General features: G+C 67.7%; 54 protein-coding genes, 4 pseudogenes and 1 riboswitch (2 of these 59 cut by a window edge). Of the genes and pseudogenes, 42 read left to right on the top strand and 16 right to left on the bottom strand.

The window, feature by feature from the left end; translation table 11 throughout:
• A riboswitch (glycine riboswitch) is annotated at nt 1–79 on the top strand; it begins 26 nt to the left of the window's first position.
• A 5-nt stretch (nt 80–84) separates the two neighbouring features.
• The 4 genes from gcvT (at nt 85) to ACFJI0_RS07440 (ending at nt 6,875) form a co-directional block, all read left to right on the top strand.
• Entirely contained in the window at nt 85–1,269 is a 1,185-nt protein-coding gene (gene gcvT, locus ACFJI0_RS07455) for a glycine cleavage system aminomethyltransferase GcvT (protein WP_382324019.1), read from the top strand.
• A gap of 37 nt (nt 1,270–1,306) precedes the next feature.
• Entirely contained in the window at nt 1,307–1,675 is a 369-nt protein-coding gene (gcvH, locus tag ACFJI0_RS07450) for a glycine cleavage system protein GcvH (protein WP_382324017.1), read from the top strand.
• Between the two features lie 28 nt (nt 1,676–1,703).
• Complete coding sequence (gene gcvP, locus ACFJI0_RS07445; protein WP_382324015.1) at nt 1,704–4,607, top strand: aminomethyl-transferring glycine dehydrogenase; 2,904 nt, start codon at nt 1,704–1,706, stop codon at nt 4,605–4,607.
• A 318-nt stretch (nt 4,608–4,925) separates the two neighbouring features.
• Entirely contained in the window at nt 4,926–6,875 is a 1,950-nt protein-coding gene (locus ACFJI0_RS07440) for a B12-binding domain-containing radical SAM protein (RefSeq protein WP_382324013.1), read from the top strand.
• 22 nt (nt 6,876–6,897) lie between these two features.
• Here the strand turns inward: ACFJI0_RS07440 and ACFJI0_RS07435 are convergent, their stop codons facing one another.
• Together ACFJI0_RS07435 and ACFJI0_RS07430 are read right to left on the bottom strand one after the other, a co-directional pair.
• Nucleotides 6,898–7,539, bottom strand: a complete 642-nt coding sequence (locus ACFJI0_RS07435) for an NrsF family protein (RefSeq protein ID WP_382324012.1) — start codon at nt 7,537–7,539, stop codon at nt 6,898–6,900.
• Nucleotides 7,536–8,099: a sigma-70 family RNA polymerase sigma factor gene (locus ACFJI0_RS07430; protein WP_382324010.1), complete on the bottom strand. Its 564-nt coding sequence runs from the start codon at nt 8,097–8,099 to the stop codon at nt 7,536–7,538. The genes ACFJI0_RS07435 and ACFJI0_RS07430 overlap by 4 nt, the downstream gene beginning before the upstream one ends.
• 141 nt (nt 8,100–8,240) lie before the next feature.
• Here ACFJI0_RS07430 and ACFJI0_RS07425 point away from each other — a divergent pair, with 141 nt between their 5' ends.
• The 4 genes and pseudogenes from ACFJI0_RS07425 (at nt 8,241) to ACFJI0_RS07410 (ending at nt 10,573) form a co-directional block, all read left to right on the top strand.
• The gene (locus tag ACFJI0_RS07425) at nt 8,241–8,534 is read left to right on the top strand and encodes a DUF2282 domain-containing protein (RefSeq protein ID WP_382158976.1); all 294 of its coding nucleotides are present in this window, start codon (nt 8,241–8,243) and stop codon (nt 8,532–8,534) included.
• A 6-nt stretch (nt 8,535–8,540) separates the two neighbouring features.
• A pseudogene (locus ACFJI0_RS07420) lies at nt 8,541–9,375 on the top strand (DUF692 domain-containing protein).
• Nucleotides 9,372–10,118 (top strand): putative DNA-binding domain-containing protein, encoded by a 747-nt coding sequence (locus ACFJI0_RS07415; RefSeq protein ID WP_382324008.1) that lies wholly within the window; start codon nt 9,372–9,374, stop codon nt 10,116–10,118. Before ACFJI0_RS07420 ends, ACFJI0_RS07415 begins: the two are co-directional and overlap by 4 nt.
• On the top strand, nt 10,115–10,573 hold the full coding sequence (locus ACFJI0_RS07410; protein WP_382324006.1) for a DoxX family protein: 459 nt from the start codon (nt 10,115–10,117) through the stop codon (nt 10,571–10,573). The genes ACFJI0_RS07415 and ACFJI0_RS07410 overlap by 4 nt, the downstream gene beginning before the upstream one ends.
• Before the next feature lie 21 nt (nt 10,574–10,594).
• Here the strand turns inward: ACFJI0_RS07410 and ACFJI0_RS07405 are convergent, their stop codons facing one another.
• Complete coding sequence (locus tag ACFJI0_RS07405) at nt 10,595–11,224, bottom strand: hypothetical protein (protein WP_382324004.1); 630 nt, start codon at nt 11,222–11,224, stop codon at nt 10,595–10,597.
• A gap of 220 nt (nt 11,225–11,444) precedes the next feature.
• Here ACFJI0_RS07405 and ACFJI0_RS07400 point away from each other — a divergent pair, with 220 nt between their 5' ends.
• Nucleotides 11,445–11,873: a YciI family protein gene (locus ACFJI0_RS07400; protein ID WP_382324002.1), complete on the top strand. Its 429-nt coding sequence runs from the start codon at nt 11,445–11,447 to the stop codon at nt 11,871–11,873.
• A 368-nt stretch (nt 11,874–12,241) separates the two neighbouring features.
• Here ACFJI0_RS07400 and ACFJI0_RS07395 read toward each other — a convergent pair whose 3' ends face one another.
• Nucleotides 12,242–12,931 (bottom strand): hypothetical protein, encoded by a 690-nt coding sequence (locus ACFJI0_RS07395; protein ID WP_382324000.1) that lies wholly within the window; start codon nt 12,929–12,931, stop codon nt 12,242–12,244.
• 91 nt (nt 12,932–13,022) lie between these two features.
• Nucleotides 13,023–13,277: a helix-turn-helix domain-containing protein gene (locus ACFJI0_RS07390; protein WP_382323998.1), complete on the bottom strand. Its 255-nt coding sequence runs from the start codon at nt 13,275–13,277 to the stop codon at nt 13,023–13,025.
• 105 nt (nt 13,278–13,382) lie between these two features.
• Between ACFJI0_RS07390 and ACFJI0_RS07385 the strand changes: the two genes are divergently transcribed.
• From ACFJI0_RS07385 to ACFJI0_RS07360, 6 genes are all read left to right on the top strand, one after another.
• On the top strand, nt 13,383–13,715 hold the full coding sequence (locus ACFJI0_RS07385; RefSeq protein ID WP_382323997.1) for a hypothetical protein: 333 nt from the start codon (nt 13,383–13,385) through the stop codon (nt 13,713–13,715).
• Between the two features lie 162 nt (nt 13,716–13,877).
• A complete protein-coding gene (locus ACFJI0_RS07380) occupies nt 13,878–14,243 on the top strand; it encodes a hypothetical protein (protein WP_382323995.1) in 366 nt (121 codons plus the stop codon).
• Between the two features lie 7 nt (nt 14,244–14,250).
• Nucleotides 14,251–14,616 (top strand): hypothetical protein, encoded by a 366-nt coding sequence (locus tag ACFJI0_RS07375; protein WP_382323993.1) that lies wholly within the window; start codon nt 14,251–14,253, stop codon nt 14,614–14,616.
• A gap of 56 nt (nt 14,617–14,672) precedes the next feature.
• Nucleotides 14,673–16,130, top strand: a complete 1,458-nt coding sequence (locus tag ACFJI0_RS07370) for a hypothetical protein (protein WP_382323991.1) — start codon at nt 14,673–14,675, stop codon at nt 16,128–16,130.
• Nucleotides 16,131–16,321: 191 nt separating this feature from the next.
• Nucleotides 16,322–16,816 (top strand): hypothetical protein, encoded by a 495-nt coding sequence (locus ACFJI0_RS07365; RefSeq protein WP_382323989.1) that lies wholly within the window; start codon nt 16,322–16,324, stop codon nt 16,814–16,816.
• A 78-nt stretch (nt 16,817–16,894) separates the two neighbouring features.
• Nucleotides 16,895–19,321 carry a TonB C-terminal domain-containing protein gene (locus ACFJI0_RS07360; protein ID WP_382323987.1) on the top strand — a complete coding sequence of 809 codons (2,427 nt, stop codon included), beginning with the start codon at nt 16,895–16,897 and terminating at the stop codon, nt 19,319–19,321.
• 9 nt (nt 19,322–19,330) lie between these two features.
• On the opposite strand, the gene ACFJI0_RS07355 is transcribed toward ACFJI0_RS07360, so the two are convergent.
• On the bottom strand, nt 19,331–19,996 hold the full coding sequence (locus tag ACFJI0_RS07355) for a DsbA family oxidoreductase (protein ID WP_382323985.1): 666 nt from the start codon (nt 19,994–19,996) through the stop codon (nt 19,331–19,333).
• Between the two features lie 89 nt (nt 19,997–20,085).
• Between ACFJI0_RS07355 and aroE the strand changes: the two genes are divergently transcribed.
• From aroE to ACFJI0_RS07305, 10 genes and pseudogenes are all read left to right on the top strand, one after another.
• Nucleotides 20,086–20,907 carry a shikimate dehydrogenase gene (gene aroE / locus ACFJI0_RS07350; RefSeq protein WP_382323983.1) on the top strand — a complete coding sequence of 274 codons (822 nt, stop codon included), beginning with the start codon at nt 20,086–20,088 and terminating at the stop codon, nt 20,905–20,907.
• Entirely contained in the window at nt 20,904–21,785 is an 882-nt protein-coding gene (locus tag ACFJI0_RS07345; protein WP_382323981.1) for a DMT family transporter, read from the top strand. The genes aroE and ACFJI0_RS07345 overlap by 4 nt, the downstream gene beginning before the upstream one ends.
• 39 nt (nt 21,786–21,824) lie before the next feature.
• The gene (locus tag ACFJI0_RS07340; protein ID WP_382323979.1) at nt 21,825–22,505 is read left to right on the top strand and encodes a TetR family transcriptional regulator; all 681 of its coding nucleotides are present in this window, start codon (nt 21,825–21,827) and stop codon (nt 22,503–22,505) included.
• A 134-nt stretch (nt 22,506–22,639) separates the two neighbouring features.
• A complete protein-coding gene (locus ACFJI0_RS07335) occupies nt 22,640–23,176 on the top strand; it encodes a TRAP transporter small permease (RefSeq protein ID WP_382323977.1) in 537 nt (178 codons plus the stop codon).
• Between the two features lie 18 nt (nt 23,177–23,194).
• Nucleotides 23,195–24,478, top strand: coding sequence for a TRAP transporter large permease (locus ACFJI0_RS07330; RefSeq protein WP_382323975.1), 1,284 nt, complete (start codon nt 23,195–23,197; stop codon nt 24,476–24,478).
• Between the two features lie 92 nt (nt 24,479–24,570).
• On the top strand, nt 24,571–25,572 hold the full coding sequence (locus ACFJI0_RS07325; RefSeq protein WP_382159012.1) for a TRAP transporter substrate-binding protein: 1,002 nt from the start codon (nt 24,571–24,573) through the stop codon (nt 25,570–25,572).
• A 22-nt stretch (nt 25,573–25,594) separates the two neighbouring features.
• A pseudogene (locus ACFJI0_RS07320) lies at nt 25,595–26,645 on the top strand (Gfo/Idh/MocA family protein).
• Between the two features lie 41 nt (nt 26,646–26,686).
• Nucleotides 26,687–27,133 (top strand): type II 3-dehydroquinate dehydratase, encoded by a 447-nt coding sequence (gene aroQ, locus ACFJI0_RS07315; RefSeq protein WP_382159016.1) that lies wholly within the window; start codon nt 26,687–26,689, stop codon nt 27,131–27,133.
• Nucleotides 27,134–27,151: 18 nt separating this feature from the next.
• Nucleotides 27,152–27,985, top strand: a complete 834-nt coding sequence (locus tag ACFJI0_RS07310; protein WP_382159018.1) for a shikimate dehydrogenase family protein — start codon at nt 27,152–27,154, stop codon at nt 27,983–27,985.
• Nucleotides 27,986–27,991: 6 nt separating this feature from the next.
• Nucleotides 27,992–28,867, top strand: coding sequence for a DMT family transporter (locus tag ACFJI0_RS07305; RefSeq protein ID WP_382323973.1), 876 nt, complete (start codon nt 27,992–27,994; stop codon nt 28,865–28,867).
• Here ACFJI0_RS07305 and ACFJI0_RS07300 read toward each other — a convergent pair whose 3' ends face one another.
• The 4 genes from ACFJI0_RS07300 to aroC form a co-directional block, all read right to left on the bottom strand.
• The gene (locus ACFJI0_RS07300) at nt 28,868–29,779 is read right to left on the bottom strand and encodes a sugar phosphate isomerase/epimerase family protein (protein ID WP_382323971.1); all 912 of its coding nucleotides are present in this window, start codon (nt 29,777–29,779) and stop codon (nt 28,868–28,870) included.
• 4 nt (nt 29,780–29,783) lie between these two features.
• Nucleotides 29,784–30,698, bottom strand: coding sequence for a 4-hydroxyphenylpyruvate dioxygenase (locus ACFJI0_RS07295; RefSeq protein ID WP_382323969.1), 915 nt, complete (start codon nt 30,696–30,698; stop codon nt 29,784–29,786).
• A gap of 159 nt (nt 30,699–30,857) precedes the next feature.
• Nucleotides 30,858–32,036 (bottom strand): MFS transporter, encoded by a 1,179-nt coding sequence (locus ACFJI0_RS07290; protein WP_382323967.1) that lies wholly within the window; start codon nt 32,034–32,036, stop codon nt 30,858–30,860.
• 22 nt (nt 32,037–32,058) lie between these two features.
• Entirely contained in the window at nt 32,059–33,159 is a 1,101-nt protein-coding gene (gene aroC / locus ACFJI0_RS07285; RefSeq protein ID WP_382323965.1) for a chorismate synthase, read from the bottom strand.
• Nucleotides 33,160–33,303: 144 nt separating this feature from the next.
• Between aroC and ACFJI0_RS07280 the strand changes: the two genes are divergently transcribed.
• Entirely contained in the window at nt 33,304–33,726 is a 423-nt protein-coding gene (locus ACFJI0_RS07280) for a cupin domain-containing protein (RefSeq protein ID WP_382323963.1), read from the top strand.
• Nucleotides 33,727–34,014: 288 nt separating this feature from the next.
• On the opposite strand, the gene ACFJI0_RS07275 is transcribed toward ACFJI0_RS07280, so the two are convergent.
• On the bottom strand, nt 34,015–34,671 hold the full coding sequence (locus ACFJI0_RS07275; RefSeq protein ID WP_382323961.1) for a glutathione S-transferase: 657 nt from the start codon (nt 34,669–34,671) through the stop codon (nt 34,015–34,017).
• Between the two features lie 137 nt (nt 34,672–34,808).
• Between ACFJI0_RS07275 and ACFJI0_RS07270 the strand changes: the two genes are divergently transcribed.
• Nucleotides 34,809–36,020 (top strand): polyhydroxyalkanoate depolymerase, encoded by a 1,212-nt coding sequence (locus ACFJI0_RS07270; RefSeq protein ID WP_382323959.1) that lies wholly within the window; start codon nt 34,809–34,811, stop codon nt 36,018–36,020.
• 68 nt (nt 36,021–36,088) lie between these two features.
• On the opposite strand, the gene ACFJI0_RS07265 is transcribed toward ACFJI0_RS07270, so the two are convergent.
• On the bottom strand, nt 36,089–36,556 hold the full coding sequence (locus ACFJI0_RS07265) for a CBS domain-containing protein (protein WP_291114768.1): 468 nt from the start codon (nt 36,554–36,556) through the stop codon (nt 36,089–36,091).
• A gap of 127 nt (nt 36,557–36,683) precedes the next feature.
• Between ACFJI0_RS07265 and ACFJI0_RS07260 the strand changes: the two genes are divergently transcribed.
• Together ACFJI0_RS07260 and ACFJI0_RS07255 are read left to right on the top strand one after the other, a co-directional pair.
• Nucleotides 36,684–37,994 (top strand): O-acetylhomoserine aminocarboxypropyltransferase, encoded by a 1,311-nt coding sequence (locus ACFJI0_RS07260; protein WP_382323957.1) that lies wholly within the window; start codon nt 36,684–36,686, stop codon nt 37,992–37,994.
• Between the two features lie 2 nt (nt 37,995–37,996).
• Nucleotides 37,997–38,815 carry an alpha/beta fold hydrolase gene (locus ACFJI0_RS07255; RefSeq protein WP_382323955.1) on the top strand — a complete coding sequence of 273 codons (819 nt, stop codon included), beginning with the start codon at nt 37,997–37,999 and terminating at the stop codon, nt 38,813–38,815.
• Here the strand turns inward: ACFJI0_RS07255 and ACFJI0_RS07250 are convergent.
• Together ACFJI0_RS07250 and ACFJI0_RS07245 are read right to left on the bottom strand one after the other, a co-directional pair.
• The gene (locus ACFJI0_RS07250) at nt 38,812–39,654 is read right to left on the bottom strand and encodes an alpha/beta fold hydrolase (RefSeq protein ID WP_382323953.1); all 843 of its coding nucleotides are present in this window, start codon (nt 39,652–39,654) and stop codon (nt 38,812–38,814) included. The two genes, ACFJI0_RS07255 and ACFJI0_RS07250, sit on opposite strands and share 4 nt — an antisense overlap.
• Nucleotides 39,655–39,669: 15 nt before the next feature.
• Nucleotides 39,670–40,650 carry a Bug family tripartite tricarboxylate transporter substrate binding protein gene (locus ACFJI0_RS07245; RefSeq protein ID WP_382323951.1) on the bottom strand — a complete coding sequence of 327 codons (981 nt, stop codon included), beginning with the start codon at nt 40,648–40,650 and terminating at the stop codon, nt 39,670–39,672.
• Between the two features lie 97 nt (nt 40,651–40,747).
• Between ACFJI0_RS07245 and ACFJI0_RS07240 the strand changes: the two genes are divergently transcribed.
• Nucleotides 40,748–41,644, top strand: a complete 897-nt coding sequence (locus ACFJI0_RS07240; RefSeq protein ID WP_382325559.1) for a LysR substrate-binding domain-containing protein — start codon at nt 40,748–40,750, stop codon at nt 41,642–41,644.
• Here ACFJI0_RS07240 and ACFJI0_RS07235 read toward each other — a convergent pair.
• Complete coding sequence (locus ACFJI0_RS07235; protein ID WP_291114781.1) at nt 41,637–41,906, bottom strand: hypothetical protein; 270 nt, start codon at nt 41,904–41,906, stop codon at nt 41,637–41,639. The genes ACFJI0_RS07240 and ACFJI0_RS07235 overlap by 8 nt on opposite strands.
• Before the next feature lie 127 nt (nt 41,907–42,033).
• Here ACFJI0_RS07235 and ACFJI0_RS07230 point away from each other — a divergent pair, with 127 nt between their 5' ends.
• Entirely contained in the window at nt 42,034–43,293 is a 1,260-nt protein-coding gene (locus ACFJI0_RS07230) for a cytochrome P450 (RefSeq protein ID WP_382323949.1), read from the top strand.
• Between the two features lie 9 nt (nt 43,294–43,302).
• On the opposite strand, the pseudogene ACFJI0_RS07225 reads toward ACFJI0_RS07230, so the two are convergent.
• Nucleotides 43,303–44,593 (bottom strand): annotated as a pseudogene (locus ACFJI0_RS07225) (YihY family inner membrane protein).
• A gap of 50 nt (nt 44,594–44,643) precedes the next feature.
• On the opposite strand from ACFJI0_RS07225, the pseudogene ACFJI0_RS07220 reads away from it, so the two are divergent.
• The 11 genes and pseudogenes from ACFJI0_RS07220 to ACFJI0_RS07170 all read left to right on the top strand — a co-directional run.
• A pseudogene (locus ACFJI0_RS07220) lies at nt 44,644–45,027 on the top strand (DUF2069 domain-containing protein); the annotation flags it as partial.
• Between the two features lie 70 nt (nt 45,028–45,097).
• Complete coding sequence (locus ACFJI0_RS07215) at nt 45,098–46,528, top strand: FAD-binding oxidoreductase (RefSeq protein WP_382323947.1); 1,431 nt, start codon at nt 45,098–45,100, stop codon at nt 46,526–46,528.
• Nucleotides 46,525–47,439, top strand: coding sequence for a lytic transglycosylase domain-containing protein (locus ACFJI0_RS07210; RefSeq protein ID WP_382323945.1), 915 nt, complete (start codon nt 46,525–46,527; stop codon nt 47,437–47,439). The genes ACFJI0_RS07215 and ACFJI0_RS07210 overlap by 4 nt, the downstream gene beginning before the upstream one ends.
• A 162-nt stretch (nt 47,440–47,601) precedes the next feature.
• On the top strand, nt 47,602–50,079 hold the full coding sequence (locus ACFJI0_RS07205) for an AMP-binding protein (RefSeq protein WP_382323943.1): 2,478 nt from the start codon (nt 47,602–47,604) through the stop codon (nt 50,077–50,079).
• Nucleotides 50,080–50,114: 35 nt separating this feature from the next.
• Nucleotides 50,115–50,600 carry an ABC transporter substrate-binding protein gene (locus ACFJI0_RS07200; RefSeq protein ID WP_382323941.1) on the top strand — a complete coding sequence of 162 codons (486 nt, stop codon included), beginning with the start codon at nt 50,115–50,117 and terminating at the stop codon, nt 50,598–50,600.
• A complete protein-coding gene (locus ACFJI0_RS07195; RefSeq protein ID WP_382325557.1) occupies nt 50,497–51,063 on the top strand; it encodes an ABC transporter substrate-binding protein in 567 nt (188 codons plus the stop codon). Before ACFJI0_RS07200 ends, ACFJI0_RS07195 begins: the two co-directional genes overlap by 104 nt.
• 5 nt (nt 51,064–51,068) lie before the next feature.
• Complete coding sequence (locus ACFJI0_RS07190; protein ID WP_382159056.1) at nt 51,069–51,839, top strand: ABC transporter ATP-binding protein; 771 nt, start codon at nt 51,069–51,071, stop codon at nt 51,837–51,839.
• Between the two features lies 1 nt (nt 51,840).
• Nucleotides 51,841–52,617 (top strand): ABC transporter permease, encoded by a 777-nt coding sequence (locus ACFJI0_RS07185; protein ID WP_382323939.1) that lies wholly within the window; start codon nt 51,841–51,843, stop codon nt 52,615–52,617.
• Entirely contained in the window at nt 52,614–53,378 is a 765-nt protein-coding gene (locus ACFJI0_RS07180) for an ABC transporter permease (RefSeq protein WP_382323938.1), read from the top strand. The genes ACFJI0_RS07185 and ACFJI0_RS07180 overlap by 4 nt, the downstream gene beginning before the upstream one ends.
• Before the next feature lie 37 nt (nt 53,379–53,415).
• Nucleotides 53,416–54,423 carry an MBL fold metallo-hydrolase gene (locus ACFJI0_RS07175; RefSeq protein WP_382159061.1) on the top strand — a complete coding sequence of 336 codons (1,008 nt, stop codon included), beginning with the start codon at nt 53,416–53,418 and terminating at the stop codon, nt 54,421–54,423.
• Between the two features lie 33 nt (nt 54,424–54,456).
• A protein-coding gene (locus ACFJI0_RS07170) for a cupin domain-containing protein (RefSeq protein WP_382159062.1) crosses the window boundary here: on the top strand, nt 54,457–54,893 show its 5' portion. The gene runs 94 nt beyond the window's last position; 437 of the gene's 531 nt are visible here — the first part of the coding sequence; its start codon is at nt 54,457–54,459; the stop codon falls past the right edge of the window.

The following is a 54,893-nucleotide window of genomic DNA, read 5'->3' as shown; positions in this document are numbered from 1 at the left end:
CCTCGAAGCGGCCCACCGAAGGAGCAAGCGCGGCATCGCCCGCGTGAATCTCTCAGGTAAAGCGGACAGTGGGGCAGCGCACGGATGAACCGTGTTTCGCCCCACCGGGGCCTGCCCCCTTGCCTGAAAGCCTCTGCCGTGCCCGCTGCCGCCGCCCCGCTTCTCCAGACCCCGCTGCACAAGCTCCACGTCGAACTGGGCGCCCGCATGGTGCCCTTCGCCGGCTACGACATGCCGGTGCAGTACCCCACCGGCCTCATGGCCGAACACCACCACACCCGCAAGGCCGCCGGCCTGTTCGACGTCTCGCACATGGGCCAGCTGCGCCTGGTCGGGCCCGACGCCCCCGCCGCCTTCGAGACGCTCATGCCGGTGGACGTGATCGACCTCGGCGTGGGCAAGCAGCGCTACGGCCTGCTGCTCAACGACGAGGGCGGCATCATCGACGACCTGATGTTCGTCAACCGCGGGCACGACCTCTTCGTCATCGTCAACGGCGCCTGCAAGGCTGGTGACATCGCGCACATCCAGGCGCGCATCGGCTCGCGCTGCGAAGTCATCCCCCTGCCCGACCGCGCCCTGCTCGCGCTGCAGGGCCCGCTGGCGGTGGACGTGCTGCAGCGCCTCGTGCCCGGCGTCGAAAAACTGATCTTCATGACCGGCTCGCCCTTCCAGTGGCACGGTGCCGACCTCTTCGTCACCCGCAGTGGCTACACCGGCGAAGACGGCTTCGAAATCTCCCTGCCCGGCGACCGCGCCGACCAGTTCGTGCGCACCCTGCTGGCCCAGCCCGAAGTGATGCCCATCGGCCTGGGCGCGCGCAACTCGCTGCGCCTCGAAGCCGGCCTGTGCCTCTACGGCAACGACATCGACACCACCACCACCCCGGTGGAAGCCGGGCTCAACTGGGCCATGCAGAAAGTGCGCCGCACCGGCGGCGCGCGCGCGGGCGGCTTCCCCGGCGCGGCGCGCGTGCTCGCGCAGCTCGACGGCAGCGAACCGCTGACCCGCAAGCGCGTGGGCCTGATCGCCCAGGAATGGGTGCCCGTGCGCGAGAACGTCGAACTGCAGAACACCAGTGGCGAGGTGATCGGCAAGACCTCCAGCGGCCTCATCGGCCCCAGCGCCAACAAGCCCATCGCCATCGGCTACGTCACACCCGAACACGCCGCCCTGGGCACGCCCGTGGTGGCGATGGTGCGCGGCAAACCCGTGCCCATGGAAGTCAGCGCCATGCCCTTCGTGCCCAACCGATACTTCCGCGGCTGATCTCACTTTTTTCGTTTCTTTTTTCAGGAGCTTTTTCATGACCACCAAGTACACCGAAGACCACGAATGGATCACCGTTGACGGCGGCATCGCCACCGTCGGCATCACCGTGCACGCGCAGGACGCGCTGGGCGACGTGGTGTTCGTCGACCTGCCCGAAGTCGGCAAGAGCTTCGCGCAAAAGGAAGTGGCCGGCGTGGTCGAGTCTGTGAAGGCCGCGGCCGACGTGTACATGCCCGTCAGCGGCGAAGTCACCGAAGTCAACGAAGCCCTGCGCGCCGACCCGTCGCTGCGCAACACCGACCCGCTCAAGGCCGGCTGGTTCTTCAAGGTCAAGCTCTCCGACCCGGCCCAGGTCGACGCCCTGCTGGACGAGACCGCCTACAACACCTTCGCCAACGCCTGATCCGCCTCTTCTCCCGCCGGAGCCTTCCATGCTGATGCCCTCTGTCAAACCCCTCGGTGAACTCGAAAACCCGTCAGAATTCGTGGCGCGCCACATCGGCATCGGCCAGGCCGACGAGACCCACATGCTCTCGGTCATCGGCGAGGCCTCGCGCCGCGCGCTGATCGACGGCATCGTGCCGCGCAGCATCGCGCGCAGCCAGGGCATGCAGCTGCCACCGGCCGTCACCGAGGCCGCGGCGCTGGCCGAGCTCAAGGCGCTGGCGCAGAAGAACAAGGTGTTCAAGAGCTTCATCGGCCAGGGTTACCACGGCACGCTCACGCCCGGCGTGATCCTGCGCAACGTGCTGGAGAACCCCGCCTGGTACACCGCCTACACGCCCTACCAGGCCGAGATCTCGCAAGGCCGCATGGAAGCCCTGGTCAACTTCCAGACCATGGTGAGCGACCTCACCGGCATGGCCATCGCCAACGCCTCCATGCTCGACGAAGCCACCGCCGCCGCCGAGGCCATGACCCTGGCCAAACGCTCGGTGAAGAGCAAGGGCAACACCTTCATCGTCTCGGGCGACGTGCACCCGCAGATCATCGAAGTGGTGCAGACCCGCGCCAAACCCCTGGGCCTCACGGTGAAGATCGCGATGTCGGGCGAGGAATGGGCCGCCATGCTGTCGGACGGCGACTACTTCGCCGCCTTCACCCAGTACCCCGCCTCCAGCGGCTGGCTGCACGACTGGACCAAGGACGCCGCCACCGTGCACGGCAAGCAGGCCGCCTTCATCGTCGCCGCCGACCTGCTCGCGCTCACCCTGCTCAAGCCCCCGGGCGAGATGGGCGCGGACATCGTGGTCGGCACCACGCAGCGCTTCGGCATGCCCATGGGCGCGGGCGGCCCGCACGCCGGCTACATGGCCTGCCGCGACGAATTCAAGCGCTCGCTGCCGGGCCGTCTGGTCGGCGTGAGCGTGGACGTGCACGGCCAGCCCGCCTACCGCCTCGCGCTGCAGACGCGCGAGCAGCACATCCGCCGCGAAAAAGCCACCAGCAACATCTGCACCGCGCAGGTGCTGCCCGCTGTGGTTGCCAGCATGTACGCCGTGTACCACGGCCCGCAGGGCTTGAAGCGCATCGCCAACCGCGTGGCCGCCTACACCGCCATCCTTGCCAGCGGCCTGGAGCAACTCGGTCACCGCGACACCCACCACGGCGAACAAGGCGTGTTCGACACCCTCGCCCTGCACACCAAGGACCAGACCGACGCCCTCATGGCCCGCGCCGTGGCCCATGGCGCCAACCTGCGCAAGGCCTGGGGCGAGTACCTCATCGTCTCGCTCGACGAAACCACCACCCGCGACGACATCGCCCTGCTCTGGAAAATCTTCGCCAAGGACGGCCAGGCCCTGCCCGTCTTCGACACCTTCGAAAAAGGCGTGGAGCCACTCATCCCCGCCGAACTGCGCCGCACCAGCGACTTCCTCACGCACCCGGTGTTCAACACCCACCACAGCGAAACCGGCATGCTGCGCTACATCCGCGCGCTGTCCGACAAGGACCTCGCGCTCGACCGCAGCATGATCCCGCTGGGCTCCTGCACCATGAAGCTCAACGCCACCAGCGAGATGATCCCCATCACCTGGCCGGAGTTCGCCAACATGCACCCCTTCGCCCCGGCCGACCAGCTGCAGGGCTACCAGCTGCTCGACGAACAGCTGCGCGCCTGGCTCTGCCAGGCCACCGGTTACGCCGGCATCAGCCTGCAGCCCAACGCCGGCTCGCAGGGCGAATACGCCGGCCTGCTGGTGATCCAGGCCTACCACGCCTCGCGCGGTGAAAGCCACCGCAACATCTGCCTCATCCCCAGCAGCGCGCACGGCACCAACCCCGCCAGCGCGCAGATGGTGGGCATGCAGGTCGTCGTCACCAAGTGCGACGACAACGGCAACGTGGACATGGCCGACCTCCAGGCCAAGTGCGAACAGCACAGCGCCCACCTCGCCGCCGTGATGATCACCTACCCCAGCACCCACGGCGTGTTCGAGACCACCGTGAAGGAACTCTGCGCGCTGGTGCACCAGCACGGCGGGCGCGTCTACGTGGACGGCGCCAACATGAACGCCCTGGTGGGCGTGGCCGCGCCGGGTGAATTCGGCGGCGACGTGAGCCACCTCAACCTGCACAAGACCTTCTGCATTCCTCATGGCGGCGGCGGCCCCGGCGTGGGCCCGGTCTGCGTGGTGGAAGACCTCGTGCCCTTCCTGCCCGGCCATGCGGCGGGTGGTCTGCCGGTCAACGGCGTGGGCGCCATCAGCGCCGCGCCGCTGGGCAACGCCGCCGTGCTGCCGATCAGCTGGATGTACATCCGCATGATGGGCGCGGAGGGTTTGCAGCATGCCACCGAAGCCGCCATCCTCGCGGCCAACTACATCAGCAAGCGCCTGGCGCCGCACTACCCCACGCTGTACGCGAGTGCCAACGGCCACGTGGCGCACGAATGCATCCTGGACCTGCGGCCCTTGAAGGACACCAGCGGCGTGATGGCCGAAGACGTGGCCAAGCGCCTGATGGACTACGGCTTCCACGCGCCCACGCTGTCGTTCCCGGTCGCCAACACGCTGATGGTGGAACCCACCGAAAGCGAGACGCTGGACGAGCTGGACCGTTTCATAGACGCGATGATCGCCATCCGCGACGAGATCCGTCAGGTAGAGAACGGCGTCTGGCCGCAGGACGACAACCCGCTCAAGAACGCGCCGCACACCGCGCCCAGCCTCATGAAGGCCGACTGGCCACACCCCTATGCGCGCGACGTGGGCGCCGCCAGCGCCTCCACCCGGGCCCACGCCAAATACTGGCCGCCCGTGGGCCGCGTGGACAACGTGTACGGGGACCGCAACCTGTTCTGCAGCTGCGTGCCCCTGTCTGACTACGCTTGATGAAGTCCTGATCCCTCGCCTGCTGGGTGGGCGAGGTCGGGCACACCAACGGTGGTGCGCCTGCGTTGTTTCGCAGGACGGTGGCGGCGTCCGAATGCGCAGGCCCCCATTCGCGGTTGCCACAGAGGCTGCGCGCCGGCCAAGGCGTTGACGAAGGGGTGGTGGCGGACCCGGGCAGCCGCCCGCGAGCAGGGCCGGAGCAGTCGGATCCCGCCACCGGCCTGCCGCGAGGTGCAGGCCGGAAGCGAACCCAACAAACCCCGCCAAAACGAAAAAGAGGCCCCAAGCCTTAACATCGTCGCCACGCCCGAAAAAGCCATGACCACCCACGCCCCGCGCGTGCTGAGCCTCATCCCCCCGATGACCCAGCTCAACACGCCCTACCCCTCCACCGCCTACATCACCGGCTTCCTCCGCTCGCGCGGCGTCGACGCCGTGCAAGCCGACCTCGCCCTCGCGCTCGTCCTCAAACTCTTCACCCCCGCCGGCCTCGAAGCCGTGCGCGGCAAAGCACTCGCCCAACCCGAAGCCGATCGCAGCGGCAGCGTGCACGCCTTCCTCGACCAATTCGACCGCTACCGCGGCACCATCGGCCCCGTCATCGCCTACCTGCAAGGCCGCGACTCCACCCTCGCCCACCGCATCGCCGCGCGCGAACTCCTGCCCGAAGGCCCCCGCTTCAGCGCGCTCGAGGTCTACGTGGACGCCGCCCTCAGCGAAGAAGGCGGCGACCCCCTGGCCTGGGCCTTCGGCGCCCTCGGCGTGCAAGACAAAGCCCGCCACATCGCCACCCTCTACCTCAACGACCTCGCCGACGTGCTGCGCGACGCCGTGGACGAACGCTTCGCCTTCGTGCGCTACGCCGAATCCCTCGCCAGCAGCCAGCCCAGCTTCGAGCCCATGGCCGCCGCGCTCGCCGCGCCCTTCACCCTGGTCGACGAGGTGCTGCACACCCTCACCCTCGCCACCCTGGCCCAGCACAAGCCCGACGTGGTGCTGCTCTCCGTGCCCTTCCCCGGCGCGCTCTACGCCGCGCTGCGCATCGCGCAGACCATCAAGGGCCAGAACCCGCACATCACCATCGCCCTGGGCGGCGGCTTCGTCAACACCGAACTGCGCGAACTCGCCGAGCCCCGCCTGTTCGACTTCGTCGACTACGTCACCCTCGACGCCGGCGAACGCCCCCTGCTCGCGCTGCTGGAATTCCTGGACCGCAAGCGCTCCCGGCAGCGCCTGGTGCGCACCTTCGTGCGCGAGACCAGCGAAGCCGGCACGGCCACGGTGAAGTACATCAACTTCGGCGAACCCGAGGTGGCCTTCGAAGACGTGGGCACCCCCACCTGGGACGGCCTGCCGCTCGACCGCTACCTGAGCCTGCTCGACATGCTCAACCCCATGCACCGGCTGTGGAGCGATGGGCGCTGGAACAAACTCACCGTGGCCCACGGCTGCTACTGGAAGAAGTGCAGCTTCTGCGACGTGAGCCTGGACTACATCAGCCGCTACGAAACCGCGTCCGCCACCACCCTGGCCGACCGCATCGAAGCCATCGTCAACGAAACCGGGCAGACCGGCTTCCACTTCGTGGACGAGGCCGCGCCGCCCAAGGCCCTGAAAGCCCTGGCCGACGAGCTGCTGCGCCGGCAACTGCCCGTCTCGTGGTGGGGCAACATCCGCTTCGAAAAAACCTTCAGCCCCGAACTCTGCCAACTGCTCGCCGACAGCGGCTGCATCGCCATGAGCGGCGGGCTCGAAGTGCGCAGCGACCGGCTGCTCACCCTCATGAAAAAAGGCGTGTCCGTCGAGCAGGTCGCGCGCGTCACCAAGGGGTTTTCAGACGCGGGCATCCTCGTGCACGCCTACCTCATGTACGGCTTTCCCACGCAGACCGTGCAGGACACCGTGGACTCGCTCGAGTACGTGCGCCAGCTGTTCGAGAACGGCTGCATCCAGAGCGGCTTCTTCCACCGCTTCTCGTGCACCGTGCACTCCCCCGTGGGGCTGGACCCGGCCGCGTATGGCATCGAACTGGTGCCGCTGCCCGAAGTGACCTTCGCCAAGAACGACATCGGCTTCATCGACCCCACCGGCGTGGACCACGACGCGCTCGGCATCGGCCTGCGCAAGGCGATCTACAACTACATGCACGGCATCGGGCTGGACGAAGACGTGCGCGCCTGGTTCAGCCACCTGCACGACCCGGTGCCCAGGACGCGGGTGAAGCGGCACTTCATCGAACGGGCGCTGGACAAACGGGAAAGGGCTTGATCGCGGCGGTCGCCTTCGTGGACTACCAACGCAGCCAACGCCACCCGGCCAGCGCGCCCAACAACGCGCACGCCGCCATACCCAGCACGTACCAGACGGCGAGAAAGGGTGCCTGCATCTCAGGGCAATGCAGGGCATACACCGCGGCACCCACCGCGCCCGCCAGCCAACCCGCCGCGGCCCCCGTCAGCAAGGGGCGCGTGGGCGCCAGACCCCTCAGGGCCCAGAACAGCGCGACCCCCACCGGCAAGGCCGTGGCCATCACGTTGAACACGCAGTAGCGCCAGGTCTCGCCCAGCACCAGCGCCGCCCGCGTGCCGGGAGCCGCCTGCGCCAGCACCAGCATCGCCCAGGCCCACAACAACGCCACGGGCAGCCACAGCCCCCACGCCCAGCCGCGCACGCGCGCGCCCGGGTGGCCCAGCAGGAACACCACCACCAGGCCACTGACCGCCACGGCCAGCGGCATCGCCAGCTTGACCCCGAACGCCGGCGTGGCCCAGACCTCGCCCAGGTCGCTGCGCACGCCGTACATCAGGTGCACCCAGGCCAGCGCACACACCAGCCCCAGACCCAGCGCGAGCGCAAAACGGCGCTCACCCGCATGCCGGGGCACAGGGGTGGCGCCGGTGGCCAGGAGATTCATCAGATCGTCGGTTTTCATGATTGTCCTTTCCATTGGCGCGCCAGCGCCTTGATGCCCCGGTGCACCCCCACTTTGACGGCGGACTCACTCATGCCCGTGAGCCGGGCCGCCTCGGCGACCGACAGGCCATCGAGCTTGGTGTGCTGGATGGGCAACCGCTGGTGATCCGGCAATTGCTCGAGCAAGCGGCCCAGATCGCGCCGCGCCTCACCCGCCTCGCTGTCTGACTGCGCAAACACGTCCAGCTCATCGTCCAGGGGATCGTTGAACGCCTCGTGGCGGGCGCGCCGTCGCCACAAATCCACCAGCTTGTAGCGGGCCAGTGCATGCACCCACGCCGTCAGCGGCTCGCCCCGGCGGTAGGTCTGGCGCTGGGCGTGCACGGCCATCAAGGTCTCCTGCACCAGGTCTTCCACCTCGTCCGGCAGCTGCTGCAGGCGGCGCCGGAAATAGCCGCGCAGCAACGCCGCCAGGCGCTGCAGGAAACGGTGGTAGGCGGCGCCATCGCCGTCCAGCCCCGCCACAAAGAGTCCGTGCAATTCGTGTTCTGTCGCGGTCACGTCAGCTATTCGTGTCATGGCGCGAAAAGGTTACAGACAGGCCGAAATAAAAAAGCCGATCGATTCTGCGGCGGGCCTGTAACCAGCGCAGCGGCGGCGACGAAATAGCCATCGGTACGCACCAACTGGTTGGCGCGGCCCTACACAAAGGAGCCTTTCATGAACACCTCGCAACTGACCCTCACCCTGGCCACGCTGGCCGCCCTCACCACCGGCGCCGCGCTCGCGCAGTCCAACATGCCCGACACCAAGAACGCCGCCAGCGCCAAGGAACGCTGCTATGGCGTGGCGATGGCCGGCAAGAACGATTGCGCGGCCGGCCCCGGCACCACGTGTGCGGGCACCTCCAAGATGGACTACCAGGGGAACGCCTGGAAGTATGTGCCTGCCGGCACCTGCGTGGGCATCAAGACGCCCACCGGCATGGGGGCGCTGCAACCCGTCAAGGGCTGAACACCCATGGACCTGAGCGCCGGTCTCGGCCTCAAGCCCGAGCACGTCGATGCCGCCTGCAGCACGCGGGCAGCGGGCCTGTGGTTCGAAGTGCATGCCGAAAACCACCTGGTGGACGGCGGCCCGCGCCTGGCATGGCTGGAGGCCGTGCGCGCGCACCACCCGGTGGCGCTGCACGGCGTCTCGCTCTCGCTGGCTGCGCCACGAGCCGCCCGACAGCGGCCACCTGTCGCGGCTGGCGGCACTGGTGCGCCGGCTGCAGCCGGCGCTGGTGTCCGAACACCTCGCCTGGAGCAGGCTGGGGGCCCACTACGCGCCCGACCTGCTGCCCTTCGTGCGCACCCACGAAGCGCTGCGCCAGACGGCTGCGAACATCGGGCGGGTGCAGGACGCCCTGCAGCGCCGCATCGCGATCGAGAACCCATCCCACTACCTGCACCTGAAAGGCCACGACTGGGACGAGCCCGACTTCCTGCTGGAGCTGGTGCGCCGCACCGGCTGTGGCTTGCTGGTGGACGTGAACAACCTCTTCGTCTCGGCGCACAACATCGGCACCGACCCGCTGGACGCGCTGGACCGCCTGCCGGCCGACGCCGTGATGGAAATTCACCTCGCCGGCCACCACGAAGACCCGGCGCTCGGCGCAGGCCTGCTCATCGACGGCCACGACGCGCCCGTGGCCGAACCGGTGTGGCGGCTCCATGAACACCTCATCGAACGCATCGGCCCCAGGCCCACGCTGATCGAGCGCGACGGCAACCTGCCCGCCTTCGACGTGCTGATGGCCGAGCGCGACCGCGCCCATGCCCAACTGAGCCGGTTCGGCGAGGTGATGGCATGAACCACGCCGACTTTCAGACCGCGTTCTGGCACGACCTGTGGTCGAGCGATGAGCCCGCTTCACCCGCGCTGGCCCGCCAGCCCGGCTTCATGGTCTACCGCAACACCGTGCTCAAAGCCTGCGTGGACAGCCTGCTCGCGCTCCACCCCGCCGTGCGCCAGCTGACCGGCGACAACTGGCTGGCCGCCGTGGCGCTGGCGCACGCGCGCGAACACCCGCCGCAGGCCGGTTGCCTCGCGAGCTATGGCGAAGACTTTCCGCAGCACCTGGCGCGCGCGCTCCCCGCAGGCGAATGGCCCTGGCTGCCCGAGGTGGCGCGGCTCGACGCATTGTGGAACCAGTGCCACACGGCCGCCGACGCGCCCACGCTGCCGCCTGCGGCACTGACGGCGCTGGACGCCACCACCCTGCCCCGCAGCGTGCTCGTGCCCCACCCCGCCGCGCGCTGGCACGTGTGCACCGAATGGCCCGCTCTGAGCCTCTGGCGCGCCGCACGCGAAGCCCTGCCCGACCCCAACCCACCCCACTGGCACGGCCAGCACACGCTGCTCACACGGCCCCAGGGCACGGTGCTGGCCCACGAGATCGGCCTGGGCGCCTGCGCGCTGCTCGACGCCTGCGCCCAGGGCCAACCCATCCCCGACGCTGCCGCCCGTGCCCTGGCGGCCGAACCCGGCCTGGACCTCGCCGCCACGCTGGGCCAGCTCATCACCCACGGCGCCTTCACGGCGGTTGCACCATGAACACCCTTGCACGCACGACCCACGCCACCGAAACCATTCGCCTCTGGCTTGAGCGCTGGATCTCGCACGACCTCATCGCCCTGGCCAGCCGCCTCAGCATCGCCGGCATCTTCTGGCTCTCTGGCCGCACCAAGGTCGAAGGCTGGTTCAGCCTCACCGACACCACCTTCCTGCTGTTCAGGGAAGACTACGCACTGCCCCTGATTCCCCCGGAGTGGGCGGCCTACCTCGCCACCAGCGCCGAACACCTGTTCCCCGTCCTGCTCGTGCTCGGCTTCGCAGCCCGGCTGTCGGCCGCCGCGCTGTTGGGCATGACGGCCGTGATCCAGTTTCTGGTGTATCCAGCCGCCTGGCCCACCCACCTGACCTGGGCCGTGCCGCTGCTCTATCTGCTCGGAAGGGGCGCGGGGCGCTGGTCGCTGGATGCGCTGCTGCTGCACCGAGAGGGTGGATGAAGAGCCGGGGCATTCCGCCCGTTAGGGCGTTGTGCCGGCAGACTTCACCTCGGAAAGCTTGCAGCCCTTCTTGAGAAACAGATCGGTCAGGTGCTCGCTGCGCGCCTGCGCCAGCTCGCGGGCCTGCTCCGCGTTCACCAGGCGGGTCTGCACCTGCATCATCTTCTCCACGCTGTCCTGCATGCTCGCGCGGCGGGCGTCGGCGGCGGCCTGCATGGCGAAGCTCTGGATCTGACCACCACCCGGAATCAGGCTGAGCAGGCTGCTGCCCACCGACGACCCCACGCCACCGCCGCCCATGCCGCTGGCCTGCTTCATCATCTCGTTCTGGCTGGCCATCATGGCCGCCTGCGCCTGCTCGGCCTCGGCCCCCCGTTCCTGGCTGGTTTTTTCCAGCACCTGGGTTTCCGCATAAATCTGCGCGCAGCTGAGTTCGCCATCGCCCAGCTTCTTCACGTTTCGCGGCATCGGCATCATGGCCCCCGCGCCCATCGGCATCGGTGGCAGGCCCGCGACATCGTCGGGCTGATCGGCCAGGGCGGCGGCCCGCGCCGCCCCTATCTGCGATGCCACTTGCGCGCACACCGCCCAAGGCGCCAGCGCCAGCAAGCCATACAGGGACAGACGCGTGATCGCAGCGGCGGACGGCATGAGGATCTCTCTTTTCGGTTGAACGTGCGGGCGGCTGAAAAGCCCGGCGGGAATTTTCCGGCGCCCCGCGCGCGGCGTAAAGTGACGCGGGTCATATTCACGCAGGCCGGCGAGATGTTCTGTGACGCTTCAGCCGATGGCAGGTTGTCGAAATGGCGCGAGCTGAACCGTCGTACTGAGGCGGGCGGGTGGCTGCCCCGATCAATCCAAGGAGATCAAGATGCGATTCATAGTGATGGTGAAAGCAACGAAAGACAGCGAAGCCGGCGTGATGCCCACGCAAGAGGAATTCGCCGAGATGGGCGCGTTCAACGAGGCGCTGGTCAAGGCGGGCGTCATGGAGGCAGGTGAAGGCCTCCACCCCAGCGCTCGCGGCGCCCGGGTCGCGTTCTCGGGCAAGGAGCGGCAGGTGATTGACGGGCCGTTCCCGGAGACCAAAGAGCTGGTCGCCGGCTTCTGGATCTGGAACTGCGGCTCGCTGCAGGACGCGATCGAGTGGGTGAAAAAGTGCCCCAACCCCATGCGCACCGATTCCGAAATCGAGATCCGGCAAATCTTCTCGGCCGAGGATTTTGGCGACGCCCTGACACCCGAACTGCGTGAGCAGGAAGAGCGGCTGCGCAAAGAGGTTCAGTCGCGGGCCGGTTGATCCGTTGCCAGGCGGCCGCGTTGAGGTGGTGCATCTCGCACAATGTGGGCCCGCACAACTCTGGCCGCCGTTGAACGTGAAGCGCCGCAACGCGGGCCCGGAATGCGCCAAGCCCATCACCAGCACGACGTATGGATCAGTGCGGGGAGTCAACGTGATGCCCGGCGTGCCCTATCGGCACGGGCAGCGTGGTGACGCGGGATATTCCGGCGAATGAGTGACTTGCCGGAGGATCCGGTCGATTGCGAGCTGAATGAAGAAGGCGATGGTGACATCAGCTAGGCCGCGCCGAAAGTCTGTGTCGGCTCATTGGTATAGGAGGAATGGGGCGCGCCAACTATGCGGAAACGGCGCCCCGAACATCACTCCTACAGGTCTCTTGAACGAGAGTCGTTCGAATCGAATACTCCACTTTTTCGTTGCTCGCGGCGAATCTCCTCAGCTCTCAACCCGCTATCGAGGAAATACAGCAACGACATTCCTCCTCCCGAGCCTCCGCCGAATCGGAGCGCCCCGTCGAAGAACGTAGTCGAATCTAAGTAGTGAAGTGACAACACATTCAGGACCCTCGACAGGCTGCCCAAAGCGGTATGCATTTGCAACCGAGATGCAGATTTCAACGGTTCTCCACCTCGCTTCAATGCAAGGTCGAGATCACGATGCGCAAGGCGGCGATTTCTCCAGTCCCTACAAAAATCAGAAGCCTCCAAAGCATCCGCCACGGCTCCAGAAACGGATGCTTTCAGAACGTCATCCCTGGTCGCTTCTTCGAGCGCCCGTATAGAGAGATTCGTCTTTCCCATTGATTTGGCCGGGTCGGTCAACCTAGCGATGTGAAGGATTACGCTTTCCCATAGGGTGTCCTGCATCAAACGTGTGAGCGCAGGCGCTGCCTCGTTGAGGAGCACTACACGTGACTCTTTGGTTCCGAACAATGTGACGTACTCAGCCCATGCTCGATACAGCCATGCGAGCTCCTGCCAAAGTTGGGAATAAATTGATCCCAACTCCTCACCCATCACATCCACATTTCGAAGCCTAGCTTCTTCTGCAGTCAACTGGTTTGACGCCATATGAACAAGTAACAGCTACCGAAAGATGGGGGCGCCACTTCAAGCGATCGACAACTGCTCACGGCCTCCGCTGCAATTACTGAGGATCCTTGAGCAGTTCCCAAGCCTCCACACCCAACGCATCAGCCAAGCGTTCGATGTTGCTCAAAGACACATTCCATACGCTGCGCTCAACAGCTGAGACATAAGTCCTGTCCAGCTCGCACATATGGGCCAGCGCTTCCTGCGACCAGCCTTTCTCGGCCCTGAGCGTGCGCACATGCCACGCAAGTGTTCCTCGCAGGTCGCCCTTCGCAGGCTTTTTTTTCGGTGGAGTGGGTTTGGCAGACACCACGCGAGGATGGCAAACTGCTACATTTGCATCCACGGAGTTTGCATCTCATATGAGAAGCATCCCAAGCAAAGCGTCCATACGATTAATCACCCCGGGAGGAGCATGAAATCGCCCAGAAAAACAGCCAAGCACACGTCCGGTGAACCGCCTATCGAAGAGCGCGTTGTCTCCCTTGCTCCTCACATCCTCCTGCTGGCTCAACAAGCCACGGAGCAGCTCACAGAGTTGTCCTTGACCGTGGACGCAGGCATCTCGCTGGACACTGCCGTGGAGCCCGAGAGTGCGGAAGACGCGCTGGAAACCTTCGCGCCGGCCGAACAGATCGCCGTGATGCGCCGCTCCATCAAGGCCGAAATGCGGCGGCAGGTGAGAGCGCTGGGCTATTCCATTGAGGCTATCTGCACCTGCGCCACCGAGTTGAAGCTTCGGCGATAGCCCGTCAGCCAGGCACCCTCCACCGTCAAAGCGCGGCACCTAGATTGCGCATGTGTTGACGCCAACGGGCTGAATGCTCCCCCAATTTGAGGATTGCGGCCGGGGCAGCAGCAGCCTAGAGTACGTAACAGACCGTTACTTCGACACGGAGGGCAGACACCCATGAAGCTGTTTGACTATCTCATCAATGCGGCAGTGATTGCGGTGGTAATAGGCCTTCTGGCTTGGTGGTACCGAGGCCAGATCAGGGATGAGGTGCTGAAGGGAATTCAAGGCGAACTCACCAATCTTGAGAACCGGCTGACCAACAAAAACAAGCAAGACATCGCAGACGTCGAGCAAAAGTCGGTGAACCGCATCGTGCTCTGGAAGGCTGCGCAGGACGGTGTATTCGCGGAGCATGCCCCCCTCATCAAGACGGCGTGTCAATCTCAGGCGGCCACCTTGAAGAACTGCATCGCGGCCACGAACGCGCGGGACCAGAAACTCCACCAGCTTTCCCCAACAACCGTCGTTGCCGCCCGCTGAGGTGCCCATGAAACCACCCATTTCTTCCAGAGCGACCGCCTTGGTCATGATCTTCGCGGCCATCATGGCGGCGGGGTGCAATACCTTGATGGTGCCTGTGGCCATGTCCTGCCCGGTGCCCAGCGAATACCTCAAGGCGTGTGATGACTACACCGCACTCACATCCAAGGAGCGGACCAATGCGCTGGCCAAGGCCGGAGACGAGGGGGTGCTGGCCTTACACCTCACGCACGACCACTACTACCTTGGCTTGTCCGATTCCAGCCGGATGTGCGGCGAGCGCCATCTGGCGCTGTCCAAGATGGTGGCCGCCTGCAACCAGAATGCGGAGGACATGCGCCCCAAAATCCACAAGGTCATCAGTACCAATTGAGGTGCCCGTTCCTGGGAAACACAGCGCATCATGTTCATACGTTCACGGGAGATTGGATGATGTCGCTCCTGCACTGCACTGTCAGTCAGACGCTATCTGGTCGAGCGCAATGGACGTGCCTGGGCGCATTCGCCTTGGGGTTGGCGTTCATTGCCGAGGTCGCCTCAGCCAATGGACCACAGTGCAACACGCGAAGTGGTTTTGTCGCCAATCAGCCAGAAGAAAATCCTCTAAACGCGGCGGCGGAAGAAGTTGAATCAACTCAGCCAGTAGCACGGGTGGCGAGCCCGTCAGAGCCCCGCCAGAAGGAGACCATTCCGGTTCATCTGTCTCAGCTGGAAGGTCTTCTTGGTTTTCCCGGCCGGTACACCAATGGCGTTCCGGTGCTGGGTCTGAGGCTGGAGAACTACCCTGCGTTTGATCCGCTCAAGAACTGCAACCGCGTGGCGGTGGTGATGGTCAAACCGCGCATCGATCCTATAGGGCCCTCGCGCTGGCGCGCCTCGGTCGAGGACGGTCGTTTTGCCATCGAATTCGGTGAGGAGTTGGACAACAGGGCGCTCGTGCAGGATCCTGACGCTTCAAACCGGTTCTTTTGGGTGTTTCCGGGCAAGTTCGGACGCAAAGATCTGTCCGGCGCACCGTGGAACCTGACTCAAGCCTACGACGCGGCCTTTCGCCGAGAGGCTGCAGGGTCACCCAAACGCCGATGGATCGCCGAGGCGTATTTGAGCTTGGCGCTTCGCACGTACCGCATGCGGCAACTGGTGGCGGATTTCCCAGAAGGCGGTACGCCGCTGCGCACCGAGCTGCACCAGCGGCTGAGTGCATTGACCTCCAACGGATGCGCCAATGGAGACAAGCACCTGATCTGTGCGGCCACCGACCTGATCGAGATGAATGAAGCGGCATCCATCGGGACGGGGCTGTCTCCCGACGCGTTTCGCACAGGCGATGCGCTGTTGCAGAACTCGGGCATCAGCACGGGCTTGCGACAACTCGATTTCGCATCAACCAATGTCCAGGCGGCCCAAGTCGGCCCGAAGCTCAGCCCCACGCTGTTCGCTACGAAGCGAACGCGGGGTTACCTGAGACCTATCCGGTTGTGGGAGGTGGAAACGCTCCACGCTTGGTACAACACAACCGGGCGGCAAGCCAACCTTGAACTGTCTCGACAGGCGTCCAAAGACCTCCTGCTGCAATCGCATGTGGACTTCATTTCGGGCGCGGTGAACGACTGGAAAAAGCGCATTGACAAGCGGTATCCGCTTTGGACGGAAGCGGAACGCGTGTTCTTGACGCTTGTGAGCATCGACATGGAGAACGTGACCGGCTTCAGCTTGGTATTGCCCAGTGACGCTGCTGCGCCGTGTGAGGTGTTGCAACATAGCTCGAAGGCCGGACGATCGAATTGGTCGGTCACGAAAAGCCAGGCACGCCGGGTAAAGAATGCCGCGACGATCACCTCCAAGCGTTTCGCGGCAGTGTCAGGTCTGTCGTGCTTAGCGGCTTGACTGACCCGACCTCCACGGGCTTTGCGTTCTAAACCCGGAGCATGCTCGCATGGCAACCATCCGCCTTCGTCTGAAATCCCCCTTGGCGTTGCTGTGCATCCTCGTCGGGCTATCGCTCCCGGCCTTCGGGGCGGCGGACGAACGGGGACCGAAGATGTTCGAGAACTGGCGGGCTGGCGCACACCGCCGCCGTGGACGAGTTCACCCAGTTCCTGGACGCGCAGCGCGTGGGCCAGGTTCAACCCCTTCACGAGGTGCTTCGGACCGCATCGTCGTGGAAGCGGTGCGGCGCCGCGCCGTTTGCCGTGCCGCCTCGCCGGCAATGGGAGGCTGCCGCCAGCACGCTTCGGCTGCTCGAACAGTTGAAAGCCCGGGGCATACTGGCGAAGGAGGCGGAGATCGTGTCCGGCTACCGCCCCGAGTCGCTGGCAACTTGCGCTCAGAGCCGGGAATCGAGCGCCCACACCAAGTCGTACGCGGTGGACTTCCTGGGCTCGGCCCAGACGGCCAATGCGCTGTGCACGTTCTGGAAGAAAGAAGGGCGCGCTCTGCACATGGGCCTGAGCAAGTACGACTCGGGCCGGATCCATATCGACACTAAGCAGTACCGGACGTGGGGGTCCAACTGCACCTGCGAAACCTCGTACTGCCAGCCGTGCGCCAGAAGCTCGTCCAAGCGATGTTGACGGGCCGTCCTCAAGGTTCGCACGCTACCGTGAGATACGTCGCCCGGGGCCGGCGGTTTGGATACGACAATCGGCCTCATGTCCGCGCCACCCCCCTCTTCCCGCCCGATGCCGGCGGGACCGTCGCTGCGCACGGAAACCACCGCCCGTGGCCCGTGGGCGGGCATGGACCCCGAACGCCGGCGCATGACGCTGGCGCTGACGTTCTCCCTGATCTTTCACGCCCTGCTGCTGAGCCTGACCTTTGGCGGCCAGGGCATGGGCTTGCCGGGTTTCGGCTTCCCCTGGCAGGAGCGGCGGGCCGAGGTGCCGGTGCTGCATGTGGTGCTGGGGCCGGCGCAGCCGGGCGGCGCGCCCACGCCGGCCACCCCCGCGCCCGTGGCGCCCCCGCAGGCGCAAGCCCCGAGCGGGCAGCCCGTGGCGGGCGGTGCCCCGGCGCGCAGCAGCACGCCCGCGCCCGCCGTGGCGCAACCGGCCGCCCCGGCGGCCGAGGCCGAGGCACCGCCACCGGCCGTGCCCGCCCCTGAAACCCTGGCCGCCGCCGCCTCCACGCCACCCGCGCCCTCCCCCGCTGCGGCGGCACCGGTAGCAGCCAAGCCCCCGCCAGCCCCACCGCCGGAGGCACCGGCAGCGCCACCCCCGGCCCCGGTGCCGGCGCCCGCCGTGGTGGCAGCGGCCGCGCCCACGCCCCCGAGCATGGAGGCCGCGATGCCGCCGCCGCGCGACGCGGCGGAGATCGACCGCGAGCAACGGGCGCAGCGCGAACAGGCTGCCGCCGAGCGGGCCTTGCGCGAGCGCGCCGAGCAGGAAGCCCAGCAACTGCAGCAGCAGCAACGGCAGGAAGCTGGGCGCCAGGAAGCGAAGCGCTTCGAGATGGCGCGCCTGGAGGCCGAGCGCGCGGAAGCCGTTGCGCGCCAGGAGGAAGCGGCCCGGCAGGAAGCCGAGCGCGAAGCGGCGCGAGTGGAAATTGCGCGGCTGGAGGTGGAACGCCAGGAGGCCGAGCGCCAGGCCACGGCCCACGAAGAGGCCGCGCGCCGCGAAGCCGCAGCACAACAGGCCGAAGCCGCCAGGCGCGAGGCCGCCGAGCGGCAGGCGGCGGCTGCGCGGGCGGCGGCAGCGGCCCAGCAAGAGGCCGCACGGCAGGAAGCCGCTCGCCAGGAGAGCGCCCGGGCCGAGGCGGCGCGGCAGGCGGCCGAGCGACAAACCGCAGCGCAGCGGGAAGCCGCGCAGCAGCAACAACAACAGGCTGCGGCTCAGCAAGAGGCCCAGCGGCGCGAGGAGATCGCCCGCCAGGAAGCGGCGGCGCGGGCCGAGGCCGCGCGCCTGGAGGCCGAGCGGCAGGCCGCAGCCCAACGCGCAGCGGCGCAGCAGGCGGCTGCTGCAGCCCAAGCCCAGCGCGAGGCAGCAGCCCAGGCCCAGCAGGAGGCGGCTCGCCAGGAAGCCGCTCGGGTGGAAGCGGCCCGTGTGGAGGCAGCGCGACTGGAGGCCGAGCGCCAGTTGGCGGCGCAGCAGGCGGCAGCAGCGGCGGCCCAGCAAGAGGCCGCGCGGCAGGAGGCCGCCCGCCTCGAAGCTGTCCGGCTGGAGGCGGAGCGGCAGGCCGCGGCGCAGCGCGCTGCCGCGCAGCAATTGGCCGCGCAAGAAGCCGCACGCCAGGAAGCCGCCCGGGCCGAGGCCGCGCGGCTCGATGCCGAACGGCAAGCGGCGGCGGCGCAGGCGGCGGCCCAGCAAGCAGCCGCGCAACAAGCAGCGGCACAGCAGGCCGCAGCTCAACAAGCGGCAGCGCAGCAGGCAGCAGCAGCAGCAGCTGCGGCGCAAGCTGCTGCCGCGCAACAGGCGGCGGCCCAGGAAGCCGCTCGGCAGGAAGGCGCAGCTAGGGCGGCCGAGGCAGCGCGGCAGGAAGGCGAACGCCAGGCGACTGCGGCACAGGCCGCCGCGCAACAACAAGCCGCCGCCGCTCAACAGGCAGCGGCGCAGCAGGCGGCCGCTCAGGACGGCGCCCGCACCGAGGCCGCGCGCCTGGCGGCCGAGCGCGCGGAGCACGAGGCCAAGCGCGAAGAGCGGTTGCGCGCGATCGGCCGGCAGCTGGACGAGGAACGCGCCCGGCGCGACGCGGCCGATGCGGCGGCGCTGCGCGACCCGCAGGGGAGCCCGCTGCGCCGGGGCCGCCTGTTCGGGCTGGTGGACAACAACGAGGAGCTGGTGCGCTACGCCGAGGCCTGGGCGCGCAAGATCCAGCTGAACAGCAACACCTTCGAGCTGGTGCGCGAAGCGGTGAAGCAGCCGCACACCAACCCGGTGGTGACGGTGGCGATCCGCGCCGATGGCTCGGTGGAGTCGATCACCTTCGTGCGCACCAGCGGCGTGGCAGCGATCGACGAGGCGATCCCGCGCATCATCCAGAGCCTGGCGAACTACCCGGCGTTTTCACCCGCGCTGTCGCGCCAGTACGACGTGGTGGAGATCCGCCGCACCTGGCATTTCGACGTGGCGATCAGGCTGTACTGAAGCCCCGGCTCACTCGGCCGCGATCTGCCGCAGCGCCTGTTCGAACACCGCCGCCGGCTGGCCGCCGGAGATGAGGTGCTTGTCGTTGATGATGACGGCGGGCACGGAGTGGATGCCGTGGCTGGTGTAGAAGGCTTCGCGCTCGCGCACGTCTTGCGCGTATTCGTCGCTGGCGAGGATGGCTTTGGCCCGCGCTTCGTCCAGCCCGGCTTCGCGCACGCAACCGAGCAGCACGTCGTGGTGGCCCATGGCTTCGCTGCGGGTGTGGCAGGCGGCCATGAGCGCTTTCTTGAGCGCGTGTTGCTGGCCGGGCGCGCCTTCTTCGCCGGCCCAGTGCAGCAGGCGGTGGGCGTCGAAGGTGTTCCAGATGCGGCCCCGGCCTTCGGGGTTGAAGGCGAAGCCCACTTCGGCGCCACGCGCGCGGATGGTGTTGCGGATCTGCGCCTGCTGCTCGGGCGTGGAGCCGTATTTCTCGGCGAGGTGTTCGCCGATGTCCTGGCCTTCGGGGCCCATCTTGGGGTTGAGCTCGAAGGGCTGGAAGTGCAGTTCGGCCGACACGTCGCCCTGCAGTTTCTGCAGCGCTTCTTCGAGCGCGCCCAGGCCCACGGCGCACCAGGGGCACGAGACGTCGGACACGAAATCGATCTTGAGGGGGGTGGTGTTCATGGCCGCCATGGTAGGCCGGGGGCCATGCCCGTGGCCGGCCCAGGGGCTTGCGCCACAATGTTGCTTTCTCAACCCCGGCCTGCCCCACTCCCCGCTTTATGACCGACCGCTACGCCGTTCTCGGCCACCCCATTGGCCACAGCAAATCGCCGCTGATCCACACCCAGTTCGCCCAGAGCACGGGGCAGGACCTGGGCTACACCGCCATCGAGACGCCGCTGGACGGTTTCGCGGACACGGTGCTGGGCTTTCGGGCGAGCGGCGGGCGTGGGCTGAACGTGAGCCTGCCGTTCAAGCTGCAGGCGTTCGAGATCGCCACGGAGCCGAGCGAGCGCGCGCGGCTGGCGGGCGCGGCGAACTGCCTGAAGTTCGAGGGCGAGCGCATCCTGGCCGACAACTTCGACGGTGTGGGCCTGGTGAACGACCTGCAGCGCAACCTGGGCGTGCCACTCCAGGGCAAGCGCGTGCTGCTGCTGGGCGCGGGCGGCGCCACGCGGGGCGCGCTGCTGCCGATCGCGGCGGAGCTGCCGGCGCTGCTGTCGGTGGCGAACCGCACGCCCGAGAAGGCGCACGCGCTGCGGCACGATTTCGCGGCCCATGTGCCGCTGCAGACCGGCGGCTACGACACGCTGCTGGGCCAGAGTTTCGACGTGGTGATCAACGCCACGTCCACCGGGCTTTCGCAGGAGGCGCTGCCGCTGCCGGACGGCCTGTTCGCCCCGGGCGCGCTGGCCTACGACATGGTCTACGGCAAGGGCCTCACGCCTTTCCTGCGGCAGGCCAAGGCCGCGGGCGTGGAGCGCCTGGCCGATGGCGTGGGCATGCTGGTGGAGCAGGCGGCCGAAGCGTTTCTGTGGTGGCGCGGCGTGCGCCCCGACACCCAGCCCGTGGTGCGGCAGCTCACCGTGCCGCTGGTTTGAAATCCCGCCACTTCCTGCAACTGGTCGGCCTGTCGGCGCTCTGGGGAGCGTCGTTCCTGTTCATCCGCGTGGCGGTGCCCGAGATGGGGCCGCTGGTGCTGGCGGGTTGCCGCGTGGCGCTGGCCGGGCTCACGCTGGCGCTGATCATGCGGGGCCTGAAGCAGCAGCGGCGATGGCGCTACTGGCGCGAGCTGCTGTTGATGGGCGGGCTGTCGGTGGCCGTGCCTTTCCTGCTGTACGCCTGGGCCGGGCTGCGGTTGCCGGCGGGCTACAGCGCGCTGCTCAACACCACGGCGGTGCTGTTCGGCACCCTTGCCTCGAGCTGGTTCAAGGAAGACACGCTCACGGCGCGCAAGCTGCTGGGTTGCGTGTGCGGCTTCATCGGCGTGGGCCTGATCGTGCGGCTCGGCCCGGTGCGGCCTGACGCGGCCACGATCGCGGCGGCGCTGGCCTGCGTGCTGGCGGCCGCGTGTTACGGCTGCTCCACGCCGCTCATGAAGCGCGCCACCACGCGCATGCAGCCGCTGGCGATCGCGGCGGGCATCCACGCAGGCGCGATGGTGCTGGTGTTGCCGGGCGCGCTCTGGGCCTGGCCGCAAGCCACGTTCACGCCCACGGGCATGGCGGCGGTGCTGGTGATGGGCGTGGTCACCTCGGGCCTGGCCTACTGGGCGCACCTGCGCATCATCCGCCACGTGACGCCGGTGGCGGCGATGAGCCCGGTGTTCCTGATTCCGGTGTTCGGCGTGACCTGGGGCCACCTGTTCCTGGGCGAGGAGCTTTCGTCGGGCATCTTCGTGGGCGGCGCGCTGGTGCTGCTGGCTTCGGCGCTGGTGACGGGTTTCAACCCGCTGCGGCGCAACCCGCCGGTGCCCTGAAACGCCCGCAGCAGGGGCCCTCCGGCCTATACTGCGCAAATGAACGAAACGGTACATTCCAAGCGGCGGGCCGCGCGAAGCGTGGCGCCTGCCAAGGAAACCACCCGCACCAACGACCCGGAGCGGACCATGGCCAACATCCTCGAGGTCGCGATGGCGGAGTTTGCCGAAAAGGGCCTGGCGGGGGCGCGCATCGACGAGATCGCGGCCGCCACGCAGACCAGCAAGCGCATGATCTATTACTACTTCCAGAGCAAGGAGGGCCTGTACCTGGCCGTGCTGGAAGAGTCGTACCGGCGCATGCGGGAGATCGAGAGCCAGCAGCACCTGGAAGACCTCGAGCCCGAGGCCGCGCTGCGCAAGCTGGTGGAGTTCACCTTCGACCACCACTTCAGCCACGAGAACTACATCCGGCTGGTGATCTCGGAAAACATGAACCGGGGCCAGTTCCTGGCGCAGAGCCAGAGCATCCAGCAGCTCAATGTGCCGGCGATCTCGGCGATCCGCCGGCTCTACGAACGCGGCGTGGCCTCGGGCGTGTTCCGCCCCGGGCTCGATGCGATCGACATCCACGCCTCGATCTCGGCGCTCACCTTCTTCAATGTGTCCAACCGCCACACCTTCGGCCTGATCTTCAAGCGCGACCTGAGCGACCCGAAGATCGCCGCCGCGCGCCGCGACGCCATCGCCGAGATGGTGTTGCGCTACGTGCGCGCCTGACGCACCACCCCTCCCGGGGCCCTGTTTTTCACGACCCGACGGCCGGTGCGCCGACCTAGGGTAATCCCCGATTCGTGGAAAACTAACCAGTTCGTACATTACCAACTCGAACGGAACAAACCCAGGAGACCTGCGTGATCCAGAACCTCATCAACACCTACTGCCGGCTGCTGGCCTGGCTGATGGTGCTGTTCCTCGCCCTCATGGTGGTCATGGTGTTCGGCAACGTGCTGATGCGCTATGGCTTCAACTCGGGCATCACCCTGTCCGAAGAGCTGTCGCGCTGGCTGTTCGTGTGGATGACCTTCCTGGGCGCCGTGGTGGCGCTCAACGAGCGCGCCCACCTCGGCACCGACTCGCTGATCTCGCGCCTGCCGGTGCTGGGCCGCAAGCTGTGCCTGACCGCGAGCCTGGCGCTGATGCTGTACGTGTGCTGGCTGATCTACCAGGGCGCGTGGGAACAGGTGAAGATCAACTGGGACTCCACCAGCGCGGTGATGGAGACCTCGATGGCGTATTTCTATGCCAGTGGCATGGTGTTCGCCTTGCTGGCCGCGCCCATCCTGCTGCTGAACCTGTGGCGCCTGCTGGCGGGCCGGATGAGCGAGGACGAGCTGATCGGCATCCGCGAATCCGAAGACGTGCCGCCCCCCGGCAACCCCCAAGCCTGAACGCACCGGAAGACCGCCATGACCATCGCCATCTTCCTCGGTGCTCTGCTGGCCGCCATGGCCATCGGCATTCCCATTTCCTTCGCGCTGCTGCTCAGCGGCGTGGCCCTGATGTGGCACCTGGGCATGTTCGATGCGCAGATCCTCGCGCAGAACCTGATCGAGGGTTCCAACAGCTTCCCCCTGCTGGCCGTGCCTTTCTTCATGCTGGCCGGCGAGATCATGAACACCGGCGGCCTGTCCAAGCGCATCGTGAACTTCGCGATGGCGCTGGTGGGCCATGTGCGCGGCGGCCTGGGTTACGTGACCATCGTCGCGGCCTGCCTGCTGTCGGCGCTCTCGGGCTCGGCCGTGGCCGACGCGGCCGCGTTGACGGCCCTGCTGCTGCCGATGATGGTGAAGGCCGGCCACGACAAGGCGCGCAGCGGCGGCCTGATCGCGGCCTGTGGCGTGATCGGCCCCATCATCCCGCCCTCGATCGGTTTCGTGATCTTCGGCGTGGCGGCCAACGTGTCGATCTCCAAGCTGTTCCTGGCCGGCATCTTCCCCGGCATCCTGCTGGCCGCCGGCCTGTGGGCCACCTGGTGGTGGAGCACGCGGCGCGAAAAGCTGGAGCCGCCGCCGCGCAAGTCGGCCGGCGAGGTGCTCAGCGCCATGCGCAGCGCGGGCTGGGCGCTGATGCTGCCGCTGATCATTCTGGTGGGCCTGCGCATGGGCGTGTTCACGCCGACCGAAGCGGCCGTGGTGGCCGCCGTGTACGCCCTCTTCGTGGCCGGCGTGATCTACCGCGAACTCACGCTCAAGCAGCTCTACGAGGTGTTTCTGAACGCGGCCAAGACCACGGCGGTGATCATGTTCCTGGTGGCCGCGGCCATGGTCTCGGCCTGGCTGATCACGGTGGCGCAGCTGCCGGACCAGATCGTCACGCTGCTGCAGCCGCTGCTGGACAACCCCACGCTGCTGATGCTGGCCATCATGCTGCTGGTGATCGCGGTGGGCACGGCGATGGACATGACGCCCACCATCCTGATCCTCACGCCGGTGCTGATGCCCATCGTGAAGGCCGCCGGCATCGACCCGGTGTATTTCGGCGTGCTGTTCATCATCAACAACTCCATCGGCCTGGTGACGCCCCCGGTGGGCACCGTGCTCAACACCGTGGCCGGCGTGGGCCGCATGCGCATGGACGACGTGACGCGCGGCGTGATGCCCTTCATGCTGATGCAGTTCGCGGTGATGTTCCTGCTGGTGCTGTTCCCCTCGCTGGTCATGGTGCCGGCGCGCTGGCTGATCGGCAACTGAGCTTCCCTTTCCACACCCGGCCTGTGCGCGGTGCGCCGCGGGCCGAGGTTCCCCGGATGCCAGCGCACTGCCCTTATTTCTTTGGAGACAACATGAAACGCCTGATGCTCAAGACCCTGGTCGCCGCCCTCGCGATGACCGCCTTCGGCGCCGTGCACGCGCAGGACAAGACCATCAAGTTCGCGACCCAGAACCCCAAGGGCCACCCGATCGTGATGGGCATGGAGAAATTCGCCGAGCTGGTGGCGGCCAAGTCCGGCGGCAAGATGAAGGTCAACCTGTTCCCCGGCGGCACGCTGGGCAGTGACCAGGCCAATGTGTCGGCCATCCAGGGCGGCACGCTGGAGATGGCCTCGATGAACTCGGGCATCTTCGCCAGCCAGGTCAAGGAATTCGCGATCTACGACTTCCCCTTCATGTTCGCCAACTCGAAGGAGGCCGACGCCGTGGTCGACGGCCCCTTCGGCAAGAAGCTGCACGACAAGCTGCAGGAAAAAGGCCTGATCGGCCTGGCGTACTACGAGCTGGGTTTTCGCAACATCACCAACAGCAAGCGCCCCATCACCAAGCTGGAAGATCTGGAGGGTCTGAAGCTGCGCGTGATCCCCAACCCGATCAACGTGGACTGGGTCAAGGCCCTGGGCGCCAACCCCACGCCCCTGCCCTTCCCCGAGGTGTACGCGGCGCTGGAGCAGAAGGCGATCGACGGCCAGGAGAACCCGCTCACGGTGATCAACGCCAACAAGTTCTACGAGGTGCAGAAGCACGTGGTGCTGAGCAACCACCAGTACAACCCGCAGTCGGTGATCATCAGCAAGAAGTTCTGGGACAACCTGGACGCGGCGCAGAAGAAGATCGTCGCCGACGCGGCGCAGGAATCGGCGAAGTACCAGCGCGAGCAGGCGCGCGGCCAGGTGGCGGTGGCGCTGGACAACATGAAGAAAAGCGGCATGCAGGTGACCGAGCTGTCGGCCGCCGAGACCGACAAGCTGCGCGACAAGCTGCGCCCGGTGATCGCCAAGTTCGCGGTGACCGTGGGCCAGGACACCGTTCAGAGCCTGCAGGCCGAGCTGGCCAAGGTGCGCGGCAAATAAACGCAACGCACGCCGCTCCGTCATGAGCAAGACCCGCATCGCCGTGGCCGGCGCCGGCTACATCGGCCAGGCCCACATGGGCGTGGCGCGGGCCAGCGCGGGCTGCACCCTGAGCGCGGTGGTCGATCCTTCGCCGGCCGCGCAGGCCGTGGCGCGGCAAGCGGGCGTGCCGCTCTACCCGTCCATCGAGGCCTTGCTGGCCAGCGAGCACCGGCCCGACGGCCTGGTGCTGCGCGGCGCCCAACGCGCTGCACGTGCCCCAGGCCTTGCAATGCTTGGCCGAAGGTATGCCGGTGCTGGTGGAAAAACCCATCGCCACCACGGTCGCCGAAGGCCGGCGGCTGGTGGACGCGGTGGAGAACAGCGGCGCGGCCGTGTTGATCGGCCACCACCGGGCCCACAGCCCCATCATGGCCAAGGCGCGCCAGGTGGTGGCCTCGGGCCAGCTGGGCCGGCTGGTGAGCGTGATGGGCAGCGCCCTCTTCTACAAACCCGCGGGCTATTTCGCCGACAGCCCCTGGCGCCGCGAGCCCGGCGGCGGGCCGATCCTGCTCAACATGATCCACGAGGTGCACAACCTGCGCATGCTCTGCGGCGACATCGGCGCGGTGCAGGCGTTCAAGTCGCACGCCACGCGCGGCTTCGCGGTGGAGGACACGGTGGCCATCAACCTGCGCTTCACCAACGGCGCGCTCGGCAGCTTCATGCTCTCGGACACCGCCGCCTGCCCGCGCAGCTGGGAGCAGACCTCGCAGGAGAACAAGGCCTACCCGAGCTACGCCGACGAGGACTGCTACGTGATCGCCGGCACCGACGGCAGCCTCTCGGTGCCCACCATGCGGCTCAAGACCTACCCGCGCGCCGAAGACCGCTCGTGGTGGAAGCCTTTCGAGGTGGGTACAGTGGGCCTGGTGCGCGACGATCCGCTGCAACACCAGATGGACCATTTCGGTGCCGTGGTGCGCGGCGAAATTCTTCCGCTGGTGAGCGCGCGCGACGGCCTGGACAATCTGCGCGTCACCGAAGCCATCGGCGAAGCGGCCACCACCGGCCGCGTCGTCGAACTGGCCTGACCCCTTTTCTTTTTTCAACCATCCCATCTTCTGGAGCGACGATGAAAGTTCTCATGCTGCACGGCATCAACCTCAACATGTTCGGCAAGCGCGACCCCAAGCAGTACGGCACCATCACGCTCGACCAGATCAACGAGCAGGTGAGCGAGCTGGGCAAAGAACTGGGCGTGGAGGTGGAAGCCTTCCAGACCAACTTCGAGGGCGCGATGTGCGAGCGCATCCACCAGGCCTACTTCGACCAGGTGGACGCGGTGATGATCAACGCCGGTGCGTGGACGCACTACAGCTACGGCATCCGCGACGCGCTGGCCATCCTGCCCTGCCCGATCATCGAAGTGCACATGTCCAACATCCACGCGCGCGAGACGTTCCGCCACCACTCGGTGCTGGCCGAGATCGCGCAAGGCCAGATCGCCGGTTTCGGCGTGGAAAGCTACCTGATGGGCCTGCGCTCCGCCGTGAACCACGCGCGCGCCAAGAAGGCCTGACGGACCCCCGCGACGACCATGATCAACGGCACCACCGGGCTGATCGCCCACATCGGCTACCCGACGCACACCTTCAAGTCGCCGATGATCTACAACCCCTACTTCGAGCACGTGGGGGTGAACGCGGTGGTGGTGCCCATGGGCTGCCAGACGCCCGATTACCCGGCCTTCCTGAAGTCGGTCTTCACGCTCACCAACATCCGGGGCGCGCTCATCACCATGCCGCACAAGGTGGTCACGGTGGGCCTGATGGACGAGGTCACGCCCACGGTGAAGGTGGCCGGTGCGTGCAACGCCGTCAAACGCACCGAGGACGGCCGCCTGGTGGGCGACATGTTCGACGGCGCGGGCTTCGTGCGCGGCGTGCAGCGCAAGGGCCTGAACCTGCAGGGCGCGCGCGTGCTGGTGGTGGGCAGCGGCGGCGTGGGCAGCGCCATCGCGGCCTCGCTGGCCGGCGCAGGCATCGGCGCGATCGCGCTGCACGACGTGAACGCCACCTCGGCCAGCGCCCTGGGCCTGCGCCTGAAGGCCAGCTACCCGGGCATCGAGGTGAGCACCGGCAGCAACGACCCGGCGGGCATGGACCTGGTGGTCAACGCCACGCCCATGGGCATGAACGAGGGCGACCCGCTGCCGATGGACGTGTCGCGCCTGGAGGCGCGCACCTTCGTGGGCGAGGTGGTGATGCGCACCGAGATGACGGCCTTCCTCTCGGCCGCGCGGGCGCGCGGCTGCCCGGTGCAGGTGGGCTCGGACATGCTGTTCGAGCAGATCCCGGCCTACCTGGAATTCTTCGGCCTGCCCACCACCACGGCCGAGGTGTTGCGCTCCGTGGCCCGGCTGAGCTACTGAGCCGGCGTGACGAACCCCGACACCCACTCCCCGAAACGCACCGCGCTGGGCATCGCGCTGCTGGTCTGCGCCACGCTGTGCTTCGCGCTGCTGGACACCACCTCCCAGTACGTGGGCCCCGCCGTGCCGGTGGTGATGGCGGTCTGGCTGCGTTACCTCACCCAGACCCTGATGACCACCGCCCTGCTCTGGCCGCAGCGCGGGCGCACGCTGCTGCACACCCGCGCGCCGGGCTGGCAGTTCGGCCGCGGCGTGCTGATGCTGGGCTCCAGCGTGGTGGCCTACCTGGCCCTGCGCCACGTGCCGGTGGGCGAGTTCACCGCCATCATGATGCTGGTGCCGCTGGCGGTCACGCTGCTGGCCGCGCTGATGCTGCGCGAACCGGTGTCCGCGCTCACCTGGGCGCTGGTGATCGGGGGCCTGGCCGGCGCGATGATCGTGATCCGCCCCAAGGGCAGCGATTTTCACGGCGCCATGCTGCTGCCCCTGCTGCTGGTGCTCGTGAACGCGGCCTACCAGATCCTCACCAGCCGCATGGTGCGCACCGAAGACCCGGGCACCATGCACTTCTACACCGGCCTGCTCGGCCTGGCCTGCTGCTCGCTGCTGCTGCCCTGGGGCTGGGCGCCGATGGCCGACTGGACGCTGTGGGCGCTTGCCGGCCTGCTCGGAGTGTTCGGCTCGGTGGGCCACTACCTGCTCATCCAGGCCTACCACCACGCACCGGCCTCGCGCCTCACGCCCTACCTGTACGCGCAGATCGCCTTCGCCACGCTGGCGGGCTGGGTGGTGTTCGGCTACGCGCCCGATGTCTGGACCGTGGTCGGCATCGCGCTCATCGCGCTGTGCGGCTGGCTCGGCGTGCGCCTGCGGCGAGGCTGATCACGCCTGCAGGGTCTTCAGGCGCATCTGGTTGGGCAACGGCATCGAGCGGCGCATCACGTCCTCGGCCAGCCACAGCGCCGAGCGGCGCGCGCGCTCGGCCACCACCGGCAGCGGCATCTGCTGGTAGTCGTCGTTGAACACCTCGAAGCTGTAGTCGCCTTCGTAGCCCAGCTTGTCGAGCTTGAGCACGAGTTCGGCCAGCTGCTCGCTGTGCACGCCTTCGCCGGGGAACACACGGAAGGTGCGCGCGGTGGCCATGCGCTCCTCGAAGGTCTTGGTCTCCTGCCACATGAAGTCGGCCAGCTGCACCAGGAAGATCTTGGCCGGGTCGAGGTAGTCGATCTCTTCCAGCGAGGTCTTGGCCGCGAAGATGTGGAACGAGTCGATGCCCAGGCCGAGGTTGGGGCAGTCGGCGCGGCAGACCACGTCCCACGCGGTGGTGAACTCGTTGACCGTGCGGCCCCAGGACAGGCCTTCGTAGGCGATGCGGATGCCGAAGGGAATCGCCAGCATGGCGAGCTTGCGCAGGTCGCGCGCGATGTGGTCGAGGTCCTGCGAGGCGTGCGCCGAGGTGGACGAGCAGGCCAGCAGCACCTTGCAGCCCAGCGCGGCGCACATCTCGAGCATGCTCTTGGCGATGTCCACCTTGTAGTGGTGCAGGTGGCCCGAGAGGCCTTCGAAGTCGCGCAGCACCTGGAAGCCGGTGCCGCGCAGGCCGCTGTCCTTCACGGCCTGCACGGCCGCGCCCAGGCCGCCGGGGTGGCCGACCAGGTCGTTGGCTTTGAGCATCACCTGCGAGAAGCCAGCGGCCTTCATGGCCGCCAGCTTGGCTTCGAGCGGACCGGCCAGCGTGATGGTGTCCATGCCGAAGCCGCTGATGGCCTCGATGGAAGCGCGGTTCGGGCTCATGGCCTCACTCCTTCTCACTGTGCACCAGCTCGAACACGACCGAGCCCAGGTAGGTCTTGCTGATGGCGCCGCGCTGCTCGGTGTGCGCGGCCTGGGTCTCGACGAACTCCACGCCGAGCGCGCGCAGCGCCTTCACGGCTTCGAGCACGTCGGGCACGCCCAGGCCGATGCGCTGCAGGCGCTCGTCGGCGTCCACCACGTGCAGCTCGGGCTCGATGAGCTGCAGCATGAAGCGCTGCGACGGGTCGAGCGCCGGGGTGCGCAGCAGCGTGCCCTTGGGCATGATGCCGAAGCGCTGTTCGTCGGGGATCAGCTCGGTGCCGAAGAGCTCTTCGTAGAACGCGATCCAGTCGTTGCTGCGCTCGGGGCCGATGTACTGCACGACGCCGAAGAAATGGATGCCGGCGGTGGCCGGCGGGTGCTGGTCCACCGAGGGAATGGGCACGAAGTCCACGTCGTAGATCGAGAAGTCCTTGTAGCGGTCCACGAAGTAGATGCGGCTGCCGCCCGCGCCGTGGATGGCCGGGATGTTGAGCTCCATCACCTCGGCGTGCGTGGGCACCGACCAGGCGCCGCGCTCGAGCACGTAGTGGTAGGCCGCGCGCGCGTCGCGCACGCGCAGCGCCATGGCCGAGATCGAAGGCACGTCGCTGCCGTGGCCGGCGCCCTTGGCGTCCACCGGGTTGGCGTTGACCACCACATTGAGCCCGCCCTGGCGGTACAGCAGCACCTCGCGCGAACGGTGGCGCGCCACCGGGCGGAAACCCATCATCTCCAGCACCTGGCCCAGCGCCTGCGGCTTGCTGGTGGCGTACTCGATGAACTCGATGCCGTCCAGGCCCAGCGGGTTGGCCGCGTCGCTGAAAGAGGCTTGCAGGGGCTCGCGGCCTTCCTGTGGGTTGAGCAGGAAATCACTCATGTCGACAACTCCGGGGATCAAGAAAACGGAACAGGCCAGCGGCCAGGGCCACCCCGCACTTTAGGTGTCAACCTCCGGCATGACCAGGGTTTGCGCGCACTGTATGTTCGATATTCGCACGCTTTCGTTCGATAAACGATCCATGCGAGGGTTTCTGGTTCACCCCGGCGACACCGCCGCGTTCAGCGCCCGGGCCCGCAGCGCGCAGCCCGTGCGCACCAGCGCCAGCAGGGCCGACAGCCAGAACACGCTGGCCAGCCCGAAGGCCGAGCTGAGCAGGCCGCCGCTGATGCCCCCCACCACGCCGGGCAGGCCATAGCCCACCACGGTGTAGAGCGCCTGGCCGCGCCCGCGCAGGCGGCCGGGGAAATGGTGGGACAGCATGGCGATGCACACCGTGTGGTGCGCGGCGAAGGTGATGGCGTGCAGGGCCTGCGCCAGCAGCAGCACCGGCCACACCAGCGCGAAGCCGGCGGTCAGGCCCATGCGCAGCGACATGAGCGCGGCCGCCAGCACCAGCCAGCCCGAGAGCGACAACAGCGGCAGCCAGCGGCCCTGGGTGAAGAACCAACCGATCTCGATCACCACCGACAGCGCCCACATCAGGCCGATCACGGTCTTGCTGTAGCCCAGCGAATCCAGGTAGAGCGAGAAGAAGACGTAGATGAAGATGTGCGCGAGCACGTGGAAGAACACCGCCGCGAAGAACCAGCGCACCGGCGGCTGGCGCAGCACCGGCCACACGCCGGGCTGGGGCGCCTGCGTGGCGTGGGCGGGTTCGCGGAAGTCGGGCAGCAGCCAGGCGCTGGCGGCCACGGCGGCGAGCGTGCCCAGCGTCCAGGCCGGAAAGTGCACCAGGCCGAAGCGCTCGAACCAAAGGCCCGCGGCCACCACCGTGACCAGGAAGCCCAGCGAGCCCCACAGGCGCACGCGGCCGTAGCGCTTCGCGTCGAAGGCGCCGCTCTGGCTCACCAGGTGGGCGAGCGCGGCCTCGCTCATGGGCATCATGCCGCTGGTGTGGCTGAACATGAGCAGCAGCACCACGAACAGCACCACGCCGCCGCCGTCGAACCACAGGCCCAGCGAGAGCAGCAGCGCGGTGGTGGCGCCAAAGCGCAGCAGGCGCACGCGCTCACCGGTGCGGTCGCTCAGCGAACCCCAGAGGTAGGGCGCGAACAGGCGCGTGGCCGACTGCACCGAGGTGAGCACGCTGATGGCGATCAGGCCGAAGCCCAGCTCTTTCAGCCAGAGCGGCAGATACGGATTGAAAAACCCGATGTGCGCGAAGTAGCTCGCGGACAAAGCCGCGAAAGGGAAGAGTTGACGGCGCTCGACCACGGCAGGCCAGGCGGCCGTGGGTTCAGCCGCGCGCCTGGGCGGCGATGTCGGGCGTGGGCAATTGCACGTCGCCGCATTGCGCGCGATGCAGCAGCGCGTGGTCCATCACCACCAGGGCCAGCAAGGCCTCGGCGATGGGGGTGGCGCGGATGCCCACGCAGGGGTCGTGGCGGCCCTTGGTGATGATTTCGGTGGGCTGACCGGCCGTGTCGATGGTCTCGCGCGGGATCAGGATGGAGCTGGTGGGCTTGATCGCGATCTGCACTTCCAGGTCTTGCCCGGTGCTGATGCCGCCGAGCACGCCGCCGGCGTTGTTGCCTTTGAAGCCTTCGGGGGTGAGGCTGTCGCCGTGCGTGCTGCCCCGGTGCGCCACGCTGGCGAAGCCGGCGCCGATCTCCACGCCCTTGACGGCGTTGAGGCCGAGCATGGCGTAGGCGATGTCGGCGTCGAGCCGGTCGTACAGCGGCTGGCCCAGGCCGACCGGCATGCCCTGCGCGGTGACGCGCAGGCGCGCGCCGCAGGAGTCGCCGCTCTTGCGCAGTTCGTTCATGTAGGCCTCGATGGCCGACACATCGGCCACCGGGGCGAAGAAGGGGTTGTGGGGCACATGGTCCCAGCTCTCGAAGGGAATCGCCAGTTCGCCGACCTGCGTCATGTGGCCGCGGAAGGTGGTGCCGTAGCGTTCCTTGAGCCACTTTTTGGCGACCGCGCCGGCGGCCACGGTGGGCGCGGTGAGGCGGGCCGAGCTGCGGCCGCCGCCGCGCGGATCGCGGATGCCGTATTTCTGCCAGTAGGTGTAGTCGGCGTGGCCGGGGCGGAAGGTCTGCAGGATGTTGCCGTAGTCCTTGCTGCGCTGGTCGGTGTTGCGGATCAGCAGGGCGATGGGGGTGCCGGTGGTCTTGCCCTCGTACACGCCGCTGAGGATTTCGACGGTGTCGGGCTCGTTGCGCTGGGTGACGAATTTGCTGGTGCCGGGGCGGCGGCGGTCGAGCTCGGCCTGGATGTCGGCCTCGCTGAGTGCCATGCCCGGCGGGCAGCCGTCGATCACGCAGCCAATGGCCGGGCCGTGGGATTCACCGAAGTTGGTGACGCAAAACAGGGTGCCGAAGGTGTTGCCGCTCATAGAGGGGTGATTATCCCTGAGGCACGCTGGTGCGTCGGTGGGCCAGTCTGGTGCATGCGATCGGGCCTGGGGGACGGGAACATTTTGTGCTTTGTGCTGCGCCGCAGCAGCTGGTTGCTGTCCATCCCCAGAAAGGAGCGTCCCATGCTTGATCGAACCTCCACTTTGTTTTCTCACGTGAAGGGCGGCGAAGGCGACTATGTGAGTGGTGGCCTGCGCGATTTTTTCCTGTACCGCGACCTGGGGATCGCCCAGGCGACGCACGGCAAGGTGATTGCGCATCTGGTGAAGGCGAATCTGCCGCCGGAGGAAGGCACGGGCTGGCACCGGCACGAGGCGGATTTCCAGATCGTGATCATGCTCAAGGGTTGGGCGCGGTTCATGTACGAGGATCAGGAGACGCTGGTGGAGGCCGGTGATTGTGTGCATCAGCGCCCTGGGATCCGCCATTTCCTGTTCGACTATTCGCCCGATATGGAGTACCTGGAGATTGTTTCTCCTGCGGATTTCAAGTCGATCGATGTGGATCCGGTTTGTGAGATTCCCAAGCCGACACCTTGGGGTTGATTTCGCGCCTCCTTGGTCTTGGGGCCCCAGGGGCGGGTGATGGGCTCCGCGAATGTCCTCCGGCGGCTGGTGCCGCCTCCCCCTTTACTTCGCTGCGCCCATCACCCACCCCTGGAGCCTTGCCACCGTGAAGGCACTCCAACGGACGTGCGCCACCGCTTCTTCGGCTCGGACACCCGGGCGCTCTGCGCAGCGGGGTAAAGGAGGAGAACCGGCGAAGCCGGTTCGGGGGACACCCGCGGAGCAGAGCGCCCGGGTGTCCGAGCCCGCGAGGTACAGGAAAGAAACTTAAAACTCGGCATCCAACTCGTCGATGTCGTCGGGTTCGGCCTCCGCAGCCGCCACCCATTCCTTCATGGCCGGCAAGTCCATGATGGTGTCGCAATACGCCACACACGCAGGGCTGATCGCCACCTCGTAGGTGATGAAACGCGTCACCACCGGCGCGAACATCGCATCCGCCATGCAGGGCTTGCCGCCGAACAGATAAGGCCCCCCATACGTCTCCAGACACTCGCTCCAGATCGCCTCGATGCGATCGATGTCCGTCTGCGCGCGCGACCACAGCTTGAAATTCGGAAACGAGGCCTTGATGTTCATCGGCAGCGACGACCGCATCGCCGAAAACCCCGAATGCATCTCGCCACAGATCGCCCGGCAATGCGCCCGCGCCGCCCGGTCCGCCGGCAACAGACCCGCCTTCGGCTTCACCTCGTTCAGGTACTCGCCAATCGCCAGCGTGTCCCACACATGAATGCCATCGTGCTCCAGCGCCGGCACCCGCATCGAGGCCGACAGCAACAACATCTCGGCCTTCATCGCCGGATCGTCCGGCGAAATCACGTTCTCCGTGAACTCCAGCTTCGCCATGCGCGCCATCAGCCAGCCCCGCAAGGCCCAGGCACCGTAGTTCTTGCTGCTGATCGTGAGTACCGCTTTGGCCATGAACATGCTCCTTCAGAGGGCATCCACCGAGCAAGGCCTGTGCCATCGCTGTGCACCCACCACGCACCGCGCCGGTGCAACACCCCGCTGGCCCGCAACTTGCCTGCAATGCGACACGTTGTCCCAGGAAAGAAACCATGCTGTATCAGGCCTACCAACTCCAGTCCGACCTGATCTCGCCCCTGCGCCTGACCGCGCAGCACCTGAGCGCCGCGCTCTGGCTGCGCGAAACCGAGGGCAGCGTCATGCGCAAGCTGGCCGCCGCCTGCGACGTGATCTCGCGCCTGCGCCTGACCCACACACGCCCGCCCTACCAGATCCACAGCGTGACGGTGGGTGAACGCGAATTCCCCGTCACCGAGGAAACCGTGCTCACCCTGCCCTTCGGCACCCTGCTGCGCTTTCGCAAGGAAGGCGCCGAGCCCCAGCCCAAGGTGCTGCTCGTGGCCCCGCTCTCCGGCCACTTCGCCACCCTGCTGCGCGAGACCGCGCGCACCCTGCTGCAGGACCACGACGTCTACATCACCGACTGGCACAACGCGCGCGACGTCTCCCTGCGCCACGGCGCCTTCTCGCTGGACGACTACATCAGCTACATGATCCGCTTCACCGAGGCCGTGGGCCCGGGCAGCCACATGGTGGCGGTGTGCCAGCCCTGCGTGGCCGCGCTCGCCGCCACGGCCGTCATGGCCGAGGACGACAACCCCGCCCAGCCGCGCAGCCTCACGCTGATGGCCGGCCCGGTGGATTGCCGCGTCAACCCCACCGAGGTGAACAAGCTCGCCACCAGCAAGCCCATCGAGTGGTTCGAGAAAAACCTGATCAGCCACGTGCCGTTCCCGCACGCCGGCATGATGCGCCGCGTCTACCCCGGCTTCGTGCAGCTCACCGCCTTCATGAGCATGAACCCGGACCGCCACAAGCAGTCCTTCCGCCACATCTACGACCACCTGACGGCCGGCCGCACCGAAGAGGCCGGCGTGATCCAGGCGTTTTACGAGGAGTACCTCGCGGTCAACGACCTGCCGGCCGAGTTCTACCTGGAGACGGTGGAGAAGGTGTTCCAGACCTACGACCTGCCGCGCGGCGTGCTGACCTGGAACGGCCGCACCGTGAACCCGGCGGCCATCCGCCGCACCGCGCTGATGACGGTGGAAGGCGAACGCGACGACATCTGCTCGGTGGGCCAGACGGTGGCCGCGCAGGACCTGTGCCGCAGCGTGCGCCCCTACATGAAGACCCACCACGTGCAGACCGGCGTGGGCCACTACGGCGTGTTCAGCGGGCGGCGCTGGAACCAGCAGATCTATCCCCGCGTGCGCGACATGATCCACGCCAGCTCGGACTGAACGTTCGTTCGCACCATGAAAAACGCCCCGGCATGCGGGGCGTTTTCATTTGAAGCTCGCTCGGCGCTTCAGGGGAAGTTCGGCTCGTTCTTGCTCGACTCTTCCTCGGGCCAGTCGCGGATGTAGGCCTTGAGCATCTTGTTCTCGAAGTTCTGGCTGTCGACCACGGCCTTGGCCACGTCGTAGAAGCTGATCACACCCATGAGCATCTTGTTGTCCATCACCGGCATGTAGCGCGTGTGGCGCTCCAGCATCATGGGCCGCACCTGCTCCAGTTCGGTCTGGGGCGTGCAGGTCATGGGGTGGTCGTCCATCACGGTGCGCACGGTGCGCCCGCCCAGCGAGCCGCCGTTCTTGGCCAAGGTGTGGATGACTTCGCGGAAGGTCAACATGCCGACCAGGTCGCCGTGCTCGATCACGGCCAGCGAACCGATGTCGAACTGCGACATGGTTTCGATCGCGCGTTCCAGCGTCTCCTGAGGCTGGACGGTGTACAGCGTGCCTCCCTTGACGCGCAGGATATCGCTGACTTTCATGGCTGTGCTCCTCAATTCTGGTGTGTCCCCCATGGGGCTGGGGTGCTGACAATATAGCCCACAATACAAATCAAAACCACTGCGCGCGCCTCGCCCGCCGCAACGACAGGCAACCACTGGAGACCATATGTCCGGCTACGCTGACCCCGGCTTCGACACGCTCGCGCTGCACGCGGGCGCCGCCCCCGACCCCACCACCGGCGCGCGCGCCGTGCCCATCCACCTCACGACCTCGTTCGTCTTCGAGTCCAGCGACCACGCCGCCGCGCTGTTCAACCTGGAGCGCGCGGGCCATGTGTACAGCCGCATCAGCAACCCGACCAACGCCGTCTTCGAGCAGCGCATGGCCGCGCTGGAGGGAGGCATCGGCGCCATCGCCACCGCCAGCGGCCAGGCCGCGCTGCACCTGGCCGTGCGCACGCTGATGGGCGCGGGCTCGCACATCGCGGCCAGCACCGCCCTGTACGGCGGCAGCCAGAACCTGCTGCACTACACGATGCGCCGCTTCGGCATCGAGACCACCTTCGTGAAACCGGGCGACATCGACGGCTGGCGCGCCGCCGTGCGGCCCAACACCAAGCTCTTCTTCGGCGAGACCGTGGGCAACCCGGGCCTGGACGTGCTGGACATCCCCACCGTCTCGCAGATCGCGCACGAGGCCGGCGCGCCCTTGCTGGTGGACTCGACCCTTACAACGCCTTACCTCGTCAGACCCTTCGAGCTGGGCGCCGACATCGTCTACCACTCGGCCACCAAATTCCTCAGCGGCCACGGCACGGTGATCGGGGGCGTGGTGGTCGACGCGGGCAGTTTCGACTGGGAGAAGTCGGGCAAATTCCCCGAGCTCACCGAGGCCTACGAAGGCTTTCACAACATGGTGTTCAGCGAAGAAAGCACGGTCGGTGCCTTCCTGCTGCGCGCGCGGCGCGAGGGCCTGCGCGACTTCGGCGCCTGCATGAGCCCGCACAGCGCCTGGCTGATCCTGCAGGGCATCGAGACGCTGTCGCTGCGCATGGACCGCCACATGGGCAACACCGAGAAGGTGGTGCAATTCCTCGCCAGCCACCCGCTGGTGGGCCGCGTGGGCCACCCGCTGCTCGAGAGCCACCCCAGCCACGCGCTGGCCGAGAAGCTGCTGCGCTTCGGTGCCAAGGGTGCGGGCTCGGTGTTCAGCTTCGACATCAAGGGCAGCCGCGCGCAGGGCAAGGCCTTCATCGAAGCGCTCAAAATCTTCAGCCACCTGGCCAACGTGGGCGACTGCCGCTCGCTGGTGATCCACCCGGCGAGCACCACGCATTTCCGCATGAGCGACGAAGCGCTGGCGGCCGGTGGCATCGGCCCGGGCACGATCCGCCTGTCCATCGGCCTGGAAGACCCGGACGATCTCATTGACGATTTGAAGCGCGCGCTCAAGGCCGCAGAAAAGGCGGGGGCCTGACCATGTACCTGCAAGTCAACGGCGCCAGCACCTACTGCTACACCGGCGGCAAGCCTTTCGATGCCGCCAAGCCCACCGTGGTGTTCCTCCACGGCGTGATCAACGACCACAGCGTCTGGATCCTGCAGAGCCGCTACCTGGCCCACCACGGCTGGAACGTGCTCGCGGTGGACCTGCCCGGCCACTGCAAGAGCGAGGGCGAGGCCCCCGCCTCGGTGGAAGACGCGGCTGGCTTCGTGGCCGCCCTGCTCGACGCCGCCGGCGTGCAGAAGGCCGCGCTGGTGGGCCACAGCTGGGGCTCGCTGATCGCGCTCGAATCGGCCGCGCGCCTGAAGGAGCGCGTGAGCCACCTGGTGCTGGTGGGCACGGCCTACCCCATGAAGGTTTCGCCCGCGCTGATCGAAGCCTCGCTCAACGAGCCGGAGAAGGCGCTCACGATGGTGAACGTGTTCAGCCGCAGCACCCTGGCCGCGCCGCCCTCGGCGCTCGGCCCGGGCACCTGGGTCTACGGCTCCAGCATGGCGCTGGGTCGGCGCGTGCTGCGCAGCAACCCTCAGGTCAACGTGTTCCACCGTGGCTTCGTGGCCTGCGACCGCTATGCCCGCGGCGAAGCGGCCATCGCGCAGATCAGTTGCCCGGTGCTGTTCGTGCTCGGCGGGCTGGACCAGATGACCAACCCCAAGGCCGCGCAGGTGCTGGTGCAGGCCGCGCGCGCGGCCGGCAAGGCGGTGAGCATTGCCACGCTGCCGGTGGGCCACCACCAGATGACCGAGACGCCCGACGCCACGCTGTTCGCGATCCGCGATTTCCTCCGGGTTTAAGAACAGGCGCCCGTTTCGGCCACCGGGTCGGCAGGCGCCCCACCCAGGCACGACCGCAGAAAGCGGCCCACCTGTGCGTTGAACTCCGCAGGGCGTTCGAAGTACGGCGAATGCCCACAGGCGTTCATCTCGATGGCCCGCGCGTTCGGGAAAAGCGCCGCGATCGACCGGGCAAGTTCCGGGGGCACCAAGGGATCGTGCACCCCCGAGACCAGGAGCACGGGGCAGGCGACTTCTGCGAGGCGCTCGCATCCGATCAGGGCATCCGGGTGGTTCAAGGCCTGCAGCCGGCGCTTGAGCTCGGCCGTCATGTCGCCGGACACCAGTGGGTTGAAGGCGTTGATCTGCTGGTACAGGAAGGCCAGGGCCGCCTCCGATGCGCGGAATGCGGGCGCCAATGCGCGTTGCTCGACCTGCCGGCTGTCCGACGTGCCCAGGTAACGTTCGACGCACGCCAGCACCTCGGGCGCATCGATGCCCAGCGGCGAACCGCTCGAGACCAGGGCCCACACGCGATCGGGGTGCGCCAGCGCAAGGCGCAGCCCCACGCCCCCGCTCAACGACTGGCAGACCAGGGCCGCGCGATCGATGCGCTCGGCGTCGAGCACCGCCAGAAGATCCCTGGTGAGCGCGTCCCATGTCAGGGAGTCGGGGCGTGCCAGCGACCGGCCGAAACCGCGGCAGTCCAGGGTCAGGCAGGTGAAACGGCTCGAGAAAAAAGGAATCTGCTGCCACCAGGTCGCGGCATTGGACCCCGCGCCATGGCAGAAGACCAGCGCCGGTCCCTGACCGTGGCGCTCATGGTAGATGCGGCAACCCTGGGCCTGGACGAAGCTCATGGCAACGGACCCCCTTCAGTCTTCCAGCTTCATGCCTGGCACGATCGCCCGGTACTTGCGCTCCTCGGCATCGAGAAAACGCTGCGCCCCGGCGAAATCCAGGCCAGCGGCGGGCACCGCCATGCCGCTGGCGCGAACGAACGACTGGATCGACTCCGAGCGATGCGCCTCGCGCAGCGCCTGGTTGAGGCGCTCGGCCACCGCCTGTGGCGTGCCCTGCGGCGCAAAAAGGCCCACCCAGATCGAGAAATCGACATCACGAAGCTCGGGCATGCTCTCGGCAAAAGTGGGGACCGTCGGAGCCAGGTCCATCCTCGAAGACGAGGACACCGCCACCGCCTGCATCTGGCCGCTCGACAACTGCGGCACCGCCGTGACCGTGGGCAGCAGGATCAGGTCGATCTGGCCACCGATGAGGTCCGCGATGAAGGGCGCGCCCCCCTTGTAGGGAACGTGCAGCAAGTCCGACTTCAGCCGAGACGCCAGCGAGTGCATCACGATGTGCTGAAAGGTGCCTCGACCCGGCGTGCCATACGTCAGGCTGGCCTTGCCGGGTGCGCTGGCCTGGGCGATGTCCTTCAGCGATCGGTGCGGTTTGGATTTGCCGGTCAACAGCACGACCGGAGAGGCGCCCAGGATGCCCACGGTCTTGAAGCTGGCGGTCTTGTAGGGCGGATTTCGGTTGGTCAAGGGGCTCAGCACCACCTCGTTCACCGCCCCCAGCAAGAGCGTGTAGCCATCGGGCGCGGCCTGCGCCACCCGCTTCGCGCCGATCATGCCGCCCGCGCCCCCCATGTTCTCGACCACCACCGGTTGCCCAAGCTGTTTGGCAAGCTCTTCGCCCCACTTCCGGGCCACCGTGTCGGTGGAACCACCGGCCGGATACGCGACCAACAGGGTGACGGGCCGGTTGGGATAGCCCGGATCGGCCAGGGCAGTGACGGTTGCCCCCAGCAGGGCCGCGATGGCCAGGGTCCATCGGTGAAGGGTCTTCATGGTCGTGTCTCCATCGTTGTGCTGGAAGAATTCTGTTCTTGCGGCCCATGGCGGTAAATCGAATAATCCGCATGCACCCATTCCCTATGGAAATACCATGAGGCTGCCAGCCCTTCACTTGCTGCAAGCGTTTTCCGCCACCGCCCGCCACGGATCCATCTCGGCCGCCGCGAGGGAACTCCACCTCACGCAAGGTGCCGTGAGCAAGAAGCTCCTGGAGCTGGAGGCCTCGCTGGGGGTGGCCCTGTTCGACCGGATTCGAGGGCGCCTTCACCTTTCTCCTGCGGGGCATCGCTACCTGCCGGGGGTGGATGCGGCACTCGGACAACTGGAGCAGGCGACGCTGGGCGTCATGACGCTGCGAGGGCGCGGGGGTGTTCTGAACGTGATGAGCACCCCGACATTCGGGGCGAAATGGCTGATCCCCCGCCTGCCCCGGTTCCTGGCACAGCATCCTGAGGTATTCCTGAATTTCGTGCCCTTCAACCGAGGCGCATCCCCCGACCCCGATCTGGACTGCGCGCTTCTCTATGGCAACGGCACCTGGCCTGGAGCAAGCTCCCACTACATCGCCGGCCATGAGTACGTGGTCATCGCCCCGCCGCGCCTGCCGGCCTCGTCGCGCCTGCGCAGGCCGCGCGACATCACCCTGCACGCCCTGCTTCAGCATCCCGCCGAACCGGGTGCCTGGCCGCGGTGGTGTGAGCTGCACGGCGTCTCTCACCCGGCGCTCATGCAAGGCCCCAAGCTCGATCAGGTGACCTCCATCGTGCGCGCGGTGATGGCGGGCATGGGCCTGGGCCTGGTACCCCGTTGCGTGGTTCAGGACGACATCGACGCAGGGCTCGTGGCGGCCCCCTTTTCCAAGGACATGGTGGGCGAGGCCGGCTACTACCTCACCTACCCCGAGGGCAAGAACCGCCTGCCGCCTCTGGCGACCTTCCGCGACTGGCTGCTGCAGGAGGCCGCGGGAAAGGACGCGCCGGCTACTTGACGCACTGCAGTTGGCCGGTGTCCTTGCCGCTGCTGGGCGGCACGCTCATCACGCAGGACATGCCGCCGCAGACGCAGTGCACGAGGCGGGTGCCGCCCGCCACCACGGACGTCGGTGCCGAACACTGGCAGGCCGGCGCCTCCATGATGTTTTTGGACTGGGCCGAGGCCGGCCGCAGCGGCAGCGCCGCGAGCAGGGCAACGACCAGCACGAAGAGCAGGATCGCAGCGATCAGCACGCCGCGCAGGGGACGCTGGAACATGGCAACTCCTCAGGTGGACAAGGGCGCGACCCATGCTACGCCGCCGCCTCGCGATTGCAAGCCCATTTCGTCCATGCTTTCGCGCTGCCACAATGCGCGAACCATGACGCCTCCGATCACACCGCCCATGACCGCTGCGCGCGCGCAGGAGATCGCCGCCCACTTCGACCTGCGCGCCCTGCCCGCCGACTTTCTGGCCAACCCCTACCCGGTCTATGCCGCGCTGCGCGAGAGCCAGCCGGTGCGCCGCATGCCCGACGGCTCGGTGTTCCTCACCCGCTGCGCCGACCTGATGGCGGTGTACCGCGATGCGCAGGCCTTCAGCTCCGACAAGCACGTGGAGTTCGCGCCCAAGTACGGCGCGAATTCGGCCCTGTTCGAGCACCACACCACCAGCCTGGTGTTCAACGACCCGCCGCTGCACACGCGCGTGCGCCGGCTCATCATGGGCGCGCTCACGCGCCGCGCCATCGCCGAGATGGAGCCGGGCCTCATCGCGCTGGTGGACCAGTTGCTCGACGAGCTGGACGCGCGCCGCGGGGGTGACCTGATCGAGGACTTCGCCTCGGCCATCCCGGTGGAGATCATCGGCAACCTGCTCGACGTGCCGCACGAAGACCGGGGCCCGCTGCGCGCCTGGTCGCTCGCCATCCTGGGCGCGCTGGAACCCACGCTCACGCCCCAGCAGCAGGCCAGCGGCAACCAGGCCGTGACCGAGATGACCGCCTACCTGCGCAGCCTGGTGGCCGCGCGCCGCCAGCGCCCGGGCGACCCGGAGCGCGACGTGCTCACCCGCCTGATCCAGGGCGAGGCCAGCGGCGAACAGCTCAGCGAGGTGGAGCTGCTGCAGAACTGCATCTTCCTGCTCAACGCCGGCCACGAAACCACCACCAACCTGATCGGCAACGGCCTGATCTCGCTGCAGGAGTTTCCCGAGGCCCGTGCCGGCCTGCTGCGCGATTTGCAGGCCACGGCGGGCGACGCCGCCGCCGAGGAAGCCGTGCTCGGCCGCGCGGTCGATGAATTCCTGCGCTTCGAGTCGTCCAACCAGCTCGGCAACCGGCGCGCGATCCAGGACACCCAGGTCGGCGGCGTGGACCTGCCGGCCGGCACGCTGGTGACGCTGTGCATCGGCGCGGCCAACCGCGACCCGGCGCAGTTCGCCGACCCCGAGGTGCTGAACCTGGCGCGCGAAGGCAACAAGCACCTGGCCTTCGGCTTCGGCATCCACCAGTGCGCCGGCCTGAGCCTGGCGCGGCTGGAGGGGCGCATCGCCATCGGCCGCTTCCTGCGGCGCTTCCCGGGCTACCGTCTCATCGAGGAGCCCACGCGCGGCGGCCGAGCACGCTTTCGCGGCTTTCTGCGCGCGCCGTTCGCCATCGATTGAGCGCGGGCGTCACCCCGACGCGACCGAAGCCTCCCCCACGGCCTCGCTCGAGCCGCCGGCCAGGGCCGGTGTGGTCGAGACGGCCTGCGCCACCGAGAGGTCCATCCAGCGGCTCTCGGACCAGAAGCGCGCGGTGTGCGGCTGGTGCGCGAGCAGCAGCCGCTCCACCAGCGGGGCCACCGGCGTCATGGCCGGGTCGATCAGCAGCACGTAGCGCTCGCCGTCCTCGTCGAGCCGGCCCAGCCAGTCCAGCTTGACCATCACGGCCACCGGCTCTTCGAGCTGCAGCGCGTCCACCCGCAGCACCTGGGCCAGGGCCTCCAGGCTCAGGCCCTTGGGCGCGCTGTCGCGCGCCGTGTGCAGCTGTTCCAGCAATTCCAGCGCGAGCTGGAAGCTCCAGCCCGGCGTGTCGCTGCGCCGCGCGATGCCCGAGAGCAGGCTGGGCAGGTAGGCCGCGACCACCGCCCCCAGCAGCACGATCACCCAGGCGACGTAGAACCACACCAGCAGGATGGGCACGGTGGCGAAGGTGCCGTAGACCACCGAGTAGGTGGGCACCTGGGCCAGGTACCAGGCCAGCACCTTCTTGCGCCAGCTCCAGCCCCACGCCCACGAACAGGGCGCCCGAAAGCGCATGGCTCCAGCGCACCCGGGTGTTGGGCACGTAGCGGTAGAGCGCGGCCAGGCCGCCGGTGAGCAGCGCGAACTGCACGGCATCCAGCAGGAAACGCACGCCGCCAGGCAGGCCCGAGACCACGCCGCGCGAGGCCGTGACGGCGTAGGAGGTGGCCGCCAGGCTGCCCGCCAGCAGCAGCGGGCCCAGGGTGAGCACGGCCCAGTACACCAGCACGCGCTGGGTCAGCGAACGCGGCTGGCGCACACGCCAGATGTCGTTGAGCTTGCGGTCGATGGTCAGGATCAGGGCCAGCGCGGTCACCAGCAGCACCAGCGCGCCGGCCCAGCCCATCTGCCCGGCCTTGTTGGCGAACTGGTTGAGGTAGCTGAACACCTGCTTGGCGATGTCGGGCGGCACCAGGCTTTGCACCAGCCAGCGCTGCAGGGTGACCTGCAGGCGGTCGAACATCGGGAAGGCGCTGAAGATCGCCAGCGCGACGGTGAACAGCGGCACCAGCGAGATGGTGGTGGTGAAGGTCAGCGAACTGGCGGTGATGCCCAGCCGGTCTTCCCGGAAGCGCTCGCGCAGCGTCAGCGCCGTGGTGCGCCACGGAAAATTCAGGGCGTCGCGCCACAGCGCGCGCGCCAGGGTTTCAAGGGCCCGCAGGCGCTCTTTCAGGGTCATCCCGGTATCATGCCACCTGCCCTCCCGCCCCCGCTTTCCCACCCTCCCCCATGCCCTCATCCCCCTCGCCCTCCAGCGCCCTGGACACCCCTTCCGCCGTGCGCGGCACCCGCTGGCTCGCCGTGGGCAGCCTGCTGGGCCTGATCGTGCTCGGCCTGGCCTGGGAACTGTGGCTCGCGCCGCTGCGCGAAGGCGGCTCCTGGTGGGCCATCAAGGTGCTGCCGCTGACCGTGCCGCTGGCCGGTCTGCTGAAAAACCGCATGTACACCTACCGCTGGGTCAGCCTGCTGGTGTGGCTGTATTTCACCGAAGGCGCGGTGCGCGCCACCAGCGAGTCGGGCACCTCGATGTGGCTGGCCTGGCTGCAGGTGCTGCTGTGCATCGCCCTCTTCGCGGCCTGCGCGCTGCACGTGCGCATGCGCCTGCGCGCCGCCGGCAAGGAAGCCGTGGCCGCCGACGTTGCGCAGCTCCACCGCCGCGGCCGAATCCCGCGCTGCGCAAACCATGAGCGCCGATCTGCTGCAAGCGCTGCGCGCGGCCGTGGGGCCGGCCCAGGTGCTGACCCACGAAGACCCCGCCGCCGACCTCTCCGCCTGGGAAAACGACTGGCGCAAGCGCGCGCAGGGCCGCGCGCTGGCCGTGGTGCGCCCGGGAAGCACCGCCGAGGTGGCCGCCGTGGTGCGCGCCTGCGCCCAGGCCGGGGCGGCCATCGTGCCCCAGGGCGGCAACACCGGCCTGGTGGTGGGCTCGGTGCCCGACGATTCCGGCACCCAGGTGGTGCTGAGCCTCACGCGCATGAACGCCGTGCGCGCCATCGACGGCGCCAACCTCACGATGACGGTGGAAGCCGGCTGCGTGCTGCAGTCGCTGCAGGACGCGGCCGAGAACGCCGGCTTCCTGTTTCCCCTGAGCCTGGCGGCCGAGGGCAGCTGCACGATCGGCGGCAACCTGGCCACCAACGCGGGCGGCACACAGGTGGTGCGCTACGGCAACGCGCGCGAACTCTGCCTGGGCCTGGAGGTGGTGACGGCGCAGGGCGAGGTGTGGCACGGCCTCACCGGCCTGCGCAAGGACAACACCGGCTACGACCTGCGCGACCTCTTCATCGGCAGCGAGGGCACGCTGGGCGTGATCACCGCCGCCACGCTCAAGCTCTACCCGCTGCCCGCCGCGCAGCTCACCGCCTGGGCCGCCGTGCCCACGCTGGACGCCGCCGTGGCGCTGCTGGGCCTGGCGCACCAGCACCTGGGCGCGGGCCTGACCGGCTTCGAGGTGATGGGCCAGTTCGCCCTGGGCCTGGTGGACAAGCACTTTCCCGCCCTGCGCGTGCCGCTGTGGGCGGACAGCCCCTACTGCGTGCTGCTGGAGAACAGCGACAGCGAATCGGAAGAGCATGCGCGCGGGCAGTTCGAGCGCCTGCTCGAAACCGCCTTCGAGCAAGGCCTGGTGAGCGACGCGGTGGTGGCCGAGAGCCTCTCGCAGGCGCGTGGCCTGTGGCACATCCGCGAGAGCATTCCACTGGCCCAGGCCGAAGAGGGCCTGAACATCAAACACGACATCAGCATCCCGGTTTCGCGCATTCCCGCCTTCTGCGCCGAGACCGACGCCTTGCTGCAGCGCGAGATCCCCGGCGTGCGGCTGGTGAATTTTCGCCATCTGGGCGACGGCAACCTGCACTACAACGTGCAGGCGCCGGCCGACGGAGATGCCAAAAAGTTCCTGAATGAGCAGGAAACGCGCGTGAACACCCTGGTTTTCGATGCGGTGGCGCGCTACGATGGATCGATCAGCGCCGAACACGGCGTGGGCAGCCTCAAGGCCGCCCACCTGCCCCACTACAAGGACCCGGTTGCCCTGGGCCTGATGCGCGCCATCAAGCAGGCGCTCGATCCTCACCACCTCATGAACCCTGGCCGCGTGCTCACCCACCCATGAATCTCCGCCGTCCCGCCCGCCTCTTGCTCGTGTGCGCGCTCGCCGCCACGGGTTGGGCGCACGCGGTCGAGGCGAACCAGCGCCAGGCCTGGCGCGAGCAGGCGCTGGCGTACGAACACGGGGAAGGCGTGGCGCGCGACACCAATGCGGCGATCGCGCTCTACTGCCGCGCCGCACTCGCGGGGGACGCGGTCTCGGCCTACAACCTGGGTTGGCTCTACGCCAACGGCCGGGGCACGCCGCGCCACGACGGCTACGCCGCGCACTGGTTCGCGCGCGCGGCCCTGCTGGGCGATGCCCAGGCCGAGGCGATGTTCAAGCGACTGGACACACCGGCGGACAAACCCGAGTGCGTGCTGCAGGCCGAACGGGCCGAACAGCAGCGCGCCGAGCAGGAGCGGCTGACCGCCGAGGCCGATGCGGTGGTCACGCGCTACCGCGACTGGGTCAACACGCCCGAGCAGCAGCGCATCATGAAGATCGTCTACAAGCTCGCGCCGCAGTTCGGCATCGAGCCCGGCCTGGCCTTCGCCGTGATCAAGGCCGAGTCCAATTTCAACGTGCACGCCCTGTCGGACAAGAACGCCCAGGGCCTGATGCAACTCATTCCCGAGACCGCCGCACGCTTCCGCGTGAACAAGCCTTTCGACGCCGAGCAGAACATCCGCGGCGGCCTGTCCTACCTGCAGTGGCTGCTGGCCTACTTCAAGGGCAACGTGCCCCTGGTGCTGGCCGCCTACAACGCGGGCGAAGGCACGGTGGAGCGCTACCGTGGCGTGCCGCCGTTCCCCGAAACGCAGGGCTACATCAAGCGCATCCAGCAGATCTTCGCCCTGCAGCAGCACCCCTTCGACGAGCGCATCACCGCGCCGTCGCCGGCCATGCCCGGCATCACCTCCGTGCGCCCCTGAGCGGCGGCCCGGCAGGCCACGCGCGCGCGGCGCGCGCTCGAATCAGTAGTAACCCCATGAGGTAGTCCTACGACTATCAGGCGCAGAGGCGCGTTCCTAGAATTTTCGAATCACAAGCCATGCGCCACGGCACCCGGGCATGGTCACAGGAGACGAAGTTTCATGAACATCGCGCAGTTGCTCGTGCGTTCGGCCCGAACCTTCCCCGACCGGGATGCCGTGCTGCTGGGTGCGCGCGTGTGCTGCGACTACCGCGAACTGGCCCGCCGGGCCGGGGCGCTCGGCACCGGCCTGTCGCAGCACCTGGGCCTGCGGCCCGGCGAGCGCGTCGCCCTGCTGCTGCACAACTGCCCGCAGTACCTGGAGGTGCTGTACGGTGCCTGGTCCGCCGGGCTGGTGGTGGTGCCGATCAACCACAAGCTGCATGCGCGCGAAGTCGAGTACATCCTGGCCGACAGCGGCGCGCGGGCCCTGTTCACCTCGGCCGATCTGAGCGCGGACCTGCAGCCCGGCCCGGCTGCCGCCATCGACGTGAACGGCGCCGAATACCTGTCCCTGCTCGCCAGCGATGCGATGGCACCGGTGCACCGCGCGCCCGACGACATCGCCTGGCTGTTCTACACCTCGGGCACGACCGGGCGCCCCAAGGGGGTGATGCAGACGCACCGCAACCTGCTCTCGATGACGCTCTGCTATTTCGCCGACGTGGACACCGTGCGGCCGGGCGACGCGAGCCTCTATGCGGCGCCCATGTCGCACGGTGCCGGCCTCTACAACATCCCGCACGTGCTGGCCGGCGCGCGCCATGTGATCCCCGAGTCCGGCGGTTTCGACCCCGACGAGATCCTCGCGCTGGCCCGCGAGCTGCGCGATGTGTCGATGTTCGCGGCGCCCACCATGGTCAAGCGCCTGGTCGACAGCGCGCTCGCGCGCGGCCTGGACGGCGACGGCATCAAGACCATCGTCTATGGCGGCGGGCCCATGTACGCGGCCGACATCCAGCAGGCCATCGCCGTGATGGGGCCGCGCTTCGTGCAGATCTACGGCCAGGGTGAGTGCCCGATGGCGATCACCGCGCTGTCGCGCGAACACCTGGCCAATCTCGGCCATCCGCGCCATGCGCAGCGCATGGCTTCGGTGGGCGTGGCGCAGAGCAGCGTGGAGATCCGTATCGCGCAGCCGGACGGCACCGCGCTGCCCTGCGGCGAGACCGGGGAGATCCTGGTGCGCGGCGACCCGGTGATGCCAGGCTACTGGGGCAACACGGCAGCCACGGCCCAGACCTTGCGTGACGGCTGGCTGCACACCGGCGACATCGGCGAACTCGATGCCGATGGCTTCCTCTCGCTCAAGGACCGATCCAAGGACCTGATCATCAGCGGCGGCTCCAACATCTACCCGCGCGAGGTCGAGGAGGTGCTGCTGCGCCATCCCGGCATCCGCGAGGTGGCCGTGGTCGGCCGCCCGCATGGCGAGTGGGGCGAGGAGGTGCTGGCCTACGTGGTGCCACGCCCCGGCCACACGCTGGACACCGGCGAGCTCGATGCGCTCTGCCTCGCCAGCATCGCGCGCTTCAAGCGCCCGCGCCAGTACCTGCTGCTCGACGAATTGCCCAAGAACAGCTACGGCAAGGTGCTCAAGACCGCTCTGCGGGACCTGGGGCGATTCCCCCAACGACAGGAGACACATCCCATGAAACTGGTCACATTCGATCTGCCCGGCGGCCAACGCCACATCGGCGCCATGCTCGCGGGCGAGCAGCGCCTGGTGGACTTCACCGCGTCGTCCACCTCGCCCGCCATGCGCAACATGCTCGCGCTGATCGACGGCGGCGAGGCCGCGCTCAAGGAAGCCCGGCAACTGCTGGACAAAGCCGCCGTCACCCACGCGCTGGCCGATGTGAAGCTGGCCGCGCCACTGCCCGAGCCGCGCCAGATGCGCGACTTCCTGTGCTTCGAGAAACACTTCCGCCAGGCGCGCGCGAACCGCCACCTGTTCGGCGCCACCGACGGCGAGCGCGACCCGGCCAAGGTGGAGATTCCGCCGATCTGGTACGAGGAGCCGATCTACTACAAGTGCAACCGCTTCTCGGTGGTGGGCACGGGCGCGGACATCGTCAACCCCGCGTACTGCCAGATGCTGGACTACGAACTCGAGTTCGCCGCCATCCTGGGCAAGAGCGGCAAGAACATCCGCAAGGAAGATGCGCGCTCGCACATCTTCGGCTACCTGATCTTCAACGACGTGAGCGCGCGCGACCAACAGATGCGCGAGATGGGCGGCACGCTCGGGCCCACCAAGGGCAAGGACTTCGACACCGGCAACGTGCTCGGCCCCTGGCTGGTCACGGCCGACGAGGTCGGCAACCCCTACGACCTGACCATGGTCGCTCGCGTCAACGGCGAGGAATGGTCGCGTGGCAACAGCGGCGAGATGCACCACCGTTTCGAGGACGTGCTGGTCCACGCCTCGCGCGACGAGACGCTGCACGCAGGCGAGTTCTTCGGCTCGGGAACGGTCGGCAGCGGATGCGGACTGGAACTGGGCCGCTTCCTGAAACACGGCGATGTCGTCGAGCTGGAGATTCAGAAGCTCGGCGTGCTGAAGAACCGTGTGGTGTTCCGTCACGCAAGCCAGTGACCGCGTTCTTCCCTAAAACCATCTGGAGACAAGCCATGCACACCTTTATCGCGACCCTGCGTTCCCTTGTGCGCCCCCTGGCGGTGGCGACGCTGCTGAGTGCGGCGGCGGCCCCCGTCTGGGCCCAGAAGATCGTGTTCGGTTTCTCGGCATCCACCGCGTTCGCCAACGCCTTTGTCGCGGCCAACGAAGGCCTCTTCAAGAAACATGGCCTGGACGTGGAGATGAAGCTGGTGCCCAACTCGGCCACCACGCCGGCGGCCCTGATGGCCGGCAGCCTGCAGATCGCCACACCGACCGCGCCCAACACCATGCAGGCGGTCGAGCAAGGCCTGGACCTGGTGGTGCTGGCCGGCGGCGGCTACTACACCAAGGGCATGGAAGACGCTGGCCATCATGGTCCGCCCCGACAGCCCCATCAAGACCGCCAAGGACTTCGAGGGCAAGCGAGTGTCCACCCCGGGCCTCAACGCCTTCCTGCACGTGCTGTTCCGCAAATGGATGGCCGAGAACGGCGGTGACTACAAGAAGGTGACCTTCACCGAGAACGCGTTCGCGCAATCGGTGGACGTGCTGCGCAACGGCCAGGTCGACGGCATCCTCGCGGTGCAGCCCTTCCTCTCGCGCGCCGAGGAAACCAAGGCCGGCCGCGTGGTCGCCTACTACATCGCCGCGCTGGATGGCGAGGTGCAGTCGGGCTGGCACGTCGCCAGCCGCAAGTGGGCCGACGCCAACCCCAAGCAGGTCGCCGCCTTCCGCGCCGCCATCGAGGAAGCCTCGGCCATGGCCTTGAAAGACCCGGGCGTGGTGCGCAAGGCCAACCTGGTCTACATCCCCTTCCCGCCCGAAGTGCAGGCCAAGTTCCCCGACCCCAAGTTCCGCCCGGTCATCACGCCCGAGGTGGTGCAGAACTGGAACAAGATCATGATGGACCAGGACATGCTCAAGAAGCCGATCGACCCGGCGAAGCTGATCTACAAGTGAGCCGCATGAGCCAAGCCAACGATCCCGTCCTGTCCATCACCGGGCTGGACTTCACCGTGGGTTCCCTCAACATCCTGAACGACATCTCGCTCACGGTGCATGAGAAGGAGTTCGTCTGCATCGTCGGTGCCTCGGGCTGCGGCAAGACCACGCTGCTGCGCCTGATGGGCGGCCTGCTGAGCCCCACCCAGGGCCGCGTGCTGTACCGGGGCCGCGCGATCGACGGGCCCGACCCGGAGCTCGCGGTGGTGTTCCAGGACTACGGGCGCGCCCTGCTGCCCTGGCGCACCGTGGCCGGCAACGTGGAGCTGGCGCTGGAGGCGCGCCGCGTGCCCAAGGACGAGCGCGCGCCCATCATCCGCGACATGCTGGAACGGGTGGGCCTGGCCGAGCGGGCCGACGCCTACCCGATCCAGCTCTCCGGCGGCATGCAGCAGCGCCTGCAGATCGCTCGCTGCATGGCGCAGGCGCCGCAGGTGCTGCTGATGGACGAGCCCTTCGGCGCGCTCGACGCGATGACGCGCCAGACCCTGCAGGACGAGGTGGCCCGCCTGTGCGCCGACGCCGGCGTGACGGTGGTGTTCATCACCCACGACCTGGAGGAGGCGATCTACCTGGGCGACCGGGTGATCTCCATGGACAAGCACCCGGGGCGGCTGTCGGAGACGCTGACGATCGAGCTGGAGCGGCCACGCAACCAGCTCACCACGCGGGAGGACGCGCGCTTCCTGGCCTACCGCCACCGCCTGTTCAACCTCCTGCCACCGGGGCACTGAGATGAATGCATCCATGGCGCGCGTGTTCAAGGGGGTGCTGTTCCCGGCGGCGGTCCTGATCTTCTGGGAGTTCGCGGCCCGCTCCGGGCTGCTCAAGGCCGAGAGCCTGTCGTCCCCGATCGCGATCTTCCGCGCGGCGGTGGGCGTGGTCGCCGACGGCAGCCTGTTCAAGGCCGCGCTGGAGACCTTCGGCGGCGCGGTCGGCGGGCTGGTCGTGGGGGCCACGGCGGGCATCCTGGTCGGTGTGGCCTTCGGCCTCTCGCGCCACCTGTCGCAGCTGATGCGGGTGTCCACCGAGGCGCTGCGGCCCATTCCCTCGGTGGCGCTGATTCCCCTGGCGCTGCTGATCCACGGCTACGGCTTCCAGATGGAGAGCAGCATCGTGGCCTTCTCGTGTTTCTGGCCGCTGCTGATCATCACCGAAAGCGCGGTGCGCGGCATCGAGCCGCGCCTGCTGGAGGTGGCGCACATGCTCAACTTCAGCCTGCGCGAGCGCGTGACCAAGATCGTGCTGCCGGCGGCGCTGCCGCGCATCTTCGTCGGCCTGCGGCTGGCGGCCGCGGTGTCGCTGGTGGTGGCGGTCACGGTGGAGATCACGGCCAACCCGATGGGCCTGGGCTATGCGCTCATCGTCGCGCAGGAGAGCATGCGGCCCGATCGCGTGTTCGCCTTCATCGGCTGGATCGGCCTGATCGGCTGGGCGCTCAACGCTTCGCTGTTGCGCGCGCAGCAGCGCTGGTTCGGGCGCATGGGCAACTGGGCGGAGCAATCGGCATGAAAAAACAACACGGTGTCCTGATGTGGTTCGCCAGCCTGGGCGTGCTCGCCGCGCTGGTCGGCCTGTGGCAGCTCGCCGCGCACCTGGAACTGGTGTCGCCGGTGTTCTTTCCGGCCCCGCTGCGCAGCTTCGAGTCGCTCTGGGACCAGATGGGCACGGCGGACTTCTGGCTCGCGTTTCGCGAAACCCTGCGGCGCATGGTGCTGGGCTTCGTGACCGCCTCGGTCGCGGGCGTCGCGCTGGGCGCGGCGATCGGCCTCTCGCCCCGGCTGCGCGCCTATGTGGAGCCCACGCTGGAGTTGATCCGCCCGCTGCCCGCCTCGGCCATGATCCCGGTCTTCGTGCTGCTGATCGGCCTGAACGACCGCATGATCGTGACGGCGATCGCGTTCTCCTCGCTCTGGCCGGTGCTGCTCAACACGGTGCACGGCTTCAAGACCATCGAGCCCCGGCTGCTGGAGGTGGCGCGCATCCTGCATCTCTCGCGGTTGGAGATGGTCTGGAAGATCGCCCTGCCCAACGCGCTGCCCGACATCTTCGCCGGCCTGCGGCTGGCGCTGACGGTCTCGCTCATCCTCGCGGTGGTGGCCGAGATGCTGGCCGGCACCATCGGCCTGGGCCAGAACATCACGCTGGCCGCGCGCTCCTTCCGCAGCGCCGACCTGTACGCCGGGATCATCGTGCTCGGCGCGGTCGGCTACGTGTCCAACATCCTGCTTCAACGCGCCGAACAGCACCTGCTGCGCTGGCGCACGCCCTGAACCCGGCATCCCCCACCTCAACCACAGGAGACAACCCATGAAATGGCAATACACCAAGGGACTGCACGACATCGGCAATGGCAACTACGCGTGGCTGCTGCCCGACGGCACCTGGGGCTGGAGCAACGCCGGCCTGGTGACCGACAGCGGCGAGTCGCTGCTGGTGGACACCCTGTTCGACCTCAAGCTCACGCGCGAGATGCTGCACGCCATGCGCAACGCGGTGCCCGAGGCCAAGGAGATCGCGCAGGTGGTCAACACCCACGCCAACGGCGACCACTACTTCGGCAACCAGCTGGTGGCCGACTCGGAGATCATCGTCTCGCAGGCCTGCGCCGACGAGATGCTCGCGCACCCGCCCCAGGCCCTGATCGACCGCTTCCGCAACTACAAGGAACTGGGCGACGGCGGCGAATTCCTCATGAAAGCCATGGGCCGCGTGTTCGATTTCCGCGGCATCGTCTACACCCCGCCCACCAAGACCTTCAGCGGCGAGATCGACCTCAAGGTGGGCAACAAGACCGTGAAGCTGGTCGAAGTCGGACCGGCCCACACCAAGGGCGACGTGCTCGCCTACATCCCCGAAGACAAGATCGTCTACACCGGCGACATCCTGTTCAACGGCGGCCACCCCATCGTCTGGGCGGGCCCGGTGGACAACTGGATCCGCGCCTGCGACCTCATGCTCGGCTGGGACGTGGACGTGGTGGTGCCCGGCCATGGCCCGATCACCGACAAGACGGGCGTGCGCGCGCTCAAGCACTACCTGGAGTACGTCAAGGCCGAGGCGCGCAAGCGCTACGACCAGGGCATGACGCTCGAGCAGGCGGTGGACGACATCTCGCTGCGCGAGTTCAACTCGTGGACCGACGCCGAACGCATCTACGTCACCGTCAACAACCTGTACCAGGAGTTCAGCGGCGACACCTCGCCGCCGGACACCGTGAAGCTGTTCGGCCTGATGGCGCACTACGAAGAGCGCCAGCGCAAGCTGCACGGCAACGTGATCGGCTGCGGTCCCAACTGCAACCACGCCAACCACTGAACACCCCTCAGACCACCTCAAGGAGACACACACATGGCCTGGAGAATCCGCCGCGTCGTGACCGGGCACGACGCCCAGGGTCGCTCGACCTTCATCATGGATGGCCTCGCGCCCAACATCAAGGAAATGGCGTCCATGCCGGGCGTGGCCTTGACCGACCTGTGGGAGACCACCACCGCTCCGGCCGACAACACCGGCACGGCGGACGCCGCTGCGCGCCCGGTCAAGCTGGAGCCGCCGCAGGTGGGCAGCATCCTGCGCATCGTGGAGTTTCCGCCCGACACCATGTGGCAGGGCGCCGACGCGGCCAAGGCCTTCGAGTCCATCGGTGCGGGGCACGCGCCCGACGCCCATTCGGACGACCCGATGCGGCACAAGACCAGCACCATCGACTACATCGTGGTGCTCAAGGGCGAGATCTACGCCATCCTGGACACGGGCGAAACGCTGCTCAAGGCCGGGGACATCCT

It is taken from the genome of Hydrogenophaga sp. UC242_53 (assembly GCF_042696965.1).
In the GTDB taxonomy this organism is placed as follows: domain Bacteria; phylum Pseudomonadota; class Gammaproteobacteria; order Burkholderiales; family Burkholderiaceae_C; genus Hydrogenophaga.
Note: the sequence above shows the minus strand (reverse complement) of the source record. Positions and strands in the feature narration are given on the sequence as shown.

Bases quoted from the DNA above. Each gene is read 5' to 3' on its own strand.
- aroE (WP_382323983.1), top strand. From the start codon at position 20,086: ATGACCGACCGCTACGCCGTTCTCGGCCACCCCATTGGCCACAGCAAA.
- ACFJI0_RS07325 (WP_382159012.1), top strand. From the start codon at position 24,571: ATGAAACGCCTGATGCTCAAGACCCTGGTCGCCGCCCTCGCGATGACC.
- ACFJI0_RS07190 (WP_382159056.1), top strand. From the start codon at position 51,069: ATGAGCCAAGCCAACGATCCCGTCCTGTCCATCACCGGGCTGGACTTC.
- ACFJI0_RS07425 (WP_382158976.1), top strand. From the start codon at position 8,241: ATGAACACCTCGCAACTGACCCTCACCCTGGCCACGCTGGCCGCCCTC.
- ACFJI0_RS07385 (WP_382323997.1), top strand. From the start codon at position 13,383: ATGAAATCGCCCAGAAAAACAGCCAAGCACACGTCCGGTGAACCGCCT.
- ACFJI0_RS07380 (WP_382323995.1), top strand. From the start codon at position 13,878: ATGAAGCTGTTTGACTATCTCATCAATGCGGCAGTGATTGCGGTGGTA.
- ACFJI0_RS07235 (WP_291114781.1), bottom strand. From the start codon at position 41,906: ATGTTCCAGCGTCCCCTGCGCGGCGTGCTGATCGCTGCGATCCTGCTC.
- ACFJI0_RS07330 (WP_382323975.1), top strand. From the start codon at position 23,195: ATGACCATCGCCATCTTCCTCGGTGCTCTGCTGGCCGCCATGGCCATC.
- ACFJI0_RS07405 (WP_382324004.1), bottom strand. From the start codon at position 11,224: ATGCCGTCCGCCGCTGCGATCACGCGTCTGTCCCTGTATGGCTTGCTG.
- ACFJI0_RS07300 (WP_382323971.1), bottom strand. From the start codon at position 29,779: ATGAGCCCGAACCGCGCTTCCATCGAGGCCATCAGCGGCTTCGGCATG.
- ACFJI0_RS07370 (WP_382323991.1), top strand. From the start codon at position 14,673: ATGATGTCGCTCCTGCACTGCACTGTCAGTCAGACGCTATCTGGTCGA.
- ACFJI0_RS07415 (WP_382324008.1), top strand. From the start codon at position 9,372: ATGAACCACGCCGACTTTCAGACCGCGTTCTGGCACGACCTGTGGTCG.
- ACFJI0_RS07210 (WP_382323945.1), top strand. From the start codon at position 46,525: ATGAATCTCCGCCGTCCCGCCCGCCTCTTGCTCGTGTGCGCGCTCGCC.
- ACFJI0_RS07275 (WP_382323961.1), bottom strand. From the start codon at position 34,671: ATGGCCAAAGCGGTACTCACGATCAGCAGCAAGAACTACGGTGCCTGG.
- ACFJI0_RS07440 (WP_382324013.1), top strand. From the start codon at position 4,926: ATGACCACCCACGCCCCGCGCGTGCTGAGCCTCATCCCCCCGATGACC.
- ACFJI0_RS07375 (WP_382323993.1), top strand. From the start codon at position 14,251: ATGAAACCACCCATTTCTTCCAGAGCGACCGCCTTGGTCATGATCTTC.
- ACFJI0_RS07410 (WP_382324006.1), top strand. From the start codon at position 10,115: ATGAACACCCTTGCACGCACGACCCACGCCACCGAAACCATTCGCCTC.
- ACFJI0_RS07250 (WP_382323953.1), bottom strand. From the start codon at position 39,654: ATGAGCTTCGTCCAGGCCCAGGGTTGCCGCATCTACCATGAGCGCCAC.
- ACFJI0_RS07260 (WP_382323957.1), top strand. From the start codon at position 36,684: ATGTCCGGCTACGCTGACCCCGGCTTCGACACGCTCGCGCTGCACGCG.
- ACFJI0_RS07400 (WP_382324002.1), top strand. From the start codon at position 11,445: ATGCGATTCATAGTGATGGTGAAAGCAACGAAAGACAGCGAAGCCGGC.
- ACFJI0_RS07245 (WP_382323951.1), bottom strand. From the start codon at position 40,650: ATGAAGACCCTTCACCGATGGACCCTGGCCATCGCGGCCCTGCTGGGG.
- ACFJI0_RS07255 (WP_382323955.1), top strand. From the start codon at position 37,997: ATGTACCTGCAAGTCAACGGCGCCAGCACCTACTGCTACACCGGCGGC.
- ACFJI0_RS07340 (WP_382323979.1), top strand. From the start codon at position 21,825: ATGAACGAAACGGTACATTCCAAGCGGCGGGCCGCGCGAAGCGTGGCG.
- ACFJI0_RS07240 (WP_382325559.1), top strand. From the start codon at position 40,748: ATGAGGCTGCCAGCCCTTCACTTGCTGCAAGCGTTTTCCGCCACCGCC.
- gcvT (WP_382324019.1), top strand. From the start codon at position 85: ATGAACCGTGTTTCGCCCCACCGGGGCCTGCCCCCTTGCCTGAAAGCC.
- ACFJI0_RS07435 (WP_382324012.1), bottom strand. From the start codon at position 7,539: ATGAAAACCGACGATCTGATGAATCTCCTGGCCACCGGCGCCACCCCT.
- gcvH (WP_382324017.1), top strand. From the start codon at position 1,307: ATGACCACCAAGTACACCGAAGACCACGAATGGATCACCGTTGACGGC.
- ACFJI0_RS07175 (WP_382159061.1), top strand. From the start codon at position 53,416: ATGAAATGGCAATACACCAAGGGACTGCACGACATCGGCAATGGCAAC.
- ACFJI0_RS07430 (WP_382324010.1), bottom strand. From the start codon at position 8,099: ATGACACGAATAGCTGACGTGACCGCGACAGAACACGAATTGCACGGA.
- ACFJI0_RS07355 (WP_382323985.1), bottom strand. From the start codon at position 19,996: ATGGCGGCCATGAACACCACCCCCCTCAAGATCGATTTCGTGTCCGAC.
- ACFJI0_RS07230 (WP_382323949.1), top strand. From the start codon at position 42,034: ATGACCGCTGCGCGCGCGCAGGAGATCGCCGCCCACTTCGACCTGCGC.
- ACFJI0_RS07200 (WP_382323941.1), top strand. From the start codon at position 50,115: ATGCACACCTTTATCGCGACCCTGCGTTCCCTTGTGCGCCCCCTGGCG.
- aroQ (WP_382159016.1), top strand. From the start codon at position 26,687: ATGAAAGTTCTCATGCTGCACGGCATCAACCTCAACATGTTCGGCAAG.
- ACFJI0_RS07270 (WP_382323959.1), top strand. From the start codon at position 34,809: ATGCTGTATCAGGCCTACCAACTCCAGTCCGACCTGATCTCGCCCCTG.
- ACFJI0_RS07205 (WP_382323943.1), top strand. From the start codon at position 47,602: ATGAACATCGCGCAGTTGCTCGTGCGTTCGGCCCGAACCTTCCCCGAC.
- ACFJI0_RS07280 (WP_382323963.1), top strand. From the start codon at position 33,304: ATGCTTGATCGAACCTCCACTTTGTTTTCTCACGTGAAGGGCGGCGAA.
- ACFJI0_RS07360 (WP_382323987.1), top strand. From the start codon at position 16,895: ATGTCCGCGCCACCCCCCTCTTCCCGCCCGATGCCGGCGGGACCGTCG.
- ACFJI0_RS07310 (WP_382159018.1), top strand. From the start codon at position 27,152: ATGATCAACGGCACCACCGGGCTGATCGCCCACATCGGCTACCCGACG.
- ACFJI0_RS07180 (WP_382323938.1), top strand. From the start codon at position 52,614: ATGAAAAAACAACACGGTGTCCTGATGTGGTTCGCCAGCCTGGGCGTG.
- ACFJI0_RS07215 (WP_382323947.1), top strand. From the start codon at position 45,098: ATGAGCGCCGATCTGCTGCAAGCGCTGCGCGCGGCCGTGGGGCCGGCC.
- aroC (WP_382323965.1), bottom strand. From the start codon at position 33,159: ATGAGCGGCAACACCTTCGGCACCCTGTTTTGCGTCACCAACTTCGGT.
- gcvP (WP_382324015.1), top strand. From the start codon at position 1,704: ATGCTGATGCCCTCTGTCAAACCCCTCGGTGAACTCGAAAACCCGTCA.
- ACFJI0_RS07185 (WP_382323939.1), top strand. From the start codon at position 51,841: ATGAATGCATCCATGGCGCGCGTGTTCAAGGGGGTGCTGTTCCCGGCG.
- ACFJI0_RS07295 (WP_382323969.1), bottom strand. From the start codon at position 30,698: ATGAGTGATTTCCTGCTCAACCCACAGGAAGGCCGCGAGCCCCTGCAA.
- ACFJI0_RS07265 (WP_291114768.1), bottom strand. From the start codon at position 36,556: ATGAAAGTCAGCGATATCCTGCGCGTCAAGGGAGGCACGCTGTACACC.